Here is a 54,708-nt window from a genome sequence, read left to right on the forward strand (position 1 = left end):
AAGGCGGGCAAGATCCCGGCCGTGCGCTCGAAGCCGGTCGCCAGCTCCGCCGCTCCCCGCTCACCTCAGACGAGTCCCTCCGCATGAAGCGCACCCCTTCCTCCGCGGTTTCCCTCGCGGTCTCCCTGGCTGCCCTGCCGCTGATGCTCTCGGTGCTGGCCGCGCCGGCCCTGGCCAAGCTGCCGCCGCTGTCCGAGGAGGCCAAGGCCAAGGCCGAGGAGACCAAGGCCCGCGGCGCGCACGGCGACAAGGTCGCCGCCTACAAGCTCTGCCTGGCGATGGACAAGGTCGCCGCCGACTACCGCGCCCGCGCCCGGAGCGCCGGCAAGGAGGTCCGCCCGGCCACCGAGACGCCGCCCTGCACCGATCCGGGCGCCTTCGTGCCCGCGCCGGCGGCAGCCGCCTCGGCGCCGGCCGTGCCGGTGGCGGCGGTGGCTGCTCCTGCTGCTCCGGCCGCCGCGGCCAGCAAGCCCTGATCCCGCATCGTTCGCTGTCCGGAGCCCGCTGCCATGCCCGCCCTGCCGCACGCGCTGCCTGATCCCGCCGGGGGGCTGCCGGCCGCTCCTGCGGCCCCGGTTCCGGTCGCGCCGCGCATGACCGACGCGCGGCTGCCGCTGCTGCGCGAGATCGAGGTGATGGACGAATACGGCGTGCGCCGCACGATCGCGATTCCGGCCGAGCAGGCGCTGACCGTCTTCGTCGACCGCCGCGAGCTGGTCACGCTGATGACGCTGGGCGCGATGCCCGAGCTGCTGGTGCTGGGCTGGCTGCGCAACCAGCGCCTGATCGCCTCGCCCGACGAGATCGAGTCGATCACCGTCGACTGGGAGGTCGGCGCGGCGGCGGTGCGCACCCGCGCCGGCATCGCCGATCTGGACGCGCGCACCGGCCGCCGGGTGGTGACCACCGGCTGCGGCCAGGGCACCGTCTTCGGCGACCTGATGGCGCAGGTCGACGGCATCCGGCTGCCCTCGCCCGAGCACGCCCGCATCCGCCAGGGCGCGCTGGTGGCGATGCTCGAGACGATGCGCCAGACCGACAGCATCCACCGCCGCGCCGGCTCGGTGCACGGCTGCGCGCTGTTCTCGGCCGACGGCCGCGAGCGGCTGATGTTCGTCGAGGATGTCGGCCGCCACAACGCGATCGACACCATTTCCGGCTGGATGGCGCTGCACGGCATCGACGGCGGCGACAAGGTCTTCTACACCACCGGCCGGCTGACCAGCGAGATGGTGATGAAGTCGGCGCACATGGGCGTGCCGATCATCGTCTCGCGCAACGGCGTGACCCAGATGGGCCACGACCTGGCCGCGCGGCTGGGCATGACGCTGTTCGGCCGCGCCGCCAACCGGCATTTCCTCTGCTACACCGGCTTCGATCGCTTCGACTCCGAGCCGGAGCCGCAGCGCGCGCCGGTGCGGGTCGTTGCCGGCTGATCCGGTCGCCGGCCTGCGCTACAGTGCGGCGGCCCACGCGCTGCCTGCTGTCTGCCGCCCATGTCCGATTCCGCCGACCTCCTGTCCCCTGCTGCCGAACCGGCCTGGCCCCATGCGGCGGTGCTGATCGTCGATGACGAGCAGGGCATGCGCCATTTCCTGTCGCGTGCGCTGGCGCCGCGCTTCGGCCGGGTCGATGCGGTCGACAGCGCCGAGGCCGGGCGCGACCTGGTGGCCGCGCACCGCTATGACCTGGTCATCCTGGACATCACGCTGCCGGGCCTGAGCGGCCTGGCCTGGCTGCGCGAGCTGCGCGCGCAGGGTCATGCCGGCGAGGTGATCCTGATCACCGCGTTCGCCGATCTCGACACCGCGATCGAGGCGCTGCGGGCCGGCGCCTCCGACTTCCTGCTCAAGCCCTTCCGGGTCGCGCAGATCCTCAACGCGGTCCAGCAGGGCATGAACCGCTCGCAGCTGGCGCGCGAGAACTGGCTGCTGCGCCACCGCCTGGCCCAGCAGCCGCGCGAGCTGCCCGAGTTCGTCGGCCGCTCGCCGGCGATGCGTGCGCTGATCGATGCGCTGGCGCGGGTCGCGCCGGTCAATGCTCCGGTGCTGCTGCGCGGCGAGTCCGGCACCGGCAAGGAGCTGGCCGCGCAGACCCTGCACCGCGGCAGCGCCCGGTCCGGCGCGCCCTTCGTGCGGCTGCACTGCACCGGCCTGTCGGCCGAGGCGCTCGAGAGCGAGCTGTTCGGCCATGCGCCCGGCGCCTTCGCCGATGCCGTTCCCGGCGCCGACCAGGCCCGCGACGGTCTCTTCCACTACGCCCAGGGCGGCACGCTCTTTCTCGACGAGATTTCCGAGCTGCCGCTGCCGGTGCAGGCCAGCCTGCTGCGGGTGATCGAGGAGCGCCAGATGCGCCCGGCCGGCAGCCGGCAGAAGATTCCGGTCGATGTGCGGCTGGTGGCCGCCAGCGAGCGCGACCTGGCCGCCGAGGTCGCCGCCGGGCGCTTCCGCAAGGATCTGTACTACCGGCTGCAGGTGGTGGAGATCGCGCTGCCGCCGCTGCGCGAGCACCGCGGCGATCTCGGCCTGCTGTTCGAGCATTTCGTCGCGCTGCTGGCGCCGCAGCTCGGCGCCGCGCCGCTGCGGCTCGATGCCGACGAGCTGCGCTATCTGCAGCAGTACGACTGGCCCGGCAATGTGCGCGAGCTGCGCAACTTCGTCGAGCGCTCGCTGATCCTCGGGCGCATCAACGTGACCGCGCTCTATCCGGCGCCGGCCGCCTCGGGCCCGGAGCCGGCCGAGGTGCATGCGCCGGGCGCCGCCGGCGGGCCGACCGACCTGCAGACGCTGGAGCGGCGCCACATCCTGGGCGTGCTGGCCTCGGTGCAGGGCGACAAGGGCCGGGCGGCGCAGCTGCTGGGCATCTCGCGGCGCACGCTGGAGCGGCGCGTCGCCGAATGGGCCGCCGAGGCGCAGTGACGGCCGTGCGCGCGGCCGGCGCCGGCTCGATCCGCACCCGGCTGCTGGCGCTGACGCTGGTGCCGCTGCTGGGCGTGCTGCCGCTGCTCGGGCTGATCCTGCTGCTGTGGGGCAACCAGGCCATCGACCTGCTGCTCTCGGGCCGGGTGCGCGCCGACCTGGCGGTCGCGCAGGGCTATTTCGACCGGGTGCAGGCGGAAGTCGGCAGCGGCACGCAGGCGGTGGCCAGCTCGCATCAGCTGGTGCGCACGCTGGCGCTGGCGCCGCCGGCCGAGCGCGAGACGGCGCTGGCCGCGCTGCTGGCGCGCGAGCAGGTCCGGCACCGGCTCGATTTCCTGCGCATGCTGCCGCCGCAGGCGCCCGAGGAGGTGGCCGCGGCCGGTGCCGCCTCGGGCGCCGCCGCTGCCGAGGCGGTGGTGGCGGTGATGGACGCGGCGCAGCTCGAGGCGCTGGCGCCAGGCCTGGCCGAGCGTGCGCACATCCGCCTGGTCGACTCCGACGGTGCGGTCCCGAGCGACCGGGTCACCGAATCGCGCGGCCTGGTGCTGATCGCGCAGGCGCGCATCGAGAACGCCGCCGGTGCCACGATCGGCTGGCTGCAGGGCGGCGTGCTGCTCAACCGCAATCTGGGCGTCATCGACCACATCAACCGGATCGTCTATCCGGACGGCGCGCTGGCCTTCGGCAGCCAGGGCACCGCGACGCTCTTCCTCGACGACGTGCGCATCAGCACCAATGTGCGGCTGTTCGGCGACCCGCAGGCCGAGCGTGCGGTCGGCACCCGGGTGTCGGCGGCGGTGCGCGAGGCGGTGCTCGGGCGCGGCGAGACCTGGCTGGGGCGCGCCTTCGTCGTCAAGGACTGGTATGTCTCGGGCTATCTGCCGCTGGCGGATGCCAGCGGCCGGCGGGTCGGCATGCTGTATGTCGGCTTTCTCGAGCGGCCCTTCGTGGTGGTCAAGTACGCGGTGCTGGCCGGCATCGGGCTGCTGTTCTTCGTGGTGATGCTGCTGGCGGCCTGGTGGTCGCTGCGCTCGGCCGCGCGCATCTTCCGCCCGCTCGAGCGCATGACCGAGACGATGCAGCGGGTCGAGTCCGGCCAGGCGGCGCGGGTCGGGCCGCTGCAGGCCGACGGCGAGATCGACCGGCTCGGCGCCACGCTCGACCATCTGCTCGACACGGTCGATGACAAGACCCGCGCGCTGCAGCGCTGGGGCGAGGAGCTTGATGCCAAGGTGGCCGAGCGCACCGCGGCGCTGCAGGCCGCGCAGCAGCAGCTGGTGCGCAGCGAGCGCCTGGCCACGATCGGCCAGCTCGCGGCCAGCATCGCGCACGAGATCAACAATCCGATCGCGGTCATCCAGGGCAATCTCGACCTGCTGCAGATGACGCTGGGCGAGGCCGCCGCGCCTGCCCGCGACGAGATCCGGCTGATCGACGGCCAGGTCGAGCGCATGCGCCTGATCGTCGCGCAGCTGCTGCAGCAGGCCCGGCCGAACGAGTACGCCGGCTATGCCGAGGCGCTCGATCCGGCCGAGGTGCTGCAGGCCAGCCTGGTGCTGGTGCGCCATCTGCTCGAGCGGGCGCAGGTGAGGCTGGTGCTGCGTGCGTCGCCCGGCGCGACCCCGCCGGTCATGATCAACCGCCAGGAGCTGCAGCAGGTGCTGATCAACCTGATCGTCAACGCCACCCAGGCGATGCAGGAGCAGGGCGAGACCGGACCGGCGCGCGAGCTGGACATCGCGGTGCGCCACGAGGCCGGCCGGGTGCTGCTGGAGGTGAGCGACTCCGGCCCCGGCCTGAGCGAGGCGGTGCGCGCGACGCTGTTCCAGCCCTTCTTCACCACCCGGCGCGACGGCAACGGCCTGGGCCTGTGGATCAGCCGCGGCCTGCTCGAGCGCTACGGCGGCGAGCTGCGTGCCGCCAACCGGCCCGAGGGGCAGGATGCCGCCCGCGGCGCGGTGTTCACCATCGATCTGCCCGCAGCCGAGGTGTGAGGTCGCGGATGGAAGTGGAAAAATCGCTCAGGTACCATGGCGGCAGTGGCAGGATGATGTCCGTCAATTCGGGCCGCCGTGTCCGATGTTCCATCTGCAGGGAAAAAGACCGATGAGCCGTTCCATCCATCCCGCCGGTGCGCCGGCCTATGCCGATCTCGAGGCGCGTTTCCAGCGCCTGTACCGTCTCGAGCATCTCGGCGCGATCGCCGGCTGGGACCAGGCCGCCAACATGCCCCCGAAGGGCAACGAGGCCCGCGCGGCCGCGATGGCCGAGCTCGAGACGCTGATGCATGCCCAGCGCACCGACCCGGCGCTGCGCGATCTGCTGGCGCGCGCCGAGGACGAGCCGCTCTCTGACGACCAGCGCGCCAACCTGCGCGAGATGCGCCGCGACTGGCTCGCCGCCAACGCGCTGCCCTCCGCGCTGGTCGAGCGCCGCGCGCTGGCCACCGCGCGCTGCGAGCATGCCTGGCGCACGCAGCGTCCGGCCAACGACTGGGCCGGCTTCGTCGAGAACTTCCGTCCGGTGGTGCAGGTCGCCCGCGAGGAGGCGATGCATCTGGCCGAGGCCACCGGTCTCGCGCCCTACGACGCGCTGCTCGACCGCTTCGAGCCGGGCATGACCGGTGCTGAGGTCGAGCGCGTCTTCGGCGATCTGCGCGCCTGGCTGCCGGGCCTGATCCGCCAGGTGCGCGAGCGCCAGCAGGCCGAGCCGCCGGTGATCCGGCCGGTCGGCCCTTTCCCGCTGCCGCAGCAGAAGGCGATCAGCCAGGCGGTGATGCGCCGCCTCGACTTCGACTTCGAGGGCGGCCGGCTCGACGAGAGCACGCATCCCTTCTCGGGTGGCGTGCCCGAGGATGTGCGGCTGACCACCCGCTACCGTCTCGACGACCTGATGCAGAGCCTGATGGGCACGGTCCACGAGACCGGCCATGCCCGCTACGAACAGAACCTGCCGCGCGAGTGGCTGGGCCAGCCGCTGGCGCGTGCGCGCTCCTACGGCCTGCACGAGAGCCAGAGCCTGTCCTTCGAGATGCAGCTCGGCGCCCATCCCGGCTTCGTCGCGCAGCTGGTGCCGCTGCTGGTCGAGCATTTCGGCGCGCAGCCGGCCTTCGAGGCCGAGAACCTGGCGCGCATGGTCACGCGCGTCGAGCCCGGCCTGATCCGGGTCGATGCCGACGAGGTGACCTATCCGGCGCATGTCATCCTGCGCTTCGAGATCGAGCGCGCGCTGATCGAGGGCGCGATCGACATCGACGACATCCCGGCGCTGTGGGACGAGAAGATGATGCTCTGGCTGGGCCGCGATACCCGCGGCGACTTCCGCGACGGCCCGATGCAGGACGTGCACTGGCCCTCGGGCCTGTTCGGCTACTTTCCCTGCTACACGCTGGGCGCGATGTATGCGGCGCAGTGGTTCGCGACGATGCGCCGCCAGACGCCCGACCTGGACGCGCGCATCGCGGCGGGCGACCTCGCGCCGGTCTTCGACTGGCTGCACGATCATGTCTGGCGCCAGGGCGCACGCTGGACGACGCCCGAACTCACCCGGCGCGCCAGCGGCGAGACGCTGAACCCGGCGCATTTCCGGGCGCATCTGGAAAGCCGCTACGGCGGGTGAGGTCTTCATGTCGTGGGCCGATTGGTCGATATCGAAAGACGATCGATTTCTGGATGCCCCACATGATGTCTCGACGCACCGCTGCCGCCGGCCTCGGCGGCGCTCTGCTGGCCGGCGCGCTTCCCGCGTTGGCCGCTGACCCGAACGCCACCGTGCGCGTGAAGCTGCAGAGCTTTCTGCAGACGCACGTCGACCGCCTGCTGGTCGATGGCGCCTTCCTGTGGCTGGACCTGCCCACCGGCGAGGTGCGCAAGCTCTACCCGACGACCGCGCACCCGATGATCATGACCTTCGGTTCGCACTACGTGCTGTGCTCCGAGTTCCGCGACAGCGCGGGCAAGCCGATCGAAATGGACTTCTACACCGCCGCCCGCGGCAACGGCCACATCGTGTTCCGCACCGAGGTGGCCAACCGAGCGCCGCTGATGGCGCTGATGGACAAGGGCAAGGTGCAGCGCCTGTAAGCGCATGGATGCGCCTGACTGACCGATGCGCCTGACCCTGTTCAGGAAGTTCCTGCTGTTGCTGGTGCCTGCGTTCGTGGTGCTGGCGTCGGCGGGCATCGGCGTGGCGCGTCACCTCGAAGCGCGCGACGACACCGACGACCTGGCCGCCCGTGTCGGCACCCAGGCCGGGCGCATCGCCCTGGCCCTGTCCCGCCACGACGCCATCCGGCAGCCCCGGCTGGCCGACGACCTGATGGGTGCGTTCGCCAGCGAGGTGGCGGTGCTGTGCGCCGAATTGCGCGATGCGGCGCAGGTGCGGCGCGCGTCCTACCCGGTGGTGATCGGTTGCACCGCGCAGCAGCCGACCGCCTCGATTGACCTGGCCGTCGGCGAGGACGAGGCCGCCACGCTCTTCGTCGGCTACAGCACCGCGGGGGTGGACCAACAGGCCCGCCGCCGCACGCTGATGCTGGCGGGCATCGTGTCGGTGGCCTTTGTCATCACGCTGCTGTCGGCCGGGTTCGGGTTTCGGCTGCTGGTCAGTCGGCGGCTCGACCGCTTGCACCGGGCGATCACGCGGGCGGCCAACGGCGTCGAGCGGGTGCGCGTCGAACCCAGCCGTGGCAACGACGAACTCGGCGACATCATCCGCGCCTACGACGCGCTGGTCGTCCGCGAGGAACGGCACGAGGCCGAACTGCGTGGCGCCCACGAGAAGCTCGACGAGCAGAGTCGCCGCGACCCGCTGACCGGTGCGTTCAACCGCCGACACGTGCAGGAGCACATCCACGAGGTCGCCGAGGTGTCCGGCGCGGCGCTGGCGCTGTTCGACATCGACCACTTCAAGCGCATCAACGACTGCCACGGCCACGGCGTGGGCGACGAGGTGCTGGTCGAAGTGGTGCGGCGTATCGGTCAGATGGTCCGCAAGCAGGACTTGTTCGCGCGCTGGGGCGGCGAGGAGTTCCTGCTGTGTGTCGGCGAGGTGGGCGACGGGGGACTGGACCGGCTGGCGCAGCGGCTGCTCGGATGCCTGGACAGCGAGCCGGTCATGACTTCGGCCGGGCCGATCGTGGTGACCTCGTCGATCGGCCTGGTGGCGTTTCCGCTGCGGACGGGGACGGGTGCCCACGCCTGGGCGGATGCCGTCATGGTGGCGGACTGGGGCCTGTACCGGGCCAAGCAGTCGGGGCGGGACTGTGCGGTCGTGATCGACGTGCAGGACGTGGCTGCGGGCGGGCATCAGGTCGAATCGGTCCCGATCGGCGGCGGCACCCTGTCCGTGGTGCCACACGTCGTGCGCAGCGCCCCTGTGTCAGCGGACGCGGTCGTGCCCGCCTGATCCGCCTGACGGCGAAGACCACAGCCGCTGCATCACCTCGGCGAAGCGCCCGGCGGTGTCCGCCGCACCCACCCAGCGCCCGGCGACCATCACGTCACGCCACGGCCGCCCCGGGCTGCTGAACACCAGCGCGTCCAGCCGGTGATCGCCCGGCACGCCGACCAGCGCGGCGTCCGCCGTGTCGATCACCAGCAGGTCCGCCCGCGCTCCGACGCGCAAGCCCCACGCCGCCTGACCGGCTGCCCGCCCGCCCGCGTCCAGCGCGAGCTGCCACAGCCGGGCGGCGGTGGCGGGCTGGCCCCGGTCCGGTGCGGCGGCCACATTGCGCTTTCGGTGGAGCAGCCGCTGACCGTATTCCATCCAGCGCAGCTCCTCCGGCCAGCACCGCGTGACATGGCTGTCTGAGCCGATCGCCAGGCCGACGCCTGCGTCCAGCCAGCCGGGCAGGTCCGCCAGCCCGTCGCCGAGGTTCGCCTCGGTGCTCGGGCAGATCACGGCGGCGCTGCCCGCCCGCGCGACCGCGTCGATCTCGGCGGGGACCGTGTGGGTCGCGTGGACCAGCTGCCAGCGCGGGTCGAGCAGCCCCTCGGCCGCCAGCCACTCGATCGGGCGCCGGCCGGTGGCGGTCAGGCAGTCCTCGACCTCGGCGGTCTGTTCGGCGACGTGGAGGTGGACCGGGCCGTCCATGCCGCGCGCGAGGTGCGCCAGCCGGTGGATCGACGCGGGGGCGGCCGCCCGCAGCGAATGCACCGCGACTCCGGCGTTGAACGTGGCATGCGACTGCGCGGCCAGCGCCTGATGGGCGCGCCAGACGCCGTCCGCGTCGAGGTGGAAGCGGCGCTGGTCCTCGCGCAGCGCGGGCTGCGCGAAGCCGGCGCGCTCGTAGAGCACCGGCAGCAGCGTCAGGCCGATGCCCGCGTCCTCGGCGGCGGCCTTCAGCGCGTGGCTCATCGCGAGCGGGTCGGCGTGCGGCGTGCCGTCGGGCTGGTGCTGCAGGTAGTGGAACTCGCAGACGTGGGTGTAGCCGCCGGCCAGCAGCTCGCGGTAGAGGTGCGCGGCGATGGCCTGCACGTCGTCCGGGGTCACGGCGCCGGCCACGCGGTACATGCGGTCGCGCCAGCTCCAGAAGTCGTCGCCCGCGTGCTCGCGCCGCTCCGACAGGCCGGCGAAGGCGCGCTGGAAGGCGTGGCTGTGCGCGTTCACCAGTCCTGGCAGCACCGGTCCGGCCAGCGTCTGCGCATCCGGCGGACGCGGCACGCCCGCCTGCACGGTCGCCCAGCGCCCGCCGCTGTCGCTGACCAGCAGCACGTCGTCCTGCCAGCGGCCGTCGAGCCAGGCGTGCGGCGCCCACCAGCGGCCGGCGCGGTGGGCGTGGTTCGCGATGGCGCTCATTCGGCGGCTCCCGGCGTCCAGTCGCGCAGCGTCTGCAGCAGCGCGCGCAGCACCGGCTGCACCCGGGCTGCGCGGGCCGGGTCGAGGGCCGGCGGGGCGCCCGGGGTGTCGTCCATGTAGCAGTGCCAGCCCATTTCGAGCTGCACGGCGTGGACCTGCGCGGCGGGCTGGCCATAGTGGCGCGTGATGTAGCCGCCCTTGAAGCGGCCGTCGACCACCTGGCTGAACGCCGATTGCTCCGCCAGCACGTCCGACAGCGCCGCCCGCAGCGACGGCGCGCAGCTCGTGCCGCTGGCGGTGCCGAGGTTCAGGTCGGGCAGCCGGCCCTCGAACAGCCAGGGCAGCTCGGCCCGGATGCTGTGGCCGTCGAACAGCACCGCGTGGCCGTGCGTCGCCCGCAGCCGCGCGAGTTCGGCGGACAGCGCGTCGTGGTACGGCTGCCAGTACGCGGCTCGGCGTCGGTCGATCTCGGCCGCGTCCGGCGCGTTGCCGTCGCGGTAGATCGGCGCACCCGTGAAAAAGCGCGTCGGGCACAGCTCGGTGTTGTTCGCGCCGGGGTACATCGGCGTGTTCTCCGGCGGGCGGTTCAGGTCGATCACGTAGCGCGAGCAGCGCGGCATCAGCAGCCCCGCGCCCATCTCGCGCGCGAAGTCGTAGAGCGCGTCCAGGTGCCAGTCGGTGTCCTCGACGGCCAGCGCGCGCTCGGTGTAGGCCGGGCGCAGCGCTTCCGGAATGAAGGTGCCGATGTGCGGCAGGCTGACCAGCAGCGGCGTGCGGCCGGGCAGCAGGGTGAAGGTGTCGGTGGTGTTCACGGTGCGGGGCTCAGGCAGTGTGAAGATCGGCCGCGGGCTGTCCGCCCAGCCAGACACGGCAGCCGGGCCGCTGCCCGAAGGCGTAGGCGAGTTCGTTCGGATGGTCGACCGCCCAGTGCACGAGGTCGGCGCGGCGCCCGGGCGTCAACTGGCCGTGGCGGGCGCCGAGGCCGAGCGCGGTGGCGGCGTGGCGGGTCATGCCGGCCAACGCCTCTTCGGGCGTCAGCCGCAGCAGCGTGCAGGCCATGTTCAGCATCAGCAGCGGCGACAGCGTCGGCGACGACCCCGGGTTGTGGTCGGTGGCGATGGCGATCGGCACGCCCGCGGCCCGCAGCGCGTCCACCGGCGGCACCCGCGTCTCGCGCAGGAAGTAGAACGCGCCCGGCAGCAGCACCGCCACCGTGCCCGCCGCCGCCATCGCCTGGATGCCGGCGTCCGACAGGTATTCGAGGTGGTCACAGCTCAGCGCGCCGAAGCCGGCCGCCAGCGCCGCGCCGCCGCTGTCGCTGAGCTGCTCGGCGTGCAGCTTGACGGGCAGGCCGAGCGCGCGGGCGGTGGTGAACACGCGCTCGATCTGCGCGGGTGTGAAGGCGATCGACTCGCAGAAACCGTCCACCGCGTCGACCAGCCCCTGCGCGTGCCAGCCCGGCAGCCACTGGCAGACGGCATCGATGTAGTCGTCCGGGCGGCCTTCGAATTCGGGTGGCAGCGCGTGGGCGGCCAGCGCGGTGGTGCGCACGGTCTGGCCGGTGGCGGCGCCGACCTCGCGGGCGATGCGCAGGCAGCGGGCCTCGTCCACGTCACTCAGGCCGTAGCCGGACTTGATCTCCAGCGCGGTCACGCCCTCGGCGAGCAGGGCACTGGCGCGTTGCACGGCACGGTGGCGCAGCGTGTCGTCGGACGCGGTGCGCGTGGCGGCCACGGTCGAGCGGATGCCGCCGCCGGCGCGGGCGATCTGCTCGTAGCTCGCGCCCTGCAGCCGCAGCTCGAACTCGCGGGCGCGGTGGCCGCCGTAGACGAGGTGGGTGTGCGCGTCGATCAGGCCGGGCGTGAGCACACCGCCGCCGAGGTCGTGTTCGCCGTCCGGCGCGAGCCCGGCGGGCAGGGCGCTGGCCGGGCCGACCCAGGTGATGTGTTCACCCTCGGCCAGCACGGCGCCGTCGTCGATCCAGCCCCAGGGCCGGTCAGGGGTCATCGTGGCGAGGGCGGCGCCGCGCCAGAGGGTGCGTGTGCTGCGGGGCTGGGGTGTGTTCATGGTGCGGTGGCGAGCCAGAAGGCGCGCGGGGGAGTCGTCGTGTGCGAGGGGTCGATCCGGCAGATCTGCCAGATCTGCCAGTCGTGCGGGTCGTCGTCGCTCCACAGCAGCGTGCCGGCCGGCAGCGTGACCACCGGCTCGGTGCCACAGCGCAGCAGGGCCGTGCCTTCGGCGACGAACACGCCGCGCCAGCGCGGTCCGGCCGGCAGCCCGCCGTCGTCTGCCGCCACCCGGCGCATGTGCGCAGAGCCGATCGACCCGGCCACCATCAGGTTCAGGTCCGTCGTGACGCCGTCCGTCAATCGACAGTCCGGAGGCTGGCCGCCCTCGAAGTGGTGCGGCGCGCTCCGCGTGTCCAGCGTGACCGCCGCGTCGCCGTGCTGCAGCCGCACCCCCGCGCCGGTCAGCACGGCAAACGCCCGCTGCACGCCCGGGAATGCCGAAAACGGCCCGTCCGCCGCGATGTCGGCCACGCTGACCCGCACCTGCCAGTCCGTCGCGTCGGGCCAGGCCAGCAGCTCGCGTGTGCTGCCACCGCCGTTGCGCCAGGGCTGGCGCGGCACCGTGTCGAGGGCGATGCGGTGCCGCGTCATGGCATGAACTGCCCGTCGAGCTGAAAGCGGTGGCCAGGGTGGACCAGCCGGGCGGTGGTGATCGGCGCCTCGCGGCTGAAGGTGCGGCGGTTGACGATCAGGCAGGCGTCGGTGCGCGCGATGCCGAGCAGCTTGGCCTCCTGCGCGGTCGGCTGCGCGGCGACGATCGCGTACTGCGCCCGCCAGAGCGTCGTCGCCTGGAACAGGTGGTGCGTCGGCGTGGTGCGGGTGAAGTCCTGCGCGAGGTAGTCGGGCGCGCAGGCCGGGTTCACCAGCCGGTCCTCGCACTGCAGCGCCACGCCGTTCTCGAAATGCACGATCAGCGTCCGGAACACCGGCGCGCCCGGCGCGAGGCCCCACTCGGCGGCGAGTTCGGCGCTGGCCGGCTCGGTGCGCTGCAGATGGACCTCGGCGCTGTGGCGGTGGCCGCGCTCGGCGATCTCCTCGTGCAGGTCGCGCAGCGTCAGCGTGGCCGAGACGCGGTGCAGCTGCGCGGCGAAGGTGCCCACGCCCTGCACCCGCTCCACCAGCCCGTCGGCCTGCAGCTCGCGCAGCGCGCGGTTGGCGGTCATGCGGCTGATGCCGAACTGCGCGACCAGCTCGGCCTCGGACGGCAGTTGCGCGCCCGGCGGCCACTCGCCGGCGGTGAGGCGCTCCTTGAGGTGCTGCTTGACGCGGGCATAGGGGGCCAGCGCGGCGGGCGACGACGATGGCGGCTTGGGGGCGGACGGCGTGGACATGGGCGTGATGCTACTTGCATGAGCTTGTCTAGACAAGTAGAGTGCGGGGCATTCCAGATCCCGCGATCCTCAGGAGCCCGACATGACCGACCTGTCCATTCCCCGCACCGCGGCCCAGGCCCGCCCGGTCCACGCCCCGACCGGCACCACGCTGCACTGCCGCAACTGGCTGACCGAGGCGGCCTACCGCATGTTGCAGAACAACCTCGACCCCGCCGTGGCCGAACACCCCGACACGCTGGTCGTCTACGGCGGCATCGGCAAGGCGGCACGCGACTGGGACTGCTTCGAGCAGATCCTGCAGAGCCTGCGCGAACTGAAGGAGGACGAGACGCTGCTGATCCAGTCCGGCAAGCCGGTCGGCGTGTTCCGCACCCACGCCGATGCGCCGCGCGTGCTGCTGGCCAACTCGAACCTGGTGCCGAAGTGGGCGACCTGGGAGCACTTCCACGCACTCGACCGCAAGGGCCTGATGATGTACGGCCAGATGACCGCCGGCTCGTGGATCTACATCGGCAGCCAGGGCATCGTGCAGGGCACCTACGAGACCTTCGTCGAAGCGGGGCGCCAGCATTTCGGTGGTGACCTGACCGGGCGCTGGATCCTGACCGCCGGGCTGGGCGGCATGGGCGGCGCGCAGCCGCTGGCCGCCACCTTCGCGGGCGCGTGCTCGCTCAACATCGAGTGCCAGCAGAGCCGCATCGACTTCCGCCTGCGCTCGCGCTACCTCGACGAGCAGGCCGATGACCTCGACGACGCACTCGCCCGCATTGCCCGCCACACCGCCGCCGGGCGCGCGGTGTCGGTCGGGCTGCTGGGCAATGCGGCGGAGCTGCTGCCGGAGCTGGTGCGCCGCGCCCAGGCGGGCGGGATGCGGCCGGACCTGGTGACCGACCAGACCTCGGCGCATGACCTGGTCAACGGCTACCTGCCGCCGGGCTGGACGGTGGCGCAGTGGCGCGCTGCACAGGCCGACGACACGCAGCACGCGGCCTTGCGCGACGCGGCGGCGAAGGGCTGCGCGGTGCATGTGCAGGCGATGCTCGACTTCCAGGCGATGGGCGTGCCGACGGTGGACTACGGCAACAACATCCGCCAGGTTGCGTTCGACCAGGGCGTGGCGAACGCCTTCGACTTTCCCGGCTTCGTGCCGGCCTACATCCGGCCGCTGTTCTGCCGCGGCAAGGGGCCGTTCCGCTGGGTGGCGCTCTCGGGCGATCCGGAGGACATCCGCAAGACCGACGCCAAGATGAAGGAGCTGTTCCCCGAGGACGCCCACCTGCACCGCTGGCTCGACATGGCCGGCGAGCGCATCGCCTTCCAGGGCCTGCCGGCGCGCATCTGCTGGATCGGCCTGGGCGAGCGGCACCGGGCGGGGCTGGCGTTCAACGAGATGGTGAAGAGCGGCGAGCTGAAGGCGCCGATCGTCATCGGCCGCGACCACCTCGACAGCGGCAGCGTCGCCAGCCCGAACCGCGAGACCGAGAGCATGCAGGACGGCTCGGACGCGGTGTCCGACTGGCCGCTGCTCAACGCGCTGCTCAACACCGCGGGCGGCGCGACCTGGGTCAGCCTGCACCACGGCGGCGGCGTGGGCATGGGCTATTCGCAGCACAGCGGCGTGGTGATCGTCTGCGACGGCACGGACGCGGCGGCCAGGCGCATCGAGCGCGTGCTGTGGAACGACCCGGCGACCGGCGTGATGCGCCACGCCGATGCGGGTTACGAGATCGCCCGCCAGTGCGCCCGCGAGCAGGGCCTGAACCTGCCGATGCTCAAAGACTGAGTGAGACCGAGAAAGACCGAAACCCCATGACCACGACCCTGACCCTGGTCCCCGGCGCGCTGACGCTGGAGCACCTGCACGCGATCCACGCCGCCCCGACCCGCCTCGAACTCCACCCGGACGCCCAGCCCGCCATCCTCGCCAGCGCGGCGGTGGTGCAGGCGGCGGCGGCCGGTGACGCGCCCGTCTACGGCGTCAACACCGGTTTCGGCAAGCTCGCCAACCAGCGCATCAGCGCCGACGACCTCGCGACGCTGCAGCTCAACCTGATCCGCTCGCACTCGGTCGGCGTCGGCGCGCCGCTGCAGCCGGAGGTGGTGCGGCTGATGCTGGCGCTGAAGGCGGCGAGTCTGGCGCGCGGGTTTTCCGGCGTGCGCCCGGTGGTGATCGACACGCTGCTGGCGGTCCACAACGCCGGGCTGGTGCCGTATGTACCGAGCCAGGGCTCGGTCGGCGCCTCGGGGGATCTGGCGCCGCTGTCGCACATGACGCTGGCGCTGCTGGGCGAGGGCGAGATGCTGCACGACGGCCAGCGTGTCCCCGCCGCGCCGCTGCTCGCCGCCCACGGCATCGCGCCGCTGCAGCTCGCCGCGAAGGAAGGCCTCGCGCTGATCAACGGCACGCAGACCTCGACCGCGCTGGCGCTGCACGCTTTCCTGAGCTTCGAGCCGGTGCTGGAGTCGGCGCTGGTGATCGGCGCGCTGACGGTGGACGCCGCGCGCGGCAGCGACGGCCCGTTCGACCCGCGCATCCACGCGCTGCGCGGCCAGCCGGGCCAGATCGACGTGGCGCAGTACTACCGCGCCTTGCTGGCCGGCAGCGCGATCCGCGCCTCGCACACCGAGGGCGACGACCGGGTGCAGGATCCGTACTGCCTGCGCTGCCAGCCGCAGGTGGTCGGCGCCTGCCTCGACCAGTTGCGCCACGCCGCGCTCGTGCTGGTGCGCGAGGCCAATGCCGTCACCGACAACCCGCTCGTCTTCGCCGAGGACGGCGCGATGGTGTCGGGCGGCAACTTCCACGCCGAGCCGGTGGCACTCGCCGCAGACGCGATGGCGGTCGCGATCGCCGAGGTGGGCGCCATCGCCGAGCGCCGCATCGCGATGCTGATCGACGCCAGCGTCTCGCGCCTGCCGCCCTTCCTCACCGCCAACGCCGGCCTGAACAGCGGTTTCATGATTGCCCACGTCACGGCGGCGTCCGTCGCCAGCGAGAACAAGTCGCTCGCCCACCCGGCCAGCGTGGACAGCCTGCCGACCTCCGCCAACCAGGAGGACCATGTCTCGATGGCCACCTTCGCCGCACGCCGGCTGCAGCCGATGATCGCCAACGTGGCCACCATCCTCGGCATCGAGTGGCTGGCGTCGGCACAGGGCATCGAGTTCCTGCGCCCGCTGACCAGCTCGCCTGCGCTGGAGCGGGCACATGCGCTGCTGCGCACCGAATGCCCGGCGATGCCGACCGACCGCTACCTCGCGCCGGACATCGAGCGGGCCAGCGCGCTGGTGCGCCGCGGGGCGCTGTCGGGGGTGTTCCGGGGGCTGGCGGGGTTGCCGGCGCTGTGGACCTTGGGGTGACGGCGGTGCAAGCGCAGGCGGTTCATTTCGCTGGCGCCAGCTTCGTCACCGTGTACTGCCCGCCCACCTTGTCCGCATCGAACTTCACCTTGTCGCCGACCTTGACGGCGTCGAGCATCGCGGGATCCTGGGCGCGGAAGACCATCGTCATCGGGGGCATGTCGAGGTTCTTGATCTCGCCGTGCCGGAGCGTGATCTTCTGCTGGGCCTTGTCGATCTTCATGACTTCGGCGTCGGTGCTCTGGGCGTGTGCGGCCGGGCCCAGCAGCAGGGCGGCGGCCGTCAGGCCGAGAGCCGCCAGGCGGCGGGACAGGGGGATCGTCTGGATGTTCATCAGGGGCTCCTTCGAGACTTCGAGAGATTCAACGGTTCAGGGGTAGGGCTGGTAGACACGCGTGCTGCCGTCCGCGGCGACCAGCAGCACCTCGTAGGGCTGGCGGCGGCCGCCGTATTCCGGGCCGTCCATGCCGGGCGAGCCGATCGGCATGCCCGGCACGGTCAGCCCGAGCGCCTTCGGGCGCTCGCGCAGCAGGCGGTGGATTTCGCGGGCCGGCACATGGCCCTCGATCACATAGCCGCCGACCTGGGCGGTGTGGCAGGAGCCGAGGCGGCGCGGCATGCCGAGCCGGTCGCGCGCCTGGAGATTGCCGGTGTCATGCACGCGGGTGCGCAGCCCGCTGGCCTCGACATGGCGGATCCAGTCGTTGCAGCAGCCGCAGTCCGGGTCTTTCCAGACCTCGAGCAGCGGCGGGGGCGCGGCCTCTCGGCTGCCCGCGTGCACGGTGCCCGCCAGCAGGCTGACCAGCAGCGCCGAGCCGGCGTGCAGCAGGGTGCGGCGCGCAGGCGGCCGGCCGGAGCGGGGGAGGTTCTCTTGCATCGTCATGATCAGTGTGCTCCTCAGTGATGGCCATGCCCGCTCGGCTTGCGCGCTTTCACCGCGGCCTCTCCGGCCGGCGCGGGCGCGCGCACCGGTTCGGCCAGCGGCGCGCCGGTCCACTCATGGGCGACGGTGCCCTTCGGGTGCGCGAACCAGCCGGGGTCTTGGTAGTCGCCCGGCTTCTGGTCGCGGCGGACCTTGAGGATGCTGAACATGCCGCCCATCTCGACGCCGCCGAACGGCCCCTGGCCGGTCATCATCGGCGCGGTGTTGTCGGGCAGCGGCATCTCCATCTCGGCCATGTCGGCCATGCCGCGCTCGCCCATGGCCATGTAGCCGGGAATGAGCTTCGTGATCTTGCGGGCGACGTCGGTGTGGTCGACGCCGATCATCGTCGGCACGTCGTGGCCCATCGCGTTCATCGTGTGGTGGCTCTTGTGGCAGTGGAAGGCCCAGTCGCCTTCCTCGCTGGCGATGAACTCCACCTGGCGCATCTGGCCGACCGCGATGTCGGTCGTCACCTCCGGCCAGCGCGCCGACTTCGGCACCGGGCCGCCGTCGGTGCCGGTGACCTCGAACTCGTGGCCGTGCAGGTGGATCGGGTGGTTCGTCATCGTCAGGTTGCCGACGCGGATGCGCACCCGGTCGTTCAGCCGCACGTTCAGCGTGTCGATGCCGGGAAAGATGCGGCTGTTCCAGGCCCAGAGGTTGAAGTCGAGCATGGTCATCACCTTGGGCGTCGCGCTGCCGGGCTCGATGTCGAAGGCGTTCAGCAGGAAGCAGAAGTCGCGGTCGACATCGGCGATCAGCGGGTGCTTCGCCTTCGGGTGCGTGATCCACATCCCGTACATGCCCATCGCCATCTGCACCATCTCGTCGGCGTGCGGGTGGTACATGAAGGTGCCGGGGCGGCGGGCCTCGAATTCGTAGACGAAGGTCTTGCCCGGCGGGATCGGGGGCTGGGTCAGGCCCGAGACGCCGTCCATGCCATTGGGCAGGCGCTGGCCGTGCCAGTGCACCGCGTGGTGCTCGGGCAGGCGGTTGGTGACGAAGATGCGCACCCGGTCGCCCTCGACCACCTCGAGGGTCGGGCCGGGCGACTGGCCGTTGTAGCCCCAGAGGTTGGCGTTGAAGCCGGGCGTCATCTCGCGCACCACCGGCTCGGCGACCAGGTGGAACTCCTTGACGCCGTTGTTCATGCGCCAGGGCAGGCTCCAGCCGTTGAGCGTCACCACCGGGCGGTAGGGGCGGCCGGTGGCGGGCTGCAGCGGTGGCGCGGTGGCCGCCGAGGTCTGGATGACCGGTTCGGGCAGCGCGGCCAGTGCCACGCGGCTGACCGAGGCGGCGGCGACCGCGGCCCCGGCCGAGAAAAGGGAACGTCGGGAAATCATGGCGGAAGATCCGTGTGGGGTTCGCGATGCGCTCAGTGGCCGCCGGCGTCGGCGGCGGCATTGGCGGCGGCGGCCGGGCCGCTGCCGGCATCGAGCCGGGGGCGGCCGAGCAGGGCCTGCTGCAGGTCGGCGTCGGCGCGCCAGAACTCGCGCCGGGCGTCGATCGCGGCGTTGACCGCGCCGATCTGCGCGCGTGCGTCGGCCAGCAGCTCGAACACGCCGATCAGCATGCCGTTGTAGCGCAGCAGGTTTTCCTCGCTGATGCGCTGCTTCAGCGGCACGATCACCTGCTGCGCATGGCGGGCGATGTCCCAGGCGTGGCGCCAGTGGCGCCAGGCCTCGCGGGTTTCGGAGCGGGCATCGATGGCGATGGCGGCGGTGCGATGCAGGCTGGCGGTGTAGATCGCCTCGGCGCGTGCGACCCGGGCGTCGCCCCAGTCGAAGAGCGGCAGCTCCAGGCCGACCTCCCAGGCGCGGCTGCGGTGGCCGTCGCTGGTCTTCGAGCGCGAGACGCCAAGCTCGAGGGCATCGACGAAGCGTGTGGTGCGGGTCAGCCCCAGGCTGCGCGCGGTCTGCGCGGTGGCGGTGCGCGCGGCCTGCACGTCCAGGCGCTGCGCCAGCGCGCGGGCCTCGATGTCGGTCTGCGCGAGCGGCTGTGCGGGCAGATCCGGCAGGCGCTCGGGCAGCGCGAGCCGCTCGGCCTGCTCGCCCCACAGGCCGAGCGCGCGCACCAGGCGCTCGCGCGCGGCGTCGCGGCTGCGCTCGCCGCGCGCCAGGTTCAGCAGCGCGTCGGCCTCGAAGGACTGCTCGCGCGCCAGCGCCAGGCGGTTGAAGTTGCCCGCCTGCGCCATGCGCCGCGCCAGCTCGGCGCCGGCCTCGGCGGCCTGGTGGACCTGGCGCAGATAGGCCAGGCTTTCCTCGGCCGCCACCGCCTCGACCCAGGCGCGGCGCACCTCGGCGATGCGCTCGACGATGCCGATCGTCACCTGCGCCTGCTGCTGCGCGAGCTGCTGCGTGGCCATCGTGCGCGCCAGCGGCATCAGCAGCAGCCGGCCCAGGCCGAGGTGCAGGCCGATCTCGCGCTCGATCTCGTCGCCGCTGGTGGTGCGGCCGTAGCTCAGACCGGGATTGGGCAGACGGCTGACCTGCGCCAGTTCGGCCTGCGCGATGCCGAGCCCGGCCAGGTCGGCCTGCAGGCCGCGGTGGTTCAGCAGCGCCAGCTCGACCGCGCCGTCCTGCGACAGCGGCGCGGCCAGCAGCGCGTCGAGGCGTGCGCGTGCCTCGGCCGACGGGGCCTGCGCATCGGGCCAGCGCGCGATGTCGGCGCCAGTGGCCGCGCGCAGCTGCTCGCGCACCGGCGCGATCGCCGCGTCGGGCGAGGTCGTGGTGCAGCCGGCCAGCGCCGCGGCCGCCAGCAGGGCCAGCGTCAGCTTCAGCGCGGCCGGGGGTGTCCGGACAGCGCGGCTCATCGGGCACCTCCGGGGACGGAGGCCGCGGCCGCAGGCTCGGGCGCGTGGGCCTGCTTCAGATAGACGCGCCAGCCGCCGACGGCGTGCACCCGCGCGTTGGCGGCGCGCCAGTCGCCGGGGGCGGTCTCGGGCGGGGCGGACGCGGCGCGTGCGGCCAGCGTCGAGCGGTGGGCGAGCGGGCGCACCGCGGCGCCGGGGTCGGCCGGATCGCCGGAGCGGGCGAGTGCCGGCCCGGCCGCACCGGCCAGGGCCAGCGCGGCGGCAAGAAAACGGAACATGAATGAACCTCGTCAGACGGAAAGAGGCCGAGCGGACCGGATCGCGCCAGCACCGGGGCGGGCGACGGATCGACGGACGACGGACGACGGATCGGATCAGGTCTGGCGACGAGGGGGGCGGAACAGCGCGTCCGGCGGGGCGTCGGCGGCGCCGGTGACCGACACCAGGGCCGGCGTGGCCTGCGGCAGTCGCGGCAGGCTCAGGGCAGGCGGTGCCGGCAGTCCCAGGCTGGCATGGCAGATCTCGCACAGCGAGCAGCCGGCGTGGGCCGGCGTGGCCTGCGGGTCGGCATCGGTCGGCATCGACCGCTCTGCCGGCGCGGCATGGCAAGGCGGCATGTCCTGCGGCGACACGGCCACCATGACCGCACCGGGCAGGGTGGTCATGGCCGCCATCTCGGCCAGCGCCCAGCCGCGCAGCGGCAGCAGCGCGATCACCAGCCAGAGCAGCCAGCGCAGGACAGGGCGGGCAGGACGGAACATGCCCGGCAGTATAGGCCGCGACCCTAGAATCCGGTCTTTCCGATCCTTCGTCCCGGAGCTTCCCGCATGAGCCACACGCCCGCCGACCAGGCCCAGATCCTCGCCCAGGCGCTGCCCTACATCCGCAAGTTCCATGGCAAGACCATGGTCATCAAGTACGGCGGCAACGCGATGACCGATCCGGCGCTGCAGAAGGCCTTCGCCGAAGACGTGGTGCTGCTGAAGCTGGTCGGCATCAACCCGATCGTCGTGCACGGCGGCGGCCCGCAGATCGATGCGGCGCTGACCAAGATCGGCAAGAAGGGCCAGTTCATCCAGGGCATGCGCGTGACCGATGCCGAGACGATGGATGTCGTCGAGTGGGTGCTCGGCGGCGAGGTGCAGCAGGACATCGTCGGCCTGATCAACGCCGCCGGCGGCAAGGCGGTGGGCCTGACCGGCCGCGACGGCGCGATGATCCGCGCGCGCAAGCTCAAGATGCTCGACCTCAACGACCCTTCGGTCGAGCATGATGTCGGCCAGGTCGGCGAGATCGAGTCGATCGACCCGAGCATCCTGCGCGCGCTGCAGGACGACCAGTTCATCCCGGTGGTCAGCCCGATCGGCTTCGGCCCCGACAACGAGAGCTACAACATCAACGCCGATCTGGTGGCGTCGAAGCTGGCCGAGATCCTCAAGGCCGAGAAGCTGATGATGCTGACCAACATCCGCGGCGTGCTCGACAAGCAGGGCGAGCTGCTGACCGAGCTGACCTCGCGCCGCATCGACGAGCTGGTCGAGGACGGCACCATCTCCGGCGGCATGCTGCCCAAGATCGCCGGCGCGATCGACGCGGCCAAGTGCGGCGTCAACGCGGTCCACATCATCGACGGCCGCGTGCCGCATGTGCTGCTGCTGGAGATCCTGACGGACCAGGCCTTCGGCACGATGATCCGCTCGCACTGAGCCGGTCTGCCGCGATGAAGCGCGCCCCGGTCTGGCTCTTCGACCTCGACGACACGCTGCACGACGCCAGCCACGCGGCCTTCGGGCCGATCGCCGAGGCGATGACCGTCTACATCGAGCGCGAGCTGGCGCTGGGCCGCCGCGAGGCCGAGGCCCTGCGCCGCCACTACTGGGACCGCTACGGCGCGACGCTGCTGGGGCTGATGCGCCACCACGGCGTGCGCGCCGCGCATTTCCTGCACGACACGCACCGGCTGCCCGGCCTGGAGCACCGGCTGCGCGCCAGCGCGCACGATCTGGCTGCGCTCGAGCGCCTGCCGGGCCGGCGCTTCATCCTGACCAACGCGCCGCGCGCCTACGCCGAGCGGGTGCTGGCGGCCCTTGGCATGACGCGGCTCTTCCACGGCGTCATCCCGATCGAGCGCATGACGATGTTCGGCGACCTGCGCCCCAAGCCCGACGCGCGCATGCTGCGAAGCATCGCGGTGATGCTGAAGGTGCCGCCCTCACGCTGCATCCTGGTCGAGGACACGCTGGCGCACCAGAAGTCGGCGCGCCGGGTGGGCATGAAGACGGTGTGGATGCAGCGCTGGATGCGCCGCGCCGGCTCGCCCGCGCCGGTGTCGGCCGGACTGCCGGCGCGCCCGCGACGCTGCCGGCGACCGACTTATGTGTGTGCCAGAATCCGCAGCCTTCAGGCGCTGTCCCGCTCCGCCTGGTGAAGGGGCCGGGACCCGGCGCCCTGTCGACCCGTTTCAGCGCGCCTGCCGCCCCGTTCCCGATGCCCGATACCTCCGACGCCCCGGCCGCTTCCGCGCCCGACCACGAGACGGCTGCCGCCGAGCCGGCGCGTCGTCGCCCCAAGCCCGGCGAGCGCCGCCTGCAGATCCTGCGCACGCTGGCGCAGATGCTCGAGCGCCCCGGCGCCGAGCGCATCACCACCTCCGCGCTGGCCGCGCAGCTCGAGCTGAGCGAGGCGGCGCTGTACCGGCATTTCCGCAGCAAGGCCCAGATGTTCGAGGCGCTGATCGAGTTCATCGAGAGCAGCATCTTCGGTCTGGTCAACCAGATCTGCGAGCGCGAGGAGGATCCCCGCGTGCAGGCCGCGCACAGCGTCATCGTGCTGCTGCAGTTCGCCGAGCGCAATCCCGGCATGACCCGGGTGATGGTGGGCGACGCGCTGGTGCTCGAGGACCCGCGGCTCGCGCAGCGCATGAACCAGTTCTTCGACCGCATCGAGTCGCAGCTGCGCCAGCTGATGCGCCGCGCGGCCGACGCGCGCGGCTCGGCCGAGCCGACCGTCGAGGCGGCCGCGCAGGCCTCGGCGCTGACCTGCTTCTGCATCGGGCGGCTGCAGCGCTTCGCCCGCACCGATTTCCGCCGCAGCCCGGTCGAGCAGATCGACCTGGCGCTGCAGATGATGATCCACTGAGCCCCTGCCGAACGATGAGCGACTTCTCCACCCTGATCGCCCGCGCCGAGGCGCTGCTGGCCCGGCTCGAGGCGGTGCTGCCGCAGCCGCCGGCCGCGCCCGACTGGTCGGCCTCGATCGCCTTCCGCTACCGCCGCCGCGGCACGGGCGGCGGCGTGCTCGAGCCGGTGCGCCAGGTCGCGCCGCTGCGCCTGGCCGACCTGAAGGAGGTCGACGGCCAGAAGGAGCGCCTGGTGCGCAACACCGCGCAGTTCGTCGCCGGCCGCCCGGCCAACAATGTGCTGCTGACCGGCGCGCGCGGCACGGGCAAGAGCTCGCTGATCAAGGCCTGCCTGAACGAGTTCGCCGACCGCGGCCTGCGCCTGATCGAGGTCGACAAGGACGACCTGACCGATCTGCCCGACCTGGTGGCGCTGGTGGGCGAGCGGCCCGAGCGCTTCATCATCTACTGCGACGACCTGAGCTTCGACGAGGGCGAGTCGGGCTACAAGGCGCTGAAGTCCATCCTGGACGGCACCATCGCGCAGGCCTCCGACAATGTGCTGATCTGCGCCACCAGCAACCGCCGCCACCTGCTGCCCGAGCAGATGAAGGACAACCTGGGCGCGCGCCACGACGACAACGGCGAGCTGCACCCCGGCGAGGCGATCGAGGAGAAGATCTCGCTGTCCGAGCGCTTCGGGCTGTGGATCAGCTTCTATCCGTTCAGCCAGCGCGAGTACCTGGCCATCGTCGGCCAGTGGCTGCGCCATTTCGGCATCGACGAGGCCACGATCGAGGCGGCGCGCCAGCCCGCGCTGGTCTGGGCGCTGGAGCGCGGCTCGCGCTCGGGCCGGGTGGCCTGGCAGTTCGCGCGCGACTTTGCCGGCCGGGCCGAGGCGCCGGCCGCCGCGCCCGCACCGATCCAGGGCGACGGCCCGGAAGGGCTGGACCATGTCTGAGCCGATCGTCGTCGCCGGCGCGGAGAACCTGCCCGAGCGGGTGCCGGTCGAGGTCGCGGTGGGCGTGCTGGTCGAGCGCGACGCCGCCGGGCGCGAGGGCCGTTTCCTGCTGACCTCGCGCCCGGCGGGCAAGGTCTACGCCGGCTTCTGGGAGTTCCCGGGCGGCAAGCTCGAACCCGGCGAGACGGTCGAGCAGGCGCTGCGCCGCGAGCTGATCGAGGAGATCGGCATCACCATCGGTGCGGTCCACCCGTGGCGCGAGCTGGTGATGGACTATCCGCACGCGCGGGTGCGGCTGAACTTCTGCAAGGTCTTCGACTGGACCGGCGAGTTCGAGATGCGAGAAGCTCAGGCCATGGCCTGGCAGACGCTGCCGGTCGAGGTGGAGCCGGTGCTGCCCGGCACGATCCCGGTGCTGCGCTGGTTCGCCGAGGAGCGCGGCCACGCCGGGTCGACGCACCGCGAGACGCCGGCGGACTGAACCGCCCGGCCGCGCCCGGCGCCGTCGTCAGGCGCCGGTGTCGAAGTCGTCGGGCGGCTCGACCGCGCCGACGCGGTAGTCGCCGCTGGCCCAGGCGCCCAGGTCATGCTCGCGGCAGCGCAGGCTGCAGAAGGGCCGGTACGGATTCAGGTCCTTCGCGAAGGGCGAGGGCGTGCCGCAGGCCGGGCAGGGGACCTGGCGCGGCGAGGCCGGCGCGGGCGAGTCGGGGGAAGAGATCATCGTCATCGCCCCCGAGTCTAGGCCAGCCGCGGCGCTCCCCGCCTCAGGCGCACAGCGTCAGCGGCAGCTGCACGCTGTCGTTCATCGGGCGCAGCCGGCCCTCGGCGTCGGCGCGGCTCAGCCGGATGGCCAGCAGCACCCGGTTGCCGCTGATCTCTGGAATCAGCTGCGAGGCCGGGTCCACCTCCAGGCGCACCAGCTGCAGCGCGCGGCTGCCGTTCAGGTTGAGCTGGAACAGGCTGTTGCGGAAGCCCGCCATCTGCTGGACGCCCGATTCGCGCAGCAGGCCCAGATTGACCTCGAGCGCCTCGGCCAGCGGATCGAGCACGCCGACCCAGCGCAGCAGATCATGGCGCCGCTTGGGCGCCGGCTCCTGCTGCCAGGCGAAATAGCCGGGCAGGTCGAACTCGCAGGTGCCGCCGGGAATGTGGATGCGGCTGCGCACCGCCATCAGCCATTCGTTGCCGGCCAGGGTCTGCTCGGGCCGGCCGGGCGTGGCCGCGAGCCGGCGGTGCGCGCCGACGATGCGGTCGACCGCCAGGTCCAGCGCCGCCTCCGAGATCGACGGAATGCCCCGGTAGCTCTCGAAGACCTTGTTCTGCCGGTCCAGCTCGCGCAGCAGGTCGGCCTTGAAGTCGGTGCGCGAGGTCACGTCCATGATCTCGAACAGCGTCGCCAGCGCGTAGTGGTGGTCGGTCGCGGTCTCGCGCGGCACCAGCAGGGCCAGCCGGGTGAAGAGCCGCTCGAGCCGAAGCATCGTGCGGATGCTCTCGTTGAAGGGATATTCGTAGTGGGTCAAGGCCTTGTTCTCCCCGATCCGGCCGGCCGGACGATCGGTTTCGATTGTTTCACAGCCAGCTTTTCCAGACATGGTCCACCGCAAGGGCGAGCTGGTCGTGGTCGATTCCGTCGTTGAGGATCACCGCATCGGCGACCGCGCGGCGCTGCTCGCGGCCGGCCTGCTGCGCGATGACCCGTTCGACCGCCTCGGGCGCCCAGCCGTTGCGGGCGACCACCCGCGCGATCTGCGTGGCGGGCGTGCAGTCGACGACCAGGATGCGGTCGACCCGCTCGCGCCAGCGCCGGCCCGACTCGACCAGCAGCGGCACATCGAAGACCACCGGTGCGCCGGGCGGGGCGGCGGCGGCCTCGGCCTCGGTGTCCTCGGCGATCAGCGGATGCAGGATGGCCTCGAGCCGCTGGCGCTCGGCCGGGTCGGCGAAGACGCGCTCGCGCATGCGGGCACGGTCCATCGCGCCCTGGGCATCGATGGACTCGGGCCCGAAGGCGGCGGCGATGGCGGCGATCGCCCGGCCGCCCGGCGCGGTCAGCCGGTGCGCGATCGCGTCGGTGTCGACGATGTGCGCGCTCCGCGCGCGCAGCAGGCCGGCGACGGTGCTCTTTCCGCTGCCGATGCCGCCGGTCAGGCCGATGCGCAGCGCGCGGCTCATGCCCAGCCCATCCAGCCCAGCACCCGCTCGCTGCCGGCGAGCATCACCACCAGCGCGCCGCCCGCCAGGAAGGGGCCGAAGGGCACATAGCGACCCTCGCGCAGCGTCGCGGCCAGCTTCATGCCGATGCCGACGATCGCGCCGATCACCGAGGCGCCCAGCACGATCGGCAGCAGCATCGCCGGGCCCAGCCAGGCGCCCAGCGCCGCCAGCAGCTTGAAGTCGCCGGCGCCCATGCCCTCCCTGCCGGTCACCAGGCGGAACAGCTGCGAGATGCTCCACAGGCTCATGTAGCCGCCGACGGCGCCCCACAGCGCCTGTTCGGGCGACAGCGGCAGCCAGCCCAGCAGCGCGCCGAGCAGGCCCGCCCAGGCCAGCGGCTGCGTCATGCTGTCGGGCAGCAGCGTGGTGTCCCAGTCGATCAGCGAGGCCGCCAGCAGCGTCGCGGCGAAGCCGCACCACAGCAGCGTCTGCGGCTCGGCGCCGAAGCGCCAGCCGATGGCGGCGAACAGCAGCGCGCAGCCCAGCTCGACCAGCGGATAGCGCGGCGAGATCGGCGTGCGGCAGGCCGAGCAGCGCCCGCCCAGGCGCAGCCAGCCCAGCAGCGGGATGTTCTCGTGCCAGCGCAGCACATGGCCGCATTTCGGGCAGCGCGAGCGCGGGCGCGCCAGGCCGAGCGGGCGGCCGTCGTCGCCCGGCGCCGGCGGCACCGGATCGATGCCGAGCATCTCGGCGCTGTCCTGGCGCCACTGGCGCTCCATCATGACCGGCAGCCGGTGCACGACCACGTTCAGGAAGCTGCCGATGCACAGGCCGAACAGCGCCAGCGCTGCCGGGGAGAGCAGCCATTCCAGGGTTTGGGAATTCATCGGAAAACGGGAACGCCCCGACGCTCAGGTGCGGGGCGACAGGGCAAGCCAAGGAATGCCCATTCTGCGACATTCATGCGGCAGTCCCGCGGCTCAGGCCGCGTCGAGCACCTCGGCGAGCTCGCGGTCGATGCCGGGGCCGGCGGTCGCGCCGACCAGCGCCTGCAGCGGCACCGAGGTGCCGGCCGGCAGCAGCTGCTCCTGAGGCGGCACTGCGTCTTCGGGCAGGTGGCAGTCGCTGGTCATGCGCCGCGCCAGCGTGCGTTCGCGTGGGGTGGTGGCGATCTTGCGCAGGCGCAGCAGGCCCGGGGCCTCGCCGTCCGCGTCGGCCAGGATCTCGAGGCGGTGCTCGAACCAGCCCAGCTGCCAGAAGCGGTCGGCGCAGGCGCTCCAGATGTCGGCGCGCGCGCCGGCGTCATGCTCGATCAGCAGCAGGCCGTCCTCGCGCAGCAGGGCCAGGCAGTTGCTCAGCAGCACCGGCAGATCGGCGCCGCGGGTGAGCGTGGCGGGCAGCAGGATCTCGTCGATCTGCCCGGCCTCCAGCCGCAGCGGTCCGCACAGCGGCGAGACGGTCGACAGCGGCAGGGCCAGCGGCTGCGCCGGATCGAGCACCAGATCGGGCTCGCTGCGTGCGCAGGCCTCGATGTTGAGCCAGCCGCTGCGGTAGCCGGTGCCGGCGCCCAGGTGCAGCCGGGTCGGCTGCCAGGGCTTCGGGTCGCGCCGGTGCAGGTGCGTCAGGCCGACCGCGCAGGCGTGCACCAGGATGTCGGCCATCGCCTGCGCCGGATCGAGCTGCTCGAAGTGCGCATGCTGCTGGCGGGTGCGCTCGACCCAGGCGGGCGTGCCGAACTCGCGCGAGAAGAACTCGCCCAGCGTGGCCTCGTCGACCCAGCTGACCGCCTGCTCGATGTAGCCCGGCACCCGGGTCGCGGCGGTGCGCTGCAGCACGACCGGCGTGCCCAGGCTCAGGCAGTGCGCCAGCAGCACCGGATCGACATGGCCGCTGCCATGCGCGTCGCACAGCAGCACCGCACGCGCCTGGCGCACGAAGGCATCGCGCTCGGCGCCGTACAGCGGCTGGTCCAGCACGCTGACCGGCACGCCGCAGGCCTCGATGCGGGCGACGAAGTCCTGTGCGGCGGCGCTGAAATCGCCCAGATGCAGCAGCTCGATCGGGCGGCCGTCGATCGGCAGCGGCACGCCCTCGGCATCCTCGGCCAGATAGGGCGCATGCACGAAGGGCACCAGCGGCACGCGGTCGGGCTGGGCGGCATAGACCGGCAGATTGGTCGGATCGCCGTCGACGACCGCCGAGCGCGACAGCAGCGCGACATAGTCGGTGTCGGCGGCGGGCAGCGCGTCCTGGCCGTCGGCGCCGAACTGCAGCAGGTTGACGAGCACGCAGGGATGGCGCTCGAGCTGGCGCTCGTCGAAGCCCAGATGCGCGCCGAAGACGAAGTTGACCGCGTCATGGCGCAGCCGGTTCTTCGACAGGCTGACCCGTGCGCCCAGCCGCCGGAAGTGGTAGCGGAAATAGCGTGCCGGGTCGAGCAGCCCGAGCGCCTGCTCGTGGCCGGCGGGCTGGACGATGCAGAGATGGATGTCCGGCAGGGTCATGATCGGTCTGGCGCGGTCGGGCCGGCAGGAAGTTTCATTTCCCGGCCAGTCTAGGCAAGGCCGCGGCCTCGCGTCGGCCTGATCAGCCCGGTCAAGACCGCGCAAATCGGGGGCGCAGGCGGATGTGGTGGCTCAGCCCGGCTGGGCGGCCGGGGCCAGCTCGGCCCGCAGCGAATGCAGCAGCGCGAGGTTGTGCCGGGCCAGCTCGCCGCCGCGGCCGTGCACCGCGCCGTCGAGCTCCGGGCGCTCGCCGATCTCCAGGCAGCGGGTCCAGGCGCCCTCGATCATCGGCAGCAGCTCGCCGGCGCGGCGCGGCTCGCGTGCGGCCCAGTCGAGCATCAGGTCGCCGAGCGCGAAGAAGAAGTCGGGCGAGTCGGACCACAGCGCCATCTGCGCCGAGGCCTGCTCGATGCCCTCGGCATGGCGGCCGGCGCATTTCAGCGCGTGCAGCCGGCGCACGCTGAGGTCGTGCGTCCAGCCCGGGGCCTCCGGGCCGCAGGGCTGCAGCGTCTCGGCGCGCGCGAAGCAGTCGAGCGCGGCGGCCGCGCGGCCGTGCACGTCATGGTCCTTGCCGAGCTGGTACCAGAGGTAGGCGTCGTCGGGCCGGTCGGCGATCTCGCGCTGCAGCAGCCGGGCGTTGCGGTCGGCCTTGCGCGCCAGCGCCTCGGGCAGGTAGCCGCTGTGGCCGATCGTCACCGGCAGCCGGCGCACCGGCAGCGCGTGCTGCGGCTGCTCGTGGACCCGGCCGCGGTAGCGCACCGTGCCGGGCAGCAGCCGGCTGATCCAGCTCGAGGCGATCGCCTCGCCGCCGGGCTCGCCGCCCTCGAGCGCATGGCGGCTGTCGACACGCAGCGCGCCGACGAAGTCGGGCTTGCAGGTGCGCAGCGCCGCCAGCACCTGCGCACCCTCGCTCAGCCATTCGTCGCCGTCGAGCACCAGATGCCAGTCGGCGCCGGCCAGGTCGAGCGCGGCGTTGCGCGCCGCGGCGAAGTCGTCGCACCAGGCGAAGTCGGCGACCCGGGCACCGGCGGCGCGGGCGATCTCGCGGGTGCGGTCGCTCGAGCCGGTGTCGAGCACCACCATCCGGTCGACATGGCGGCGCACGCTGTCGAGCGTGCGCTTCAGGCCGGCGGCCTCGTTGCGGACGATCATCACCAGGGCGATGCGGTAGAGGCGGGCGGGTTTCGGTCGCATGAGGATCGGAATGAAGGATTTTGGGGGGATCAGGGTGCGGGCAGCGCGGCCAGCGGCACCGGCGGCAGGCCGGCGTCGAGGCGGTCGACCATGCGGCGCACCAGCGCGGCGAAATCGCGCGCCAGTCCGGCGGGGTCATGCAGCGGATCGGCCTGCAGGCGCTGGTGCAGCTGCTCGCGCAGCGCCGCCCGCCGGGCGGCATCGCGGCCCAGGCGCACCGCCTCGATGTGCAGCCGCTCCGGCCCGTCGCAGACCAGCTCGGGCAGGCCGACCGCCTGCAGCAGCGCCCCCGCCCGGCGCGAGCCGGGGCTGCGTCCGCGCCGGCTCAGCACCGGCACGCCCTGCTGCAGGGCCTCGAGGCAGCGCCGCTCGCCGCTGTCGGGAAAGGTGTCGAGCACCAGATCGGCCAGCGGCAGCCGGGCCGCATGGCGGGCGGGCTCGAGTTCGGCGGCGAAGATCAGCCGGTGCGGGTCGATGCCCAGGCCGGCGGCGGCCTGCTGCAGCCGCGCACGCACCACCGGGGTGGCGCCGCGCAGCCACAGCACCGCGCCTGCGGTGTCGGCCAGGATGCGGCACCAGGCGGCGAACTGCTCGGGCAGGATCGCGCCGGGCCGGGCAAAGCAGGCGTAGACCATCGCCGTCCCGGGCAGGCCGCAGTCGGCGCGGCTGGGCCGCTCGCAGGGCTCGAGTGCGGCGGCGGGCGGCTCGGACGGGCGATGGCGCGAGGGCATCTGGGCGATCGCCTCGACCGTGTCGGCGGCCAGCTCGATCGGCGTGCGCTCGCGGTCGCCGACCAGGTAGTCGATGAAGGGCGCGCCGGTGCTGCCGGCGCCGTCGGCCCAGGCGATCTGCAAGGCGGCAGGGTGACGCGCCAGCGTGGCCAGCCGCCGGCTGTCGGCCCGCGCGTCGAGCACGGCCAGCAGATCGAGCGCGTCGGCGCTGATCGTCAGCGCCAGGGTGTCCTCGTCGCTGTCGGCACAATCGTGCCAGCGGCTGTTGCCGGTGCGCTCGCGCAGCTGCTGCAGTCGCGCATCGTTCCGGGCCGGCGACTCCTCGGGCAGATCGGCATAGACCGTCAGATCGAACTGCGCCGGGTCGAGCGCCATCAGCATCTCGACGATCGGCCAGGGCGAGGGCGCGCCGGCGGGCATCGTGCCCAGCAGCAGGCCCAGGCGCAGCCGGCTGCCGGGCGCCCGGGCAGCGCGGCGCCGTGCCGGGCTGCGCTCGACGCGCCGACCCAGGCGCGCCTGCACCGCCTGTTCGGCCGCCTGGCGCAGTCGTGCCGGGTCGTCGGTGAAGGCGGCGAGCAGCGCCGGATCGGGGGCGGTCCGGATCTCCGGCCGTGCTGGGGCTGCAGCGGGTGCGGGTGCTGGTGCGGGCTGCAGCGTCCGCTCGAGCCGGCTCAGGTCCTGCGCCAGGGCTGGCCAGTCGGCCTCGGTGGCGGCAGCGCTGGCCGCCTGCAGCGCGGCGCCGCTGTCGCGGGGATGTTCGGCCAGCCGGGCGCGGTGGCACCAGGCGGCCTCGGCGGTTTCGCCCTGCAGGGTCAGGGCCTGCCCGAGCTGCTGCAGCGCCGCATGGCGGGTCGGCGCGTCGACGCCGGTCCTGGCCAGCGCGGCCGAGGCTTCGCGTGCCGCTTCCTGGGGGCGCTGCAGCTGCTGCCAGGCCGCAGCCCGCGCCAGATGCCAGTGGGCGGTGCGGGGCTGAGGTGCCGGGTCGAGCTGATCGAGCAGGTCGAGCGCCTCGGCCGGACGGCCTGCTTCGATCAGCTGGCGCGCCCGGGTCAGACCGGTGCCGGTGCCGGTGCCGGTGCCGGGGTTGGGGTTGGGGCTTGCCTCGCGTGTCTTCGACAGCAGCTCCGCGCGGGGCGTGCTGCGGGGCGTCTGCGCTGCCAGCTCGCCGAGCAGCTGCGGCAGGGGTTCATGCCGGTTGACCGCGACCTGCGTTGCCGGTGCTGCCCGGCCAGGTGTCGGCCGCTCGTAGATCAGGAGCGTCGGGTCCGGCCGGGTGCGCAGCAGCGCGGCGGCGCGGTCGAGCGGGGCGGGCGAAGGCGAGGGGGTCGGGACGGAGGCAGCCGGCGTGGCAGGGCGCTGCGGCGACTCCGCACGCCGGGCGGCCGGCTCGGCGGGCAGGCGCGAGGCCAGGGCGTCGAGCAGGGCCTGCTGCGGCAGGGTGCGGCGCGGCAGCGGTTCGGGCACGGATCCGGGCAGCGTGCCCGGCCGATGGCGTTCGTCCGGGGCGTGATCCGACGACGGGGTGCGCCGGACGGGCGGCAGCGCGGGCAGGGGACCGAGAGCATCCATGGACCGGGCCGCGCGGGCGGCGCGGGATGGGGAATGCGCCCGAGTCTAGGGAGCCCGTCCGTGACGCATCACCGGATAAGGCCGGGCCCGGTCCGCCATCTTGCGCGCGCCGCGCGCCGCCTGCTCCAGCAGCAGCGCGAAGGTCTCGGCCAGCAGCGCCAGGGCCTGCAGCGGATCGAGCGGGCTTTCCGCGCGGCTGGCGACGAAGGTCAGGCGTGCTGCCTGGCCGGCCTGCCAGGGTTCGACCACCAGCCGGTCGCCTTCATGCAGCGGCAGCAGCTCGCCCGGCATCAGCACATGGTCGTGCGGGTCGCCGTCGCGGGTGATCCAGACCGGTGCATCGGCGGCGGCCAGCCAGCCGTCGCGGCTCACGCGGGCGCGGCAGGCGGTGGTGACATGCTCGATTTCCATTTCGCTCTCCCAGGTGGCCGGGCCCTGCATCAGGACCTTCTCGGGTTGACATGGACGACAGTGTCCTGCCTGCATGGCCGGAGCTGGATGAAATCGGAGGCGTCGATTGATAACATGGCGTCATGAATCGAATGCCTCGTCGCCCGCTGCCGCTCGACTGTCTGCGCACCTTCGAGGCGGTGGCGCGCCTGCTGAGCTTCAGCGCCGCGGCCGAGGAGCTCAACCTGACGCAGCCGGCGATCAGCCGTCAGATCAAGGGTCTGGAAGAGGAGCTGGGCGCGCCGCTGTTCACCCGCGCGACCCGCCGCGTCGAGCTGACCGGCGCCGGCCAGATGCTGTTGCGTGCGGTCGAGCCGGCGCTGGTGCGCATCGATGCCAGCGTGCGCCAGATCCGGCTGAGCCGCAGCCGCGCGATGGTGAGCGTCACCACCTTTCCGTCCTTCGCTTCGCTGTGGCTGATGCCGCGCCTGCCCGACTTCGAGCGCGATCACCCGCTGGCCGACATCCGCATCGCCGCGACCGACCGGATGATCGAGACCGATGACGCCGAGCTCGATGTCGCGCTGCGCCACTGCGATGCCAGCAAGGCGCCCGACGGCGCGATCCGGCTGTTCGGCGAGCTGCTGACGCCGGTGATCGGCGCGCGCCTGGCCGATGCGATCGAGCGCGGCAGCGCGCCGCCCCTGCGCCGCCCCGCCGATCTGGTCGATCACACCCTGGTCGAGATGGACGACGGCCTGCCGGGCTCGCTGGCGACCTGCTGGCCGGTGTGGCTGGCCGCGCAGGGCCTGGGGCAGCTCGCGCCGCGGCGCTGGATCAGCGTCAACTACACGCATCAGCAGGTGCAGGCGGCGCTGGCGGGCCAGGGCGTGGCACTGGCGCGGCTGGCGATGGTGCATGACGTGGTCGAGCGGGGCGATCTGGTCGAGCCCTTCGGCCAGACCGGGCGGCTGTGGGCCTCGCCCGGCTACTGGCTGGTGCGGCTGGGCGGGCCCGATGCCCGCCAGCGACCCGAGGTGCAGTCCTTCAGCGACTGGGTGCTGGCGCAGGCGGCGCTGACGCGCCAGGCCATCGGCGATGTGGCCGATCCCGAGGCCGAGACGCTGCCCGACTGATGTCGGGCAGGCATCGCCTCGATGCACCTTCCTCATGCCACGCCCGGTGCCGCGCCGCTAGCATGGGCGACCCGGGCGCCGCAGGGTGCGCTCCGGACCTGGAGATCAACATGAAGCTCTACATCGGCAACAAGAACTATTCGTCCTGGTCGATGCGCCCGTGGGTGCTGATGAAGCAGTGCGGCATCGACTTCGAGGAAGTGATGGTGCGCTTCGACAGCTTCGACGCCGGCTCGGCCTTCAAGACCGCGCTGCAGGGCATCTCGCCCACCGGCAAGGTGCCGGTGCTGGTCGACGATGACGGCCTGGCGATCTGGGACACGCTGGCGATCGCCGAATTCCTGGCCGAGCGCCATCCGGAGAAGGCGCTGTGGCCGCGCAATGCCCGCCGGCGCGCGCTGGCCCGTTCGATGTGTGCCGAGATGCATTCGGGCTTCGGCGCGTTGCGCTCGCACTGTCCGCAGAACATCGAGGCGCATCTGCCGGAGGTCGGTGCGCGCCTGATGGCCGAGCGGGCGGATGTGCGCGCCGATCTGGCCCGTCTGATCGCGCTGTGGGAACAGGCGCTGGAGCTGAGCGGCGGCCCCTTCCTGTTCGGCGCCTTCTCGATTCCGGATGCCTATTTCGCGCCGGTGGCGGGACGCATCCGCACCTATGGCCTGCCGGTCAGCGCGCCGGTGGCGGCCTGGATCGAGCGGCTGTGGGCCGCGCCCGGCGTGGCCGCCTGGGTGGCCGACGCGCTGGCCGAGCAGGACTTTCTCGACTTCGAGGAGCCCTACCGCAGCGGGCGCGGCTGAGGTCGAGACCGAAGGGTCAGGCGGCCATCATCCGGCCGCCGCGCGCCTCGTCGCCGAGGCGGAAGACCTCGACCGCATCGAGCAGCTGGCGCGCCTCCTGGCTCAGGCTGGTGGCGGCCGCCGCGCTTTCCTCGACCAGCGCGGCGTTCTGCTGCGTCATGCTGTCGAGCTCGTGCACCGCGCCATGCATCATGCCGATGCCGCTGCTCTGCTCGTCGGATGCGGCGCTGATCTGCTCGATCATCTGGCTGACGCGCTGCACGCTGGCGACGATCTCGTCCATCGTGCGGCCGGCCTGGCTGACCAGTCGGGTGCCGTCGCCGACCTTGTCGACGCTGCTGCCGATGAGCTGGCGGATCTCGGTGGCCGCGGTGGCGCTGCGCTGCGCCAGGCTGCGCACCTCGCCGGCGACCACCGCGAAGCCGCGGCCCTGCTCGCCGGCCCGCGCGGCCTCGACCGCCGCATTCAGCGCCAGGATGTTGGTCTGGAAGGCAATGCCGTTGATGACGCCGATGATGTCGGCGATCTTGCGCGAGCTGGCCTCGATCTCCTGCATCGTCGACACCACCTCGGTGACGACCTGCCCCCCACGCGAGGCCACTTCGGCGGCGGAGCGCGCCAGCGTGCTGGCCTCGCGCGCGGCGGTTGCGGTGTGCTGCACCGTGCCGGTGAGCTGCTCCATGGAGCTGGCGGTGTTCTGCAGGTGGCTGGCGGTCTTCTCGGTGCGCATCGACAGGTCGGTGTTGCCGCTGGCGATCTCGCGCGAGGCCGAGTCGACCTGGACCGCGCTGCTGCGCACCTGGCGGATCGACTGCTCGATGCGCTGCAGGGCCTCGATCAGCCGGGCGGTCGTCGGGTCGCTGGCTGGGGCGCGATGGGCCACCGTCAGATCGATGTGGTCGCTCTGGTCGAGCAGCATCTCGGTGATCTCGACCAGATGCTCGGCGGTCCGGAAGTCGGCGCGTGCGCGCTGTGCCAGCAGGATCAGGATGCCGGTCTCGGCCACCACGAACAGCGCATGCTCGATCACCGTGCCCAGACTGGGCTCGGTGAAGCACACCGGGCCCCAGCCCCACTGCTGCATGTAGTTGAAGCTCAGGTGATGCACCGCAATGGCGGCGGCGCCGACCACGATCGGCAGCCAGTGCCGGTAGACCATCGTGACGGCCAGGAAGGCAAAGACGGCGAAGTGCGCCTCGGTCTGGCCGCGGGCCGCATGGATCAGCAGCGCGACCATCGCCATGCCCAGCGTCGGCAGCGCGACCCGGCTGCCCAGCCGGCCCTGCGATGCCAGCGCCGCGCCGACGGCCAGCGCCATCAGCACGCCGCCGATGCCCAGCACCAGCAGCAGCGCGTCATGGATCGTGGCGTAGATCAGGGCTCCGGCCATCACGACGGCGGTCGCGATCAGCATCGGGCGGTCATTCGGGTGCAGCCTGCGCTCCGGTCTTCTGCGCCGACAATGAAAAAGCCCCTGATGCACGGGCATCAGGGGCTTCTTGTTTGGTGGCGCTTCACGGACTCGAACCGCGGACCTGTGGATTATGATTCCATCGCTCTAACCGACTGAGCTAAAGCGCCGACAGACTTGAATTATGACGAGGACTTGCACATCGCGCAAGTGTTTCTGGAGAATTTTTTTCATCAGGCAGCCCCGGCTGGCGGACAGGGCCCGTGTCTTGCATGAGGCTGCCCGTCCGGCGACAGCCGGATCGACCTGATCCCAGACTTCCCAAGATCTTCATTGTCATCCCCACCATGAGCAGTTCCCTCCATTCCATTCCCGGTCGCACCAAGAAGCTCCCGCCGCTGCGGGTCGGTGTCGGCGGGCCGGTCGGCTCCGGCAAGACCACGCTGGTCGAGATGCTGTGCAAGACGATGCGCGAGCGCTGGGACCTCGTCGTCGTCACCAACGACATCTACACGAAGGAAGACCAGCGCCTGCTGACGGTGGCGGGGGCGCTGGATCCGGAGCGCATCATGGGCGTCGAGACCGGTGGCTGTCCGCACACCGCGATCCGCGAGGACGCCTCGATCAACCTCGAGGCGGTGGACCGGATGCTGGAGAAATTCCCGGATGCCGACATCGTCTTCATCGAATCGGGCGGTGACAACCTGGCCGCGACCTTCAGCCCCGAGCTGTCGGACCTGACGATCTATGTGATCGATGTGGCCGCAGGCGAGAAGATTCCGCGCAAGGGCGGACCAGGCATCACCAAGAGCGATCTGTTCGTGATCAACAAGACCGATCTGGCGCCCCATGTCGGGGCGAATCTGGAGATCATGCGCACCGATACGGTGCGCATGCGGCCGACGAAGCCGTTTGTCATGACCAACCTCAAGACCCGAGAGGGTCTTGCGGAGGTCATCGGCTTCATCGAGCGGAAAGGCCTGCTGGCGCAATGAGCGCCGTCAGCGCGGCGGTGGAGCAGCCGCCACGCATCGCCACGGCACCGTCGAACACCTCGCGGGCGCAGTCGTGGCAGCGTCCGCAGCCGGTCGAGACGCCGGTCTCGTCCTGCAGCAGATCGAAGCTGAGGGTTCCCGACTGGACCGCGGTGCGGATGTCGCGGTCGGACACACGGTGGCAGAGGCAGATGATCATGCCTCCATGCTACTGACAATGAGAATGTTTCTCAATCTTTGTCGCGATACCCCCGCCAAGTCCGGGGGTGTCGGCGGCAATCCTTGATCGGATCAGCTGCCGGATCCGGTGCCGGCCTGGGTCTGCAGCCAGTTCTGCTCGCCCATCTGCTGGATCAGGCCCTGTTCGGTCTCGATGTGGTCGATGTGCTCTTCGGTGTCGTCGAGGATCTCGAGCAGCACGTCGCGCGACACATAGTCGCGCACGCTCTCGCAGTGGGCGATGGCTTCCTTCAGCAGCGGGTGCGAGCCCATCTCGATCTTCAGGTCGCACTCCAGCACCTCGGCGGCGGTCTCGCCGATGTAGAGCTTGCCCAGATCCTGCAGGTTCGGCAGGCCCTCGAGCATCAGGATGCGCTCGATCAGCTTGTCGGCGTGCTTCATCTCCTCGATCGATTCCTCGTACTCATGCTTGGCCATCCTGGCCAGGCCCCAGTTCTTCAGCATGCGGGCATGCAGGAAGTACTGGTTGATCGCGGTCAGCTCGTTGCGCAGCTGGGCGTTGAGATACTCGATGACCTTGGCGTCGCCCTTCATGGCTCTCTCCTTGTTCCAAAGTCGGCGATTCTGGCGACATTCGCCGAGGCTGTCCCGCGTGAATGAGGGTAGCCCCGCCGGTCTGTTCTGACCGGAAATGAGGATCAGTCCCGATCCTCCGTCTGATCCGCGGCCGGGTCGAGGCGGCCGAGCAGCTCGCGGGCAGCCGTGTGCAGCGCCTGCCGGCAGTCCTCGAGCAGCGGATGCAGGCCGCGCAGCGCCGGCAGCACCAGACCGACATGGAAGGGCACCGACACGGTCAGCGCGCGCACATGCAGGTCCGGCCCGGCCCGGTCGAGTGCGCTCAAGGGATTGACGATCGCCACGCCCAGCCCCTGGCGCACCAGCGCGCAGACCGCCGCGGCGCTGCCGGTGTCGAGCGCCAGCAGCCGCTGCACGCCCTGCGCGGCGAACAGCGCATCGACCTGCTGCCGGTAGGGATCGGTCGGCGCGAAGCTGATGAAGGTCTCTCCGGCCAGATCGGCAGGCGCGATGCGCCGTCGCTCCAGCAGGCGGTGGCCGGCGGGCAGCACCACCACCTCGTCGGCGCTCAGCAGCGGTTCGAGCAGGGTCTGCGCCGGGGCATCGCGGCGCTCGACCAGCCCGAGGTCATGGCGCTGGTCCGACAGCGCCTGCTCGAGCTGCGGCGACTCCAGCGGCGTGACCGACAGCCCGGCCAGCGGCTGTCGGGCCAGGAAATGGCGGGTCGCCGCCGGCAGCAGTGCCTCGGCCAGTGCGGGCAGGCAGGCCAGCTCCAGCCGCCCCTCGGCGAAGTCGCGCAGCGACAGCGCACGGGCCTGGATGCGCTCCAGGCCGATGAAGGAGCGCGCCACCTCCTGCTGCAGCGCCAGCGCGCGCGGAGTCGGTCGCAGCCGCCCGCGCACCCGCTCGAACAGCACCATGCCCAGCACCTGCTCGAGCCGCGAGATGTCGCGGCTGACGGTGGGCTGGGAGGTGTGCAGGCGCTCGGCCGCGCGGGTCAGGTGGCCGGTGCGCATCACGGCGTCGAAGACTTCGATCAGGCGGTGGCTGAGCGGTGCGGGCATGTCGTCCAGCATAGCGTCGTGGCCGCTTCATATCTGAAGTGAATGGCCGACCGACAAGAAAGCACTGGATTGAATCGGTCGGCCGCCTCAGCATCGCGCATTCCGATGCCTTTGTGCGCCTGGCGCCTGATTCCGATGAGCTTCGACCTGTCCCTGTCCTCGGCGCTGCTGCGCCAGATCGCCGATGAGCACGGCACCCCGGTGTGGGTCTACGACGCGGCGATGATCCGCCGGCGCATCGACGACCTGCGCGCCTTCGACACCGTGCGCTTCGCGCAGAAGGCCAATTCCAACACCCATGTGCTGCGCCTGATGCGCGAGCAGGGCGTGATGGTGGACGCGGTCTCTCTGGGCGAGATCGAGCGCGCGCTGCGGGCCGGCTTCCAGCCGGGCTGCACGCCGGGGAGACCGTCGGAGATCGTCTTCACCGCCGACCTGTTCGACCGCGCGACGCTGGCGCGGGTGGTGGAGCTGGGCGTGCCGGTCAACGCCGGCTCGGTCGACATGCTGCACCAGCTCGGCGCGGTGGCCGCGGGCCACCCGGTCTGGCTGCGCATCAATCCCGGCTTCGGCCACGGCCACAGCAACAAGACCAACACCGGCGGCGAGCACAGCAAGCACGGCATCTGGCATGCCGACCTGCCGCTGGCGCTGGAGGCGATCCGCACGCACGGCCTGCGCCTGGTGGGCCTGCACATGCACATCGGCTCGGGCGTCGACTACGGCCATCTCGAGCAGGTCTGCGAGGCGATGGTCGATCTGGTGATCCGCAGCGGCGCGGACCTGGAGGCGATCTCGGCCGGCGGCGGCCTGTCGGTGCCCTACCGCGACGGCGAGCCGCGCATCGACACCGCGCACTACTTCGGCCTGTGGGACGCGGCGCGCCAGCGCATCGCCGCGCACCTGGGCCACGCGGTCCATCTCGAGCTGGAGCCGGGCCGCTACCTGGTGGCCGAGTCCGGCCTGCTGCTGGCCGAGGTGCGCGCGACCAAGGCGATGGGCGCGAACCGCTTCGTGCTGGTGGACGCCGGCTTCAACGACCTGATGCGGCCGTCGATGTACGGCAGCCATCACGCGATCAGCGTGCTGGACGCGCCGGCGGACGCACCTCGCCAGCCCTGCGTCGTCGCCGGTCCGCTGTGCGAATCGGGCGACGTCTTCACGCAGGGCGAGGGCGGCGTGGTGCTGACCCGCGAGCTGCCGGCGGTGCAGGTCGGCGACCTGATGGTGTTCCACAACGGCGGCGCCTATGGCGCGTCGATGTCGAGCAACTACAACAGCCGCCCGCTGATCCCCGAGGTGCTGGTCGACGCCGGCCAGGCCCGGCTGATCCGCCGCCGCCAGACGGTGGCCGAGCTGCTGGCGCTGGAAGACTGCTGAGTCAGCGCAGGGCCGGCAGCCCGCCCAGGGCGCGCACCGCGCCCTCGCCGATGGCCGCGCCGAAGCGCTTGGCCAGCCGCTCGGCGACGTTCTCCTTGGGCGTGTAGTCGATGATCTCCTCGGCCTTGATGACATCGCGGGCCACATGGTCGAGATTGCCCAGGCCGTCGGCCAGGCCCATCTTCACTGCCTCCTCGCCGTTCCAGAACAGGCCGGAGAAGGTCTCGGGCGTTTCCTTCAGGCGCTCGCCCCGGCCCTCGCGCACCGTGTCGATGAACTGGCGGTGGATCTGGTCGAGCATGGCCTGCGCGTAGCCGCGCTGCTTCTCGCTCAGCGGCGAGTAGGGATCGAGCATGCCCTTGTTCTCGCCGGCGGTCAGCAGCCGGCGCTCGACGCCGACCTTCTCCAGCACCTTGTCGAAGCCGAAGCCGTCCATCAGCACGCCGATCGAGCCGACGATCGAGGCCTTGTCGACATAGATCTCGTCGGCCGCGACCGCGATGTAGTAGGCGCCGGAGGCGGCGCTTTCCTCGACCACCGCATAGACCTTCTTGTTGTGCAGCGCCTTCAGGCGCTTGACCTCGTCGTAGACGATGCCGGCCTGCACCGGGCTGCCGCCGGGCGAGTTGATGCGGATGATGACGCCCTGCGCGCCGGCATCCTCGAAGGCGCTCTTCAGGCCAGACAGCAGCACCTCGGCGCTGGCCTCGCCCCCGGCGGCGATCTCGCCGCGCAGTTCCACCAGCGCGCTGTGCGGCCCGGACGGCGCGCTGCTGGTGGTGGTGTCCTGGTGAATGGTCCAGGCGGCGAAGACGCCCAGCGCCAGCCAGCCGAAGCGGAAGAACAGGTTCCAGCGCCGGCTGCTGCGGCGGTCGCGCACATAGTCGCGCGCGAACTGCTCCATCACATGGTCGAAGCTGCCCCGCCCGATCGGCATCGGCGGCGGTGCGGCCGGCGTGTCGGCCCCCTGCGCGACAGGGTCGGGGAGGGGGGCTGCGTTCGGGGCGGGCGCGGGGGCGGAGGCGTCGTCTTGCGGGCTCATGGACAGGCGGGCTTCAGTGTGTCCGAAGGATACCAATACACCTGACCGTCGCGCTCCTCGACGCGGATGGCCTTGAGGCGGCGGCCCCGGCAGGGGCCGCCCACGCACAGGCCGCTGGCCGGCTCGTAGGCCGCGCCGTGGATCGAGCACAGGATCCAGCGGCCCTCGTCATCGAGGAAACGGCCGGGCTGCCAGTCCATCTCGGCAGGCACATGCGCGCACTGGTTCAGGTAGGCCACCGGCTGGCCGTCGAAGCGCAGCACGAAGCCGCGCGCCGGCCGACCGTATTCCAGCAGATCGAAGACATGGGCCAGGCCGCGCTCGATCAGCGCGTCGGAGGCGCACAGCGGCAGCGGCAGCGCAGCAGTGGCATCAGCCATGGCGGGCCAGCCAGTCCTGCAGCTCAGGCACCGAGTGCGCGATCGTCAGCGGCCGCAGGTCGCCGAGCTGCTCGGGCGGATGCGCGCCGTAGGCCACCGCCACCGCGTCGGTGCCGGCATTGGCGGCGAGCTGCAGGTCGTGCGTGGTGTCGCCGATCATCAGCGTGCGCTCCGGATCGGTGCCGAACTCGCGCATCAGCTCCTGCAGCATCTGCGGATGCGGCTTGGAGCGGGTCTCGTCGGCGGTGCGGGTGGCGTCGAAGAGGCCGCCCAGCGCGCTGATGCGCAGCGCCTCGTCCAGGCCGTGGCGGCTCTTGCCGGTGGCCACCGCCAGCCAGTGGTTGCGCTCGCGCAGGCCGGCCAGCAGCTCCGGCACGCCCGCGAACAGCGTGACCTGGTCGTGGCTGGCGAAATAGTGCTGGCGGTAGCGCCGGCCCAGCTCCGGGTAGAGGTCGACCGGCAGGTCCGGCACCGCGTGCTGCAGCGCGTCCTGCAGGCCCAGGCCGATCACATGGGCGGCGGCCTCGTCGCTGGGCACCGGCGCGCCCAGGTCGCGGCAGGCGGCCTGGATCGCGCGCACGATCAGCGCGGTCGAGTCGAACAGCGTGCCGTCCCAGTCGAAGACGATCAGGTCGTAGCGGCGGGGGCGCAGGGAGGATGAGCTCATGGCGTGGCAGGGGTGTCGGTGGAAGGAGCCGCGGCGGGCAGCGGCGGCAGCCGATTCAGCAGCGTGACACAGTCCGGGGGCAGCGGTGCGGCCAGCTCGATGCGCTCGCCGCTGGCCGGGTGATCGAAGGCGAGCCGGCGCGCGTGCAGGAACATGCGCTCGAAGCGCAGGCCCGGCACCGCCTCGCCGCGCGCCAGCGCCTTGTTCAGCGCGAAGTCGCCGTACTTGTCGTCGCCGACGATCGGGTGGCCCTCGTTCTGCAGATGCACGCGGATCTGGTGGGTGCGGCCGGTCTTGATCGTCACGTCCAGCAGCGTGTAGCCGGTCCAGGACTTCACGATGCGCACCAGCGAGATCGAGCGCCGACCCTCGGCATGGTCGGCGCCGACCGCGCGCACCCGGCGCTCGCCGGCGGCGTCGAGGTATTTGTGCAGCGCGACATCGACCACCTTGCGCGCCGCCGGCCAGGCGCCGATGACCAGCGCCGAGTAGGTCTTGCCGGTCTCGCGCTGGCGGAACTGGTCCTGCAGCGCGGTCAGCGCGCTGCGCTTCTTGGCGATCAGCAGCAGGCCGGAGGTCTCCTTGTCGAGCCGGTGCACGAGTTCAAGGAACCTGGCTTCGGGCCGCGCGCGGCGCAGCTGCTCGATGACGCCGAAGCTCACGCCCGAGCCGCCGTGCACCGCCACGCCCGCCGGCTTGTCGACCACCAGCAGGTGCTCGTCCTCGAACAGCACCGGGAACTCGCGCGCCGGCACCGCCGCCGCGGCCTGCGCGTCGGGCTCGCTCAGCCGCAGCGGCGGCACCCGCACCTGGTCGCCGACCTGCAGCCGCGACTCCGCGCTGGCGCGGCCCTTGTTGATGCGCACCTCGCCGCTGCGGATGATGCGGTAGACCAGGGTCTTGGGCGCGCCCTTGAGCTCGCGCAGCAGGAAGTTGTCGAGCCGCTGGCCGGCGCTGCCTTCGTCGACGACGAGGTGGCGCACCAGAGCGGTGCTCGGGCTGGAGGCGGTTCCAGTCAAGGGCCGGGCCGGCTCCTTTCGGGGGTCTTTTCCAGAATCGGGCCGACCGGGCTTTGCCCCTATAATGCGTTGGACCACGTTGGCGCTGTAAGTGTTTGATTTGCCTGAGTTTAGCGGGCACTGAGAAGCAGCCTCCGGCGCAAGGTGGTCGCGGTCGTCTCGCGGCATGCTGCATGCCCGGTGCGACTGCAACGCTGATGCAGCGCGCGTTCTGTCGGTGGTGCGCATTCCCAAGGTGAGTGCGCGGGCTGTCAGGACGGGCGCCAGAGACCACGCTGAAAGAGCCCTGACACAAGGTTTTTCCGGCTGCAGCAGCGATGGCCGGCGCGGGTCGTGAGAAATCTCGCATGACGACGCGTCCTCCGGCCTGTCGCTGCTGTGGCCTGCGTCCGACGAACGGACGCCGCCGTCGCATGAAGCAGAAGTGCCTTTTGCCGTTTCCCGACCCGACCGCCGGCGCGCAGCGCCCCTGGCCGGAGCCGTCCGCTGCCGCGGATGCGTCGGATGGCGGACCCGTGCCCTGCCGGTCCGTCCGGCATCACGCGGCCGGCCTGCTGCGATCCGACCCGGCATCCCTCCTGTCCACGCACGCGCCAACGCTGCGCAGCTGATCCACCCGTCGCAAGACCGGTGCCTGCCGCGCAGTCCAGGGCGATTCCTTCCCGGCTCCTTCCGTGCGGCCTCGCGCATCTCTTGATGATGAAGCGAGCATGAGGAGAAAACGTGAAACGCATGCTGATCAACGCCACGCAGCCGGAAGAGCGGCGCCTGGCGATCGTTGATGGCCAGAAGCTGATCGACTTCGAGACCGAGATCGAAGGGCGCGAGCAGCGCAAGGGCAACATCTACAAGGCCGTCGTCACCCGTGTCGAGCCCTCGCTGGAGGCCTGCTTCGTCGACTACGGCGAAGACCGCCACGGCTTCCTGCCGTTCAAGGAAATCTCGCGCCAGTACTTCAGGGACGGCGTCGAGGTCCGCTCGGCGCGCATCCAGGACGTGATCAAGGAAGGGCAGGAACTGCTCGTCCAGGTCGAGAAGGAAGAGCGCGGCAACAAGGGCGCGGCGCTGACCACCTTCGTGAGCCTGGCCGGCCGCTATCTGGTGCTGATGCCCAACAACCCGCGCGGCGGCGGCGTCAGCCGCCGCATCGAGGGCGAGGACCGCGAGGAGCTGAAGGAGAACCTCGAGCAGCTCGAGTACCCGAAGGGCATGTCGCTCATCGCCCGCACCGCCGGCATCGGCCGCACCGCGCCCGAGCTGCAGTGGGACCTGAACTACATGCTCAAGCTGTGGTCGGCGATCGACGACGCGGCCAAGGGCGGCAAGGGTGCCTTCCTGATCTATCAGGAGTCGTCGCTGGTGATCCGCGCCATCCGCGACTACTTCACCGCCGACATCGGCGAGATCCTGATCGACACCGACGACATCTACGAGCAGGCGCGGCAGTTCATGCTGCACGTCATGCCCGAGACGGCCAACCGCGTGAAGCGCTACCGCGACGACGCGCCGCTGTTCAGCCGCTTCCAGATCGAGCACCAGATCGAGACGGCCTTCAGCCGCACGGTGCATCTGCCCTCGGGCGGCGCGATCGTGATCGACCACACCGAAGCGCTGGTGTCGATCGACGTCAACTCGGCGCGCGCCACCCGCGGCGGCGACATCGAGGAGACCGCGACCCGCACCAACCTCGAGGCCGCCGACGAGATCGCCCGCCAGGCGCGCCTGCGCGACCTGGGCGGCCTGCTGGTGGTCGACTTCATCGACATGGAGGAGTCGAAGAACCGCCGCGAGGTCGAGCAGCGCCTGCGCGATGCGCTGCGCCATGACCGCGCCCGCGTGCAGTTCTCGTCGATCTCGAAGTTCGGCCTGCTGGAGATGAGCCGCCAGCGCCTGCGCCCGGCGCTGAGCGAGGGCAGCCACATCACCTGCCCGCGCTGCAACGGCACCGGCCACATCCGCGACACCGAGTCCTCCGCGCTGCAGACGCTGCGCATCATCCAGGAGGAATCGATGAAGGAGGGCACGGCCGCGGTGCATGTCCAGGTGCCGGTCGAGGTCGCCAGCTTCCTGCTCAACGAGAAGCGCACCGAGATCACCAAGATCGAGCTGAAGCAGCGCGTCACCGTGCTGCTGGTGCCCAACAAGCACCTCGACACGCCGAACTACAAGCTCGAGCGCCTGCGCCATGACGATGCGCGCCTGGAGAACCTGAAGGCCAGCTACTCGATGATCGAGGAGCCGCCCGAGGACGTCGGCCTGCCCCGCCGCGAGAAGCAGCAGGCCAAGGCCAAGCAGGAGCCGGTGATCAAGGGCGTGCTGCCCGACCAGCCCGCGCCGGTCGCCGCGCCGAAGCCCGAGCCGGTCGCGGCGGCCCCGGTTGCCGCCGCACCGGCTCCGGTGGCGGCGCCTGTGCCGGCCCCGGCTCCGGTGGCCCCGGCGCCTGCGCCGGCCACCGGCTTCTTCGGCTGGATGAAGCGCCTGTTCGGCATCGCGCCGGCGCCCGCGCCGGTGCAGGCCGCGGTTCAGCCGGTGGGCTCGGCCGCTCAGCCGGTCGACGCCGATCCGGCGGTCGCCCAGCCCGCAGCGGCCCCGGCCGGCGAGCTGCGCGGTGAGCGTGGCGAGCGCGGCGATCGTCGCGGCGGCCGCAACGGCGAGCGCCGTGGTGGACGCAACGGCGAGCGCGCCGAGCGTGGCGAACGCGGCGAACGTGGCGAACAGCGCGGCGATCGTCCGCCGCGTGGCGAACGGGGCGAGCGCGGTGAGCGTCCGCAGCGCGAGCGTCGCCCGGCCCCCGAGGTCGCGGTGCCGGCCGACGAAGCCGCGCTGCAGGCGCCGGCCTTTGCCGACACCCAGCCTCAGGCCTTCGATGGCGAGGATGCCAGCGCCGAGCGCGATGGCCGCCGCCGCCGCCGTGGCGGTCGCAACCGCCGTGATCGTGACGAGCGCGGTGCCGAGGGCGCGGTGACCGAGGACGGCCAGGCCGTCGAGGTCGCGCCGACCGAGGTGTCCGAGCCGGCCGAGCCCGCACCGGTGGCCGCCGACGAGGTCCGCGAGGACGGCGCCGCCCGCGAGGAAGGCCGTCGCCGCCGCCGCCGTGGCGGTCGCCGCGACGAGGCGGTGGGCGAGGGTGCGCCCGACGGCGAGGCCGAAGGCCAGGACGCCGAGCCGGCGGCCGTGGCCGCGCTGGCTCCGGTCGAGCCGGCTGTCGAGCCGGTGGTCGCTGCCGCTGCCGTGGCGGCGGTCGCCGAACCGGTGCTGCAGGCCGTGGCCGAGCCGGTTGCCGAGCCTGTCGTCGAGCCCGTGGCGGTCGCGCAGCCCTATGTGCTGCAGATCGAGGCGCTGGCCGAAGTGGCCCGCGAGGCCGGTCTGGAGTGGATCAACTCCGACCCGGACAAGGTCCGCGCGGTCCAGGAGGCCATCGCCGCCGAGCCCAAGCCGGTCCATGTGCCGCGCGAGCCGCGTCCGGTGGTGCTGGTCGACGAGGGTCCGCTGATCCTGGTCGAGACCCGCCGCGATCTGGCCTCGCTGCAGCTGCCCTTCGAGGTCGAGGCCCAGGCCGCGCGCGGCTGATGCCGCCGTGAGCCGAGGGTGATGCCCTGCGCCAGCAGGGCGTCTCCGACATGACGCCGCCCGGCTTGCGCCCGGCGGCGTTTTTCTTGGCCGGGCATGATGCGTGCTGAGTCCGTGGCGTGCCCGTGCCGCCGCACCTGTCTGTCCGTTGCCTGTCCCGTTTCCAGTACACGACCGTGTTCCTGCCTGCCGATCCTGTCCCGTCTTCCGACCATTCCGCCGTCTTCGCGCTGCTCGACGAGGCCGACGCGCCCGCAGGCGCGCCGCGCAGCCGGCTGCTGAGCGGCTGGCTCGGCGAGTGGCGCTGCGACGATCCGGCCACGCTCGAGGCGGTCTGGAGCGGTGCGCAGGCACAGATCGCCGCCGGGGCGCACGCGCTGCTGCTGGTCGACTACGAATGGGGCGTGCGGCTGGCCGGCGCCGGCACGCCCGGCGGCTGGAGCGAGCAGGCGCCGGGCGCGCTGCGGCTGCTGATGTTCTCGCGGCTGCAGCGGCTTGACACCGCGGGCGTGGCCGCCTGGCTGGCCGAGGCCGAGGGCCGCGCCGAGCCCGCGCCGGCCGCGGTGCTGGCGCCGCAGCCCGACGACGATGCGGATGCCTACGCCGCCGCGATCGCGCGCATCCACGCGCTGATCCGCGCCGGCGAGACCTACCAGGTCAACCACACGCTGAGGCTGCGCGGCCAGGCGGTCGGCACGCCGCTGGCGCTGTACCGGCGGCTGCGCGCGCTGCAGCCGGTGCCCTTCGGCGCGCTGCTGGCGCTGCCCGGCGACCGCTGGGTGCTGTCGTGCTCGCCGGAGCTCTTCGTGCGCCACGAGGCGGGCCGGCTGGAGGCGCGGCCGATGAAGGGCACCGCCGCGCGTCGCCCCGACGATGCGCAGGCCGATGCGGCCGCCGCCGCCTGGCTGGCCGCCGACATCAAGAACCGCGCCGAGAACCTGATGATCGTCGACCTGCTGCGCAACGATCTCGGCCGCATCGCCCGCACCGGCAGCGTGAAGGTGCCGGCGCTGTTCCGGGTCGAGCCCTACCGCACCGTCTTCCAGATGACCTCCACCGTCGAGGCCGAGCCGGCGCCCGGCGTCGATCTGCCGGCGGTGCTGCGTGCGCTCTTTCCCTGCGGCTCGATCACCGGCGCGCCCAAGCACCGCACGATGCAGCTGATCGAGTCGCTCGAGTCCTCGCCGCGGGGGCTCTACACCGGCGCGATCGGCTGGGTGGAGGCGCCCGCGCCGGGCAGCGACCGGCGGCTGGGCGACTTCGCGCTGTCGGTGGCGATCCGCACGCTGGAGCTGGGCGCGCCGTCCGGTCCAGCGCCGGGGCCGGGCGGCCTGCGCCCGGTCCGGCTGGGCGTGGGCGGCGGCATCGTGCTCGATTCGGTGGCCGAGGACGAGGCGGCCGAATGGCGGCTGAAGTCGCGCTTCGCCACCCGGCCCGATCCGGGCTTCACGCTGTTCGAGACGATCCGCGTCGAGGCCGGCCGGCCGCTGCGGCTGCCGGCGCATCTGGCGCGGCTGGGCGCCAGCGCTCAGGCGCTGGGCTTCGCCTTCGACCGGGAGGCGCTGCAGGCGGCGGTGCTCGCGCAGGCCCGGGCGCTGGCGGGCGAGCTCGTGCATCGGCTGCGGCTGGATCTGGCGCGCGACGGCGGCTGGCAGATCCGCCATGGCGTGCTCGCGCCGCTGCCCGACGGGCCGCTCGGCCTGCTGCCGCCGGGCCCGGCGCTGCCGGCGGCCGAGGCAGCGCTGCTGGCGCACAAGACCTCGCTGCGCGCCACCTACGACGCGGCGATCCGCGAGGCCGAGGCGCTGGGTGCCTTCGACCGTGCCTTCGTCAATGCGCGCGGCGAACTGACCGAGGGCGCGCGCAGCACGCTGCTGCTGCGCCTCGACGGCCGCTGGTGGACGCCGCCGGTGGCCGCCGGCGCGCTGCCCGGCGTGATGCGCGCGGCGCTGATGGCCGATCCGGCCTGGGCGCTGCAGGAACGGGTGCTGCATCCCGCCGATCTCGAGCGTGCCGAGGCGCTGGCGCTGTGCAACGCGCTGCGCGGTGTCTGCCCGGCCCGGCTGCATGGCTGTGCCAGCCTGGAGCAGCGCGGCTGAGCGAGGCCGGGTCTGTGCGGGTGGGCGGTCTTCCGGGGCATCACTACAGTACCCCGCCATGAGGAAGAAAGAGGAGATCCGCTCGTGACCAGCCTGTTGTTCTTGCTGCTGGCGGCTGCCGTCGGCTTCTGGATCGGCCGTGGCCAAGGCCGTGGCGAGGCGGCCCGCCAGGTGGCGGCGCTGCAGTCCGAGGTCGATGCGCGCGAGACCCGCGACCGTGCCGCCCAGGCGGCCGCGCTGAGCGAAGCCCAGTCGGCGCTGACCCGCGCCCAGGCCGCCTGCCGCGCCGAGGTCGAGGCGCTGAACCAGCGCCTGGCCGAGACCCGGCGCCAGTCGGAGGCGGCGGTGGCGGCGCTGCGCGAGGAGCAGGCCCGCGCCGCCAGCGAGCGCCAGTCGCTGCAGCAGCGCGCCGAGGCGCTGTCGGCGCAGGTCGATGCGGAAGCGGCCCGGGGCGCCGCGCTCTCGAGCCAGCTCGAGACGGCGCAGGCGGCCCGTCAGGCCGACGAGCGTCGGCTGCAGGCGCTGCAGCAGTCCGGCGAGGCGGCCGCCCGGGCGTCGACGGCGCTGGCCCGCGAGGCCTACCAGGCGGTGAAGTCGCTGCGCGACGAGCTGGCGGCCGAACGCGCCGCCCATGCGCAGACGCGCGAGCAGCACGGCGCGCTGGCGCGCGAGGCCTACACCGCGCTGCGCCGCGCGGCCTGAGCCCGGCGGGTCCTTGCGTTCAGAGCAGCGGCTCGAGCCGCTGCAGCGCGCGCCGGTAGGGCGCGTCGTGCATCAGCTCGTCCCAGGTCAGCGGCGGGGTCTGAGGCAGCAGCGCCAGGCGGCGCGCCTCGCTGTCGGGGTTCTGGCGCCAGTCGCCGCGCTCCAGCGCCGCCTGCAGGCCGTCGAGCAGCTCGTCGACCGCGCGGCCGCCGTCGAGCGACTGGTTGCACAGCAGCACCATGTCGCAGCCGGCGCTCAGCGCCAGCGTCGCGGCCTCGGTGTAGCTCAGCACCGCGCCGTCCTTCACGCCGGGCACGCGGCGTGCGCCTTCCATGCTCAGGTCGTCGCTGAAGATCACGCCGGTGAAGCCGAGCTGCTCGCGCAGCACCGTGTTCAGCCAGCGCGACGAGTAGCCCGCCGGCCGCGCGTCGACCTGCGGATAGATCACATGCGCCGGCATCACGCTGGTGAGGCTGGTGGAGAGCCACTCGTAGGGGCGGGCGTCGTCGGTCAGGATCGTCTCGAGCGTGCGCTCGTCGGTTGGCACCGCGACATGGCTGTCGGCCTCGGCCCAGCCGTGGCCGGGAAAGTGCTTGCCGCAGTTGGCCATGCCGGCCTGCAGCAGGCCCTGCATCAGGCTGCGCGCCAGCGTCGCGGCCACCCGCGGGTCGCGGTGGAAGGCGCGGTTGCCGATGACGCCGCTGCGGCCGTGGTCCAGGTCGAGCACCGGCGTGAAGCTCAGGTCGACGCCGCAGGCGCGCAGCTCGGCCGCCAGCACCCGGCCGGCGGCGCAGGCCATGTCGCAGGCGGTCAGCGCGCCGTGGCCTTCGCCCTGGGTCGCGTCGTTCATCCAGCGCTCGCCGAAGGCGCGCATCGGCGGCAGGTGGGTGAAGCCGTCGCTGCGGAAGCGCTGCACCCGGCCGCCCTCGTGGTCGACGCAGACCACGACGTCGGGCCGGATCGACTTGATCTCGGCCACCAGCCGGGTCAGCTGCGCGCGGTCCTGCCAGTTGCGGCCGAACAGGATCAGGCCGCCGGTGAGCGGATGCGCCAGGCGGCGGCGGTCGTCGTCGTTCAGCGTCAGGCCGGCGACATCGAGCACGACCGGTGCATGCGCCGGGACGATGGGCTCGAACTCGGGCTGAGCGGCCTTTTCGGCCTTCTTGGGCTTGTCGGACTTCTTGCGGGTGGGCATGGGGCGGGCCTCAGGGTTGGCGGGTCTCGACGACGACGAAGCTGGTGGCGTAGTCGCTCTCGTCGGTCAGGCTGACATGGGCGACGAGGCCCTGCTGGTCGAACCAGGCGGCCAGCGCGCCGTGCAGGCGGATCTCGGGCTGGCCGCTGGGGCGGTTGAGCGTCTCGCAGTCGCGCCAGCGCATCGGCGAGCGCAGGCCCAGGCCGATCGCCTTCGAGAAGGCTTCCTTGGCCGAGAAGCGGGTGGCGAGGTAGGCCACGCCGCGGGCCTCGACCCGCGCGCGGCGGGCGCGGAAGACCTCGATCTCGTTCGGGCCGAGCACCTTCTCGGCGAAGCGCTCGCCGTGGCGCTGCAGCGCCGCGCGGATGCGGCGGATGTCGCAGATGTCGGTGCCGATGCCGCGGACCATGCTCAGCGCGGCGCGAAGGCGCGCTGGATGCAGCGCTGGTAGTCGCGGATCGTCTCCGTGTAGCCCAGCTCCAGTGCGTCGGCCACCAGCGCGTGGCCGATCGACACCTCCTGCACGCCTGGCACCTCGCGCAGGAAGTCGCTCAGGTTGTCGCGGTTCAGGTCATGGCCGGCGTTGATCTCCAGGCCGGCGGCCAGCGCGGCCTCGGCGGCGGCGCGGTAGCGCGCCAGTGCCTCGGCCTGGCGCGGCGTGCCCCAGGCGCTGGCGTAGGCCTCGGTGTAGAGCTCGACCCGGTCGGCGCCGACCTCGCGCGCGGCGCGCATCATCTCGGGGCTCGGGTCCATGAAGAGGCTCACGCGCACGCCCAGCGCCTTGGTCTCGGCCACCATCGGCGCCAGCCGCTCGAGGTCGGCGGGAAAGGTCCAGCCGTGGTCGGAGGTGAACTGGCCGACCGTGTCGGGCACGAAGGTGGCCTGGTGCGGGCGGATCTCGCGGATCACGTCCATCAGGTTGTGGAAGGGGTTGCCCTCGATGTTGTATTCGACCTGCGGCCAGTCCTTCAGCAGTTCGGCCAGATCGCGCACGTCGTGGGCGCGGATGTGGCGCTCGTCCGGACGCGGGTGCACGGTGATGCCCTGCGCGCCGGCCTCCAGCACGAGGCGCGCCGCCTTCGTGACGCTCGGGATGCCGAGATGGCGGGTGTTGCGCAGCAGCGCGACCTTGTTCAGGTTGACCGACAGCGCGGTGCGGCTGCCACGGTGGCCGGCCTCGGGAGCGACGAGAGGGTTCATGGTGGGGTGGAAGGTTCGGTCAGCTTCTGGATCTCGACCATCAGCGCGCGGGTGCGCAGCATCGAGGTGTCCAGATGATAGTGAAGCAGGCCGCGCAGCAGCGTGCGCAGCGCCGGCAGCGCGCCGCGGCAGGCCTGGCGCAGGGCGGCCAGATCGCCGGCGGCCAGCGCTGCCTCCAGCGCATGCAGCGTCGCGCCGGACAGGCCGCCGGCACCGTCGATCGGCGTCACGCCCCGTTCGGCATGCAGGCCGTGGCGGGCCTGGGGCTCGACCGGCTGCTGCGTCTGCGTGACCCGGCCCAGTTCGGGCAGCACGCCCGATTCGCGCAGCAGGAACAGCTCGAAGGCGCGCAGGGCCGCGGCGGTGGCGGCCTCGTCGTCGCGGTCGAGCGCCGGCAGCGTCAGCGCGTAGGCATCGAACAGGCGCGGATGCGGATCGTGGCGCTGCAGCGCGCGCATCAGCAGCTCGTTGAGGTGGAATGCCGCCAGCAGCGCCGCGCCCGAGGGCATCGCCGCCACGCCGCTGCCGTCGGGCAGGGCGCCGGCCCATTCGGCGCTGCGCAGCAGGTGGATCTCGGGCGGTGCGGCCTCGTCGCGGCGCTCGGCGCGTCCGCCCAGCATGATCTGCAGGCGCTGGAAGGGCAGCAGCACGCTGCGCAGCTGCGAGTGCGGCCGCTTGGCACCCTTGGCGACCGCGGCGATGCGGCCGCGGTCTCGGGTCCACAGCTCCAGGATCAGGCTGGACTCGCTCCAGTCGTGGCGGTGCAGCACATAGGCGGCCAGCGGGGCCGGCGCGGCGCGTCGGCTGGTGGCCACCGGATCACTCGTAGCCGTAGCTCTTCAGGCGCTGCTCGTCGTCGGCCCAGCCGGAGCGGACCTTGACCCACACTTCCAGGAAGACCTTCTTGCCGGTCAGGCGCTCCATCTCGGTGCGGGCCTCGGTGCTGATGCGCTTGAGGCGCTCGCCGCCTTCGCCGATCACCATGCCCTTGTGCGCGTCGCGCTCGACGATGATGGTCGCGGCGATGCGGTTCAGGCGACCGCCCTCGACCTCCTCGTACTTGTCGATCTGCACCGTCGAGGTGTAGGGCAGTTCGTCGCCGGTCAGGCGGAACAGCTTCTCGCGGATCAGCTCGGCGGCGAGGAACTTGTCGCTGCGGTCGGTCAGCGCGTCGGCGTCGTAGAACCAGGGCTGCTCGGGCAGGTAGGGGCGGATGATGCCCAGCAGCCGCTCGGTGTCGGCCGGCCTGGTGGCCTGCAGCGGCACGAACTCGGTGAACGGGTGGCGCTCCTGCATCTGCTTGAGCCAGGGCAGCAGGTCGGCGCGGCGGTGGATCAGGTCGAGCTTGTTGGCGATCAGGAAGACCGGCTTGCCCTTCGGGATCATCGACAGCACCTTGGCGTCGTCCAGGCCGAAGCGGCCGGCATCGACCAGGAACAGCACCACATCCACATCGCCCAGCACCGACTGCACCGTCTTGTTCAGGTTGCGGTTCAGCGCCGCGGTACCCTTGACGGTGTGACGGGTCTGGAAGCCGGGCGTGTCGACGAAGACGAACTGGGTGTCGGCGTCGGTGGCGATGCCGGTGATGCGGTGGCGCGTCGTCTGCGCCTTGCGCGAGGTGATGCTGACCTTCTGGCCGATCAGCGAGTTCATCAGCGTCGACTTGCCGACATTGGGGCGGCCGACGATGGCGATCAGGCCGCAGCGGGTCGGGCCCTCGGGCTGGCCGCCCGGGCGGGCGGCGGCGAGCATGGCCTCCAGATCGGGCTGGAGCGACGGGGCGCCGTCGGCGGTCTCGTTCTCGGATTCGGAATCGGGAAGGTTCGGTTCGTTCGGAAGGGTCATTCGTGTTCGGCGCTGAGCCGCTCCAGGGCGATGCGGGCGGCTTCCTGCTCGGCGGCGCGGCGCGAGCGGCCTTCGCCGCGGGCCTCGACGCCATGGCTGGCGACCGCGCAGACGACGACGAAGGTCTGGTCATGGGCGCGGCCGCGGGTGGTCTCGATGCGGTATTCGGGCACGCTGTGGCGGCGCGCCTGCAGCCATTCCTGCAGCTGGGTCTTGGCGTCCTTGGCCCAGGCCTGGGTCGCGGTCTCGGAGATCAGCGGCGAGAACAGCCGGCGCACCAGCGCCTGGGCCGCGTCGAAGCCGGCATCGCGGTAGACCGCGCCGATGATGGCCTCCATCGCGTCGGCGAGGATGGACGGGCGCTGGGCGCCGCCGCCGCGGGCCTCGCCCTCCGACAGGCGCAGCATCGCCGGAATGCCCAGCGACAGCGCGATGCGGTGCAGCATGTCCTGGCGCACCAGATGCGCGCGGATGCGGGTCAGATCGCCCTCGGGCGAGTCGTCGTACTGATCGAACAGCAGGTCCGAGACGGCCAGGTTCAGCACCGCGTCGCCGAGAAACTCGAGACGTTCGTTGTGATCGGCGCCGTAGCTGCGGTGCGTGAGCGCCA

General features: G+C 72.2%; 55 protein-coding genes and 1 tRNA gene (2 of these 56 cut by a window edge). 22 read left to right on the top strand and 34 right to left on the bottom strand.

Going from position 1 to position 54,708, the window contains the following annotated elements; genetic code table 11:
- From NFT33_RS13565 to NFT33_RS13600, 8 genes are all read left to right on the top strand, one after another.
- Positions 1-87: the 3' portion of a formate dehydrogenase subunit gamma gene (locus NFT33_RS13565; protein WP_251676087.1), read on the top strand. It extends 1,053 nt beyond the left edge of the window; the window shows 87 of its 1,140 coding nt (coding positions 1,054-1,140); the start codon falls outside the window, past its left edge; the stop codon is at positions 85-87.
- Positions 84-476, top strand: a complete 393-nt coding sequence (locus tag NFT33_RS13570; RefSeq protein WP_246607160.1) for a hypothetical protein — start codon at positions 84-86, stop codon at positions 474-476. Before NFT33_RS13565 ends, NFT33_RS13570 begins: the two co-directional genes overlap by 4 nt.
- A 117-nt stretch (positions 477-593) precedes the next feature.
- Complete coding sequence (locus tag NFT33_RS13575) at positions 594-1,436, top strand: formate dehydrogenase accessory sulfurtransferase FdhD (protein ID WP_251676254.1); 843 nt, start codon at positions 594-596, stop codon at positions 1,434-1,436.
- A 60-nt stretch (positions 1,437-1,496) separates the two neighbouring features.
- Positions 1,497-2,918 (top strand): sigma-54-dependent transcriptional regulator, encoded by a 1,422-nt coding sequence (locus tag NFT33_RS13580; protein ID WP_251676090.1) that lies wholly within the window; start codon positions 1,497-1,499, stop codon positions 2,916-2,918.
- Positions 2,915-4,912: a sensor histidine kinase gene (locus NFT33_RS13585; RefSeq protein ID WP_251676093.1), complete on the top strand. Its 1,998-nt coding sequence runs from the start codon at positions 2,915-2,917 to the stop codon at positions 4,910-4,912. Before NFT33_RS13580 ends, NFT33_RS13585 begins: the two co-directional genes overlap by 4 nt.
- 112 nt (positions 4,913-5,024) lie before the next feature.
- Positions 5,025-6,536 carry a carboxypeptidase M32 gene (locus NFT33_RS13590; RefSeq protein ID WP_251676096.1) on the top strand — a complete coding sequence of 504 codons (1,512 nt, stop codon included), beginning with the start codon at positions 5,025-5,027 and terminating at the stop codon, positions 6,534-6,536.
- Between the two features lie 65 nt (positions 6,537-6,601).
- Complete coding sequence (locus NFT33_RS13595; RefSeq protein WP_251676097.1) at positions 6,602-7,000, top strand: hypothetical protein; 399 nt, start codon at positions 6,602-6,604, stop codon at positions 6,998-7,000.
- A 25-nt stretch (positions 7,001-7,025) separates the two neighbouring features.
- Positions 7,026-8,324, top strand: coding sequence for a GGDEF domain-containing protein (locus tag NFT33_RS13600; protein ID WP_251676099.1), 1,299 nt, complete (start codon positions 7,026-7,028; stop codon positions 8,322-8,324).
- Here NFT33_RS13600 and hutF read toward each other — a convergent pair.
- Genes hutF through hutC form a run of 5 tightly spaced genes read right to left on the bottom strand, consistent with a single transcriptional unit; the run spans position 8,298 to position 13,116 of the window.
- Complete coding sequence (gene hutF, locus NFT33_RS13605) at positions 8,298-9,716, bottom strand: formimidoylglutamate deiminase (protein WP_251676102.1); 1,419 nt, start codon at positions 9,714-9,716, stop codon at positions 8,298-8,300. The genes NFT33_RS13600 and hutF overlap by 27 nt on opposite strands.
- Entirely contained in the window at positions 9,713-10,528 is an 816-nt protein-coding gene (gene hutG, locus NFT33_RS13610; RefSeq protein WP_251676103.1) for an N-formylglutamate deformylase, read from the bottom strand. Before hutG ends, hutF begins: the two co-directional genes overlap by 4 nt.
- 10 nt (positions 10,529-10,538) lie before the next feature.
- Positions 10,539-11,783 carry an imidazolonepropionase gene (gene hutI / locus NFT33_RS13615; protein ID WP_251676106.1) on the bottom strand — a complete coding sequence of 415 codons (1,245 nt, stop codon included), beginning with the start codon at positions 11,781-11,783 and terminating at the stop codon, positions 10,539-10,541.
- Positions 11,780-12,376, bottom strand: a complete 597-nt coding sequence (locus NFT33_RS13620; protein ID WP_251676108.1) for a HutD/Ves family protein — start codon at positions 12,374-12,376, stop codon at positions 11,780-11,782. Before NFT33_RS13620 ends, hutI begins: the two co-directional genes overlap by 4 nt.
- On the bottom strand, positions 12,373-13,116 hold the full coding sequence (gene hutC / locus NFT33_RS13625) for a histidine utilization repressor (protein WP_251676110.1): 744 nt from the start codon (positions 13,114-13,116) through the stop codon (positions 12,373-12,375). The genes NFT33_RS13620 and hutC overlap by 4 nt, the downstream gene beginning before the upstream one ends.
- Before the next feature lie 82 nt (positions 13,117-13,198).
- Between hutC and hutU the strand changes: the two genes are divergently transcribed.
- The gene (hutU, locus tag NFT33_RS13630; protein ID WP_251676114.1) at positions 13,199-14,902 is read left to right on the top strand and encodes a urocanate hydratase; all 1,704 of its coding nucleotides are present in this window, start codon (positions 13,199-13,201) and stop codon (positions 14,900-14,902) included.
- Between the two features lie 26 nt (positions 14,903-14,928).
- Complete coding sequence (hutH, locus tag NFT33_RS13635; RefSeq protein ID WP_251676118.1) at positions 14,929-16,479, top strand: histidine ammonia-lyase; 1,551 nt, start codon at positions 14,929-14,931, stop codon at positions 16,477-16,479.
- 22 nt (positions 16,480-16,501) lie between these two features.
- Here hutH and NFT33_RS13640 read toward each other — a convergent pair whose 3' ends face one another.
- From NFT33_RS13640 to NFT33_RS13665, 6 genes are all read right to left on the bottom strand, one after another.
- The gene (locus tag NFT33_RS13640) at positions 16,502-16,813 is read right to left on the bottom strand and encodes a copper-binding protein (RefSeq protein WP_251676120.1); all 312 of its coding nucleotides are present in this window, start codon (positions 16,811-16,813) and stop codon (positions 16,502-16,504) included.
- Between the two features lie 36 nt (positions 16,814-16,849).
- Positions 16,850-17,356, bottom strand: coding sequence for a DUF411 domain-containing protein (locus NFT33_RS13645; protein WP_376744165.1), 507 nt, complete (start codon positions 17,354-17,356; stop codon positions 16,850-16,852).
- 20 nt (positions 17,357-17,376) lie between these two features.
- Positions 17,377-18,747 carry a multicopper oxidase family protein gene (locus NFT33_RS13650; RefSeq protein ID WP_251676123.1) on the bottom strand — a complete coding sequence of 457 codons (1,371 nt, stop codon included), beginning with the start codon at positions 18,745-18,747 and terminating at the stop codon, positions 17,377-17,379.
- 32 nt (positions 18,748-18,779) lie between these two features.
- Positions 18,780-20,216 carry a TolC family protein gene (locus NFT33_RS13655; protein ID WP_251676126.1) on the bottom strand — a complete coding sequence of 479 codons (1,437 nt, stop codon included), beginning with the start codon at positions 20,214-20,216 and terminating at the stop codon, positions 18,780-18,782.
- Positions 20,213-20,494 carry a hypothetical protein gene (locus tag NFT33_RS13660; RefSeq protein WP_149504520.1) on the bottom strand — a complete coding sequence of 94 codons (282 nt, stop codon included), beginning with the start codon at positions 20,492-20,494 and terminating at the stop codon, positions 20,213-20,215. The genes NFT33_RS13655 and NFT33_RS13660 overlap by 4 nt, the downstream gene beginning before the upstream one ends.
- Positions 20,495-20,590: 96 nt before the next feature.
- Complete coding sequence (locus NFT33_RS13665; protein ID WP_251676129.1) at positions 20,591-20,977, bottom strand: hypothetical protein; 387 nt, start codon at positions 20,975-20,977, stop codon at positions 20,591-20,593.
- Positions 20,978-21,043: 66 nt separating this feature from the next.
- Here NFT33_RS13665 and argB point away from each other — a divergent pair, with 66 nt between their 5' ends.
- Genes argB through NFT33_RS13690 form a run of 5 tightly spaced genes read left to right on the top strand, consistent with a single transcriptional unit; the run spans position 21,044 to position 24,776 of the window.
- The gene (gene argB / locus NFT33_RS13670) at positions 21,044-21,922 is read left to right on the top strand and encodes an acetylglutamate kinase (protein WP_149504518.1); all 879 of its coding nucleotides are present in this window, start codon (positions 21,044-21,046) and stop codon (positions 21,920-21,922) included.
- Between the two features lie 14 nt (positions 21,923-21,936).
- On the top strand, positions 21,937-22,644 hold the full coding sequence (locus tag NFT33_RS13675) for an HAD-IA family hydrolase (RefSeq protein ID WP_149504517.1): 708 nt from the start codon (positions 21,937-21,939) through the stop codon (positions 22,642-22,644).
- A gap of 59 nt (positions 22,645-22,703) precedes the next feature.
- Entirely contained in the window at positions 22,704-23,354 is a 651-nt protein-coding gene (slmA, locus tag NFT33_RS13680) for a nucleoid occlusion factor SlmA (protein ID WP_149504516.1), read from the top strand.
- Positions 23,355-23,368: 14 nt separating this feature from the next.
- Positions 23,369-24,295 (top strand): ATP-binding protein, encoded by a 927-nt coding sequence (locus tag NFT33_RS13685; RefSeq protein WP_149504515.1) that lies wholly within the window; start codon positions 23,369-23,371, stop codon positions 24,293-24,295.
- Positions 24,288-24,776, top strand: coding sequence for an NUDIX domain-containing protein (locus NFT33_RS13690; protein ID WP_251676131.1), 489 nt, complete (start codon positions 24,288-24,290; stop codon positions 24,774-24,776). The genes NFT33_RS13685 and NFT33_RS13690 overlap by 8 nt, the downstream gene beginning before the upstream one ends.
- 27 nt (positions 24,777-24,803) lie before the next feature.
- Here the strand turns inward: NFT33_RS13690 and NFT33_RS13695 are convergent, their stop codons facing one another.
- From NFT33_RS13695 to NFT33_RS13730, 8 genes are all read right to left on the bottom strand, one after another.
- On the bottom strand, positions 24,804-25,016 hold the full coding sequence (locus NFT33_RS13695) for a DNA gyrase inhibitor YacG (protein WP_251676134.1): 213 nt from the start codon (positions 25,014-25,016) through the stop codon (positions 24,804-24,806).
- 43 nt (positions 25,017-25,059) lie between these two features.
- Complete coding sequence (gene zapD / locus NFT33_RS13700) at positions 25,060-25,815, bottom strand: cell division protein ZapD (protein WP_149504513.1); 756 nt, start codon at positions 25,813-25,815, stop codon at positions 25,060-25,062.
- A 49-nt stretch (positions 25,816-25,864) separates the two neighbouring features.
- Positions 25,865-26,467 (bottom strand): dephospho-CoA kinase, encoded by a 603-nt coding sequence (gene coaE, locus NFT33_RS13705; protein ID WP_251676135.1) that lies wholly within the window; start codon positions 26,465-26,467, stop codon positions 25,865-25,867.
- Complete coding sequence (locus NFT33_RS13710; protein WP_149504512.1) at positions 26,464-27,336, bottom strand: prepilin peptidase; 873 nt, start codon at positions 27,334-27,336, stop codon at positions 26,464-26,466. The genes coaE and NFT33_RS13710 overlap by 4 nt, the downstream gene beginning before the upstream one ends.
- Positions 27,337-27,429: 93 nt before the next feature.
- On the bottom strand, positions 27,430-28,953 hold the full coding sequence (locus NFT33_RS13715) for a hypothetical protein (protein ID WP_251676137.1): 1,524 nt from the start codon (positions 28,951-28,953) through the stop codon (positions 27,430-27,432).
- A gap of 132 nt (positions 28,954-29,085) precedes the next feature.
- The gene (locus NFT33_RS13720; RefSeq protein WP_251676140.1) at positions 29,086-30,147 is read right to left on the bottom strand and encodes a glycosyltransferase family 2 protein; all 1,062 of its coding nucleotides are present in this window, start codon (positions 30,145-30,147) and stop codon (positions 29,086-29,088) included.
- Between the two features lie 29 nt (positions 30,148-30,176).
- Positions 30,177-32,342 (bottom strand): O-linked N-acetylglucosamine transferase family protein, encoded by a 2,166-nt coding sequence (locus NFT33_RS13725; protein WP_251676142.1) that lies wholly within the window; start codon positions 32,340-32,342, stop codon positions 30,177-30,179.
- Positions 32,343-32,492: 150 nt separating this feature from the next.
- The gene (locus tag NFT33_RS13730) at positions 32,493-32,888 is read right to left on the bottom strand and encodes a DUF2917 domain-containing protein (protein WP_251676144.1); all 396 of its coding nucleotides are present in this window, start codon (positions 32,886-32,888) and stop codon (positions 32,493-32,495) included.
- Between the two features lie 92 nt (positions 32,889-32,980).
- Here NFT33_RS13730 and NFT33_RS13735 point away from each other — a divergent pair, with 92 nt between their 5' ends.
- Positions 32,981-33,973, top strand: coding sequence for a LysR family transcriptional regulator (locus NFT33_RS13735; protein ID WP_251676147.1), 993 nt, complete (start codon positions 32,981-32,983; stop codon positions 33,971-33,973).
- 110 nt (positions 33,974-34,083) lie between these two features.
- On the top strand, positions 34,084-34,770 hold the full coding sequence (locus NFT33_RS13740) for a glutathione S-transferase family protein (RefSeq protein WP_251676149.1): 687 nt from the start codon (positions 34,084-34,086) through the stop codon (positions 34,768-34,770).
- A gap of 16 nt (positions 34,771-34,786) precedes the next feature.
- Here NFT33_RS13740 and NFT33_RS19270 read toward each other — a convergent pair whose 3' ends face one another.
- Positions 34,787-36,184, bottom strand: coding sequence for a methyl-accepting chemotaxis protein (locus NFT33_RS19270; RefSeq protein WP_309296150.1), 1,398 nt, complete (start codon positions 36,182-36,184; stop codon positions 34,787-34,789).
- Positions 36,185-36,274: 90 nt separating this feature from the next.
- Positions 36,275-36,351: transfer RNA gene (locus tag NFT33_RS13750), tRNA-Met, on the bottom strand.
- A gap of 177 nt (positions 36,352-36,528) precedes the next feature.
- On the opposite strand from NFT33_RS13750, the gene ureG reads away from it, so the two are divergent.
- Complete coding sequence (ureG, locus tag NFT33_RS13755) at positions 36,529-37,176, top strand: urease accessory protein UreG (protein ID WP_251676256.1); 648 nt, start codon at positions 36,529-36,531, stop codon at positions 37,174-37,176.
- Here the strand turns inward: ureG and NFT33_RS13760 are convergent.
- The 3 genes from NFT33_RS13760 to NFT33_RS13770 all read right to left on the bottom strand — a co-directional run bounded on the left by NFT33_RS13760 (position 37,145) and on the right by NFT33_RS13770 (position 38,996).
- Positions 37,145-37,375 (bottom strand): (2Fe-2S)-binding protein, encoded by a 231-nt coding sequence (locus NFT33_RS13760; protein WP_251676151.1) that lies wholly within the window; start codon positions 37,373-37,375, stop codon positions 37,145-37,147. The genes ureG and NFT33_RS13760 overlap by 32 nt on opposite strands.
- 92 nt (positions 37,376-37,467) lie before the next feature.
- Positions 37,468-37,950, bottom strand: a complete 483-nt coding sequence (bfr, locus tag NFT33_RS13765) for a bacterioferritin (RefSeq protein WP_149504503.1) — start codon at positions 37,948-37,950, stop codon at positions 37,468-37,470.
- 104 nt (positions 37,951-38,054) lie between these two features.
- Positions 38,055-38,996: a LysR family transcriptional regulator gene (locus tag NFT33_RS13770; protein WP_251676153.1), complete on the bottom strand. Its 942-nt coding sequence runs from the start codon at positions 38,994-38,996 to the stop codon at positions 38,055-38,057.
- A 135-nt stretch (positions 38,997-39,131) separates the two neighbouring features.
- Here NFT33_RS13770 and lysA point away from each other — a divergent pair, with 135 nt between their 5' ends.
- Positions 39,132-40,376 carry a diaminopimelate decarboxylase gene (lysA, locus tag NFT33_RS13775; RefSeq protein ID WP_251676155.1) on the top strand — a complete coding sequence of 415 codons (1,245 nt, stop codon included), beginning with the start codon at positions 39,132-39,134 and terminating at the stop codon, positions 40,374-40,376.
- A 1-nt stretch (position 40,377) separates the two neighbouring features.
- Here lysA and NFT33_RS13780 read toward each other — a convergent pair whose 3' ends face one another.
- The 4 genes from NFT33_RS13780 to NFT33_RS13795 are packed head-to-tail and all read right to left on the bottom strand — an operon-like array spanning position 40,378 to position 43,448.
- The gene (locus tag NFT33_RS13780; RefSeq protein WP_376744161.1) at positions 40,378-41,418 is read right to left on the bottom strand and encodes a S49 family peptidase; all 1,041 of its coding nucleotides are present in this window, start codon (positions 41,416-41,418) and stop codon (positions 40,378-40,380) included.
- Complete coding sequence (locus tag NFT33_RS13785) at positions 41,415-41,798, bottom strand: Rieske (2Fe-2S) protein (protein WP_220785871.1); 384 nt, start codon at positions 41,796-41,798, stop codon at positions 41,415-41,417. Before NFT33_RS13785 ends, NFT33_RS13780 begins: the two co-directional genes overlap by 4 nt.
- Entirely contained in the window at positions 41,791-42,465 is a 675-nt protein-coding gene (locus NFT33_RS13790) for an HAD family hydrolase (RefSeq protein ID WP_220785870.1), read from the bottom strand. Before NFT33_RS13790 ends, NFT33_RS13785 begins: the two co-directional genes overlap by 8 nt.
- The gene (locus NFT33_RS13795) at positions 42,462-43,448 is read right to left on the bottom strand and encodes an RluA family pseudouridine synthase (RefSeq protein WP_251676258.1); all 987 of its coding nucleotides are present in this window, start codon (positions 43,446-43,448) and stop codon (positions 42,462-42,464) included. The genes NFT33_RS13790 and NFT33_RS13795 overlap by 4 nt, the downstream gene beginning before the upstream one ends.
- A gap of 759 nt (positions 43,449-44,207) precedes the next feature.
- Between NFT33_RS13795 and NFT33_RS13800 the strand changes: the two genes are divergently transcribed.
- The 3 genes from NFT33_RS13800 (at position 44,208) to NFT33_RS13810 (ending at position 49,855) form a co-directional block, all read left to right on the top strand.
- Positions 44,208-47,054, top strand: a complete 2,847-nt coding sequence (locus NFT33_RS13800; protein ID WP_251676157.1) for an Rne/Rng family ribonuclease — start codon at positions 44,208-44,210, stop codon at positions 47,052-47,054.
- Between the two features lie 176 nt (positions 47,055-47,230).
- Positions 47,231-49,153, top strand: coding sequence for a bifunctional chorismate-binding protein/class IV aminotransferase (locus tag NFT33_RS13805; protein ID WP_251676159.1), 1,923 nt, complete (start codon positions 47,231-47,233; stop codon positions 49,151-49,153).
- Between the two features lie 84 nt (positions 49,154-49,237).
- Complete coding sequence (locus NFT33_RS13810) at positions 49,238-49,855, top strand: hypothetical protein (protein WP_251676161.1); 618 nt, start codon at positions 49,238-49,240, stop codon at positions 49,853-49,855.
- A gap of 19 nt (positions 49,856-49,874) precedes the next feature.
- On the opposite strand, the gene nagZ is transcribed toward NFT33_RS13810, so the two are convergent.
- From nagZ to rnc, 6 genes are all read right to left on the bottom strand, one after another.
- On the bottom strand, positions 49,875-51,050 hold the full coding sequence (gene nagZ / locus NFT33_RS13815; protein WP_251676163.1) for a beta-N-acetylhexosaminidase: 1,176 nt from the start codon (positions 51,048-51,050) through the stop codon (positions 49,875-49,877).
- A gap of 10 nt (positions 51,051-51,060) precedes the next feature.
- Positions 51,061-51,459 (bottom strand): holo-ACP synthase, encoded by a 399-nt coding sequence (gene acpS, locus NFT33_RS13820; RefSeq protein WP_251676165.1) that lies wholly within the window; start codon positions 51,457-51,459, stop codon positions 51,061-51,063.
- Positions 51,460-51,461: 2 nt separating this feature from the next.
- Positions 51,462-52,250, bottom strand: a complete 789-nt coding sequence (locus NFT33_RS13825) for a pyridoxine 5'-phosphate synthase (RefSeq protein WP_251676167.1) — start codon at positions 52,248-52,250, stop codon at positions 51,462-51,464.
- Positions 52,247-53,065, bottom strand: coding sequence for a DNA repair protein RecO (recO, locus tag NFT33_RS13830; protein WP_149504492.1), 819 nt, complete (start codon positions 53,063-53,065; stop codon positions 52,247-52,249). Before recO ends, NFT33_RS13825 begins: the two co-directional genes overlap by 4 nt.
- Before the next feature lie 4 nt (positions 53,066-53,069).
- The gene (era, locus tag NFT33_RS13835; protein WP_220785960.1) at positions 53,070-54,005 is read right to left on the bottom strand and encodes a GTPase Era; all 936 of its coding nucleotides are present in this window, start codon (positions 54,003-54,005) and stop codon (positions 53,070-53,072) included.
- An 89-nt stretch (positions 54,006-54,094) separates the two neighbouring features.
- A protein-coding gene (gene rnc / locus NFT33_RS13840; RefSeq protein WP_149504491.1) for a ribonuclease III crosses the window boundary here: on the bottom strand, positions 54,095-54,708 show its 3' portion. The gene runs 70 nt beyond the window's last position; only the last 614 of its 684 coding nucleotides appear in the window; its start codon lies beyond the right edge, outside the window; the stop codon is at positions 54,095-54,097.

Source organism: Sphaerotilus sp. FB-3, from assembly GCF_023706025.1.
In the GTDB taxonomy this organism is placed as follows: Bacteria; Pseudomonadota; Gammaproteobacteria; order Burkholderiales; family Burkholderiaceae_C; genus Sphaerotilus; species Sphaerotilus sulfidivorans.

Excerpts from the sequence above, each read along its gene's own strand:
- hutC (WP_251676110.1), bottom strand. The coding sequence starts at position 13,116 with ATGTCCACGCCGTCCGCCCCCAAGCCGCCATCGTCGTCGCCCGCCGCG.
- hutF (WP_251676102.1), bottom strand. The coding sequence starts at position 9,716 with ATGAGCGCCATCGCGAACCACGCCCACCGCGCCGGCCGCTGGTGGGCG.
- ureG (WP_251676256.1), top strand. The coding sequence starts at position 36,529 with ATGAGCAGTTCCCTCCATTCCATTCCCGGTCGCACCAAGAAGCTCCCG.
- NFT33_RS13780 (WP_376744161.1), bottom strand. The coding sequence starts at position 41,418 with ATGAGCCCGCAAGACGACGCCTCCGCCCCCGCGCCCGCCCCGAACGCA.
- NFT33_RS13690 (WP_251676131.1), top strand. The coding sequence starts at position 24,288 with ATGTCTGAGCCGATCGTCGTCGCCGGCGCGGAGAACCTGCCCGAGCGG.
- NFT33_RS13760 (WP_251676151.1), bottom strand. The coding sequence starts at position 37,375 with ATGATCATCTGCCTCTGCCACCGTGTGTCCGACCGCGACATCCGCACC.
- NFT33_RS13580 (WP_251676090.1), top strand. The coding sequence starts at position 1,497 with ATGTCCGATTCCGCCGACCTCCTGTCCCCTGCTGCCGAACCGGCCTGG.
- NFT33_RS13735 (WP_251676147.1), top strand. The coding sequence starts at position 32,981 with ATGAATCGAATGCCTCGTCGCCCGCTGCCGCTCGACTGTCTGCGCACC.
- NFT33_RS19270 (WP_309296150.1), bottom strand. The coding sequence starts at position 36,184 with ATGCTGATCGCGACCGCCGTCGTGATGGCCGGAGCCCTGATCTACGCC.
- hutI (WP_251676106.1), bottom strand. The coding sequence starts at position 11,783 with ATGAACACACCCCAGCCCCGCAGCACACGCACCCTCTGGCGCGGCGCC.
- argB (WP_149504518.1), top strand. The coding sequence starts at position 21,044 with ATGAGCCACACGCCCGCCGACCAGGCCCAGATCCTCGCCCAGGCGCTG.
- NFT33_RS13595 (WP_251676097.1), top strand. The coding sequence starts at position 6,602 with ATGTCTCGACGCACCGCTGCCGCCGGCCTCGGCGGCGCTCTGCTGGCC.
- NFT33_RS13740 (WP_251676149.1), top strand. The coding sequence starts at position 34,084 with ATGAAGCTCTACATCGGCAACAAGAACTATTCGTCCTGGTCGATGCGC.
- NFT33_RS13600 (WP_251676099.1), top strand. The coding sequence starts at position 7,026 with ATGCGCCTGACCCTGTTCAGGAAGTTCCTGCTGTTGCTGGTGCCTGCG.
- NFT33_RS13685 (WP_149504515.1), top strand. The coding sequence starts at position 23,369 with ATGAGCGACTTCTCCACCCTGATCGCCCGCGCCGAGGCGCTGCTGGCC.
- NFT33_RS13715 (WP_251676137.1), bottom strand. The coding sequence starts at position 28,953 with ATGACCCTGCCGGACATCCATCTCTGCATCGTCCAGCCCGCCGGCCAC.
- lysA (WP_251676155.1), top strand. The coding sequence starts at position 39,132 with ATGAGCTTCGACCTGTCCCTGTCCTCGGCGCTGCTGCGCCAGATCGCC.
- acpS (WP_251676165.1), bottom strand. The coding sequence starts at position 51,459 with ATGGTCCGCGGCATCGGCACCGACATCTGCGACATCCGCCGCATCCGC.
- NFT33_RS13665 (WP_251676129.1), bottom strand. The coding sequence starts at position 20,977 with ATGTTCCGTCCTGCCCGCCCTGTCCTGCGCTGGCTGCTCTGGCTGGTG.
- NFT33_RS13570 (WP_246607160.1), top strand. The coding sequence starts at position 84 with ATGAAGCGCACCCCTTCCTCCGCGGTTTCCCTCGCGGTCTCCCTGGCT.
- NFT33_RS13650 (WP_251676123.1), bottom strand. The coding sequence starts at position 18,747 with ATGATTTCCCGACGTTCCCTTTTCTCGGCCGGGGCCGCGGTCGCCGCC.
- NFT33_RS13770 (WP_251676153.1), bottom strand. The coding sequence starts at position 38,996 with ATGCCCGCACCGCTCAGCCACCGCCTGATCGAAGTCTTCGACGCCGTG.
- NFT33_RS13730 (WP_251676144.1), bottom strand. The coding sequence starts at position 32,888 with ATGCAGGGCCCGGCCACCTGGGAGAGCGAAATGGAAATCGAGCATGTC.
- NFT33_RS13645 (WP_376744165.1), bottom strand. The coding sequence starts at position 17,356 with ATGCAAGAGAACCTCCCCCGCTCCGGCCGGCCGCCTGCGCGCCGCACC.
- bfr (WP_149504503.1), bottom strand. The coding sequence starts at position 37,950 with ATGAAGGGCGACGCCAAGGTCATCGAGTATCTCAACGCCCAGCTGCGC.
- NFT33_RS13695 (WP_251676134.1), bottom strand. The coding sequence starts at position 25,016 with ATGATCTCTTCCCCCGACTCGCCCGCGCCGGCCTCGCCGCGCCAGGTC.
- NFT33_RS13720 (WP_251676140.1), bottom strand. The coding sequence starts at position 30,147 with ATGCGACCGAAACCCGCCCGCCTCTACCGCATCGCCCTGGTGATGATC.
- hutH (WP_251676118.1), top strand. The coding sequence starts at position 14,929 with ATGACCACGACCCTGACCCTGGTCCCCGGCGCGCTGACGCTGGAGCAC.
- slmA (WP_149504516.1), top strand. The coding sequence starts at position 22,704 with ATGCCCGATACCTCCGACGCCCCGGCCGCTTCCGCGCCCGACCACGAG.
- NFT33_RS13825 (WP_251676167.1), bottom strand. The coding sequence starts at position 52,250 with ATGAACCCTCTCGTCGCTCCCGAGGCCGGCCACCGTGGCAGCCGCACC.
- NFT33_RS13640 (WP_251676120.1), bottom strand. The coding sequence starts at position 16,813 with ATGAACATCCAGACGATCCCCCTGTCCCGCCGCCTGGCGGCTCTCGGC.
- NFT33_RS13590 (WP_251676096.1), top strand. The coding sequence starts at position 5,025 with ATGAGCCGTTCCATCCATCCCGCCGGTGCGCCGGCCTATGCCGATCTC.
- NFT33_RS13655 (WP_251676126.1), bottom strand. The coding sequence starts at position 20,216 with ATGAGCCGCGCTGTCCGGACACCCCCGGCCGCGCTGAAGCTGACGCTG.
- nagZ (WP_251676163.1), bottom strand. The coding sequence starts at position 51,050 with ATGCCCACCCGCAAGAAGTCCGACAAGCCCAAGAAGGCCGAAAAGGCC.
- NFT33_RS13620 (WP_251676108.1), bottom strand. The coding sequence starts at position 12,376 with ATGACGCGGCACCGCATCGCCCTCGACACGGTGCCGCGCCAGCCCTGG.
- era (WP_220785960.1), bottom strand. The coding sequence starts at position 54,005 with ATGCTCGCCGCCGCCCGCCCGGGCGGCCAGCCCGAGGGCCCGACCCGC.
- NFT33_RS13675 (WP_149504517.1), top strand. The coding sequence starts at position 21,937 with ATGAAGCGCGCCCCGGTCTGGCTCTTCGACCTCGACGACACGCTGCAC.
- NFT33_RS13785 (WP_220785871.1), bottom strand. The coding sequence starts at position 41,798 with ATGGCTGATGCCACTGCTGCGCTGCCGCTGCCGCTGTGCGCCTCCGAC.
- hutU (WP_251676114.1), top strand. The coding sequence starts at position 13,199 with ATGACCGACCTGTCCATTCCCCGCACCGCGGCCCAGGCCCGCCCGGTC.
- NFT33_RS13790 (WP_220785870.1), bottom strand. The coding sequence starts at position 42,465 with ATGAGCTCATCCTCCCTGCGCCCCCGCCGCTACGACCTGATCGTCTTC.
- NFT33_RS13575 (WP_251676254.1), top strand. The coding sequence starts at position 594 with ATGACCGACGCGCGGCTGCCGCTGCTGCGCGAGATCGAGGTGATGGAC.
- NFT33_RS13710 (WP_149504512.1), bottom strand. The coding sequence starts at position 27,336 with ATGAATTCCCAAACCCTGGAATGGCTGCTCTCCCCGGCAGCGCTGGCG.
- NFT33_RS13660 (WP_149504520.1), bottom strand. The coding sequence starts at position 20,494 with ATGTTCCGTTTTCTTGCCGCCGCGCTGGCCCTGGCCGGTGCGGCCGGG.
- coaE (WP_251676135.1), bottom strand. The coding sequence starts at position 26,467 with ATGAGCCGCGCGCTGCGCATCGGCCTGACCGGCGGCATCGGCAGCGGA.